Genomic DNA, 56,148 nt, shown 5'->3' with positions numbered 1-56,148 from the left:
GTCTTCTGCCATGATTTTTACAGCTCTTGGATTCAAGCCATGTGTCTCGATCCCCGCACTTCTGATCTCAAACATTGAAGGAGACAAGTATTTACGCGCGTAGCCTTCTGCTATTTGACTGCGACATGAATTGCCCGTACATAAGAAATAGATTTTTTTCATTTGATTTCCTCCGTTATGGATTAGTAAATGTCACTGTTTATCTAAAGTAAACTCTATGTGATGGAGCGAAAAAAACAATGGGTTTCTTAGTTTATATATTTCTTTTTGTTCAGCGTATAAATCGATGTGTACAAAGAACTCATCTTGTCTTTTTTACCATAAATACATGTTAGAAACAATCATTTTGAGTCAAAAATCAACGATGTAACAGACTGTTAAAAGAGATTAAGACACGGCAGATGATGAAGAAAGTAGGGGTGTAGTAAGCCGATACATTTCTTGATTGTGAGGCGAGAACAATTATTCGTCTTTTAAGAAAAAAAGTAGTAGAATCAGTTCATATTAAAAATAAAAAACCTTCCATTTTTGTAGGTTTAAAGGAGGTCATTACCTTGAAAAAAATCGGCTTTTTAAGCTTTGGACATTGGATGGAGAAAGGATCGCTTGTGAAATCAGCTCAAGATGCTTATTTGCAATCGATTGATTTAGCGGTGGAAGCAGAAAAAATCGGAGTGGACGGAGCGTTTTTCCGCGTACATCATTTTGCCCCTCAGATTGGGTCGCCGTTTCCTTTGCTAGCGGCAATCGGCGCAAAGACAAGTAAGATTGAAATCGGTACAGGACTTATTGATATGCGATATGAAAACCCTTATTATATGGCAGAAAATGCCGGATTGACAGATATCATCACGCAAGGAAGAGTGCAACTAGGATTGGGGCGTGGTTCACCTGAACAAGTTCTAGATGGCTGGAAATACTTTGGTTATGATTACAGTGAAGAAGAAATCAAAGAGGTAACACGGGAACGCACCCTTGAATTCTTGGAATTACTTGAAGGAAAACCATTTGCAGAACCAAATCCTCAACCAATGTTCCCGCAAGGATCAGGAAAATTACGGATAGAACCTTATTCAGAAGGATTACGACAAAGAATCTGGTGGGGAGCTGGTTCGCAGCAAACGGCAATCTGGGCAGCACAACATGGAATGAATCTGCAATCATCTACATTAGTCAATTACGAATCCCATGAGCCATTCCATATCCAACAAGCAAACCAATTACGTGCGTATAAAGAAGCGTGGAAGCAAGCAGGTCATGATTTTGAACCAAGAACATTAGTTACTCGCTCGATTCAGCCAATCACCACTGATTTGGATCGACGCTTATTTGGACAAGACGGTAGTCCGCAACAAGATGCTGTCGGCTATCTTGCTTATCACCGGAACCCGACGATTTTTGGAAAAACTTTTGCTGGTGAACCTGATCAATTAATCAAGGAGCTAGCTGAAGATGAAGCAATCAAAGAAGCAGACACAGTACTTGTCACGATTCCTAATACTTTGGGGGTAGAATACAACATGCACTTGCTTGAAACAATCGTAAAAGATATCGCTCCAGAATTAGGATGGCGGTAAAAAGGATATTTCTGTAAGTGCAGGATACTTGAGTGAAAAAATAAACACTTCTAACAATCAGTTAGAGGTGTTTATTCATGTTTTCATGAAGTTCATAGAGAAGGAAAGCGAGTTATCCGTTTGTTCAATGAGAATGTTCATAAGCTTCTTTTACATGTTGGGGTAAATTATCAGGAATCATTGTCAATACGGCTTCTTCATTGCCGGCTTTTATTGCTTCTTCATAGTACCAGCTTTTGTAGTTTAGCATAGCGAGTACTCTTTCTAATTTTGCTATTTCTTTTTCTACTACTTCTTTTTGTTTTTCAAATAGTTCTTTACGAACCTCAAATGTCTTACTGCCTTCTTTGCTCCATTCCATGAATTGCTTGATGTCTTTTATTTCTAAACCAGATTTTTTCAAACAGTCAATGACTCTCAAAGCCTCTAACTCATTCTCTGAAAATTTTCTAATACCAGAAACACGCTGGATATCAGGAAATAATCCCTCTTTGTCGTAATAACGTAAAGTAGAAACAGGCAATCCAAACATTTTAGACACTTGTCCAATGGAATACATAAAAAAATCCTCCTAAAATAAAATTTTTACCTTGACCTAAAGTTAAGTTTAAGTTTCATCATAATAATACATTCAAAAACAAATGTCAATTTTGATCAAAGGAGAGTCTAGAATATGAATAAAGAATTAAACATCACACAAGAATGGGACAAAGTATTTCCAAAAAGCAATCAAGTCAATCATCGAAAGGTGAGCTTCCCGAATCGTTTTGGTATCACATTAGTCGCTGATTTATATGAACCAAAAGAAGTAAGTGAAAAGAAATTGCCGGCAATCGCTGTGAGCGGGCCATTTGGTGCAGTGAAGGAACAATCGTCTGGTCTATATGCGCAGACGATGGCTGAAAGAGGCTTTTTAACGATTGCGTTTGATCCATCGTTTACAGGAGAAAGCGGAGGAGTACCTCGATATGTTGCTTCGCCTGATATCAATACGGAAGATTTCCAAGCGGCAGTAGACTTTTTATCTGTACAAAAAAATGTAAACCCTGAGAGAATCGGAATCATTGGTATTTGTGGATGGGGAGGTATGGCATTGAATGCAGCAGCTATCGATACGCGGGTCAAAGCAACAGTTGTTTCCACAATGTATGACATGACTCGAGTAACAGCAAATGGCTACTTCGATGTTATGGATGAAAATGCCCGATATGAAATGCGTGAAGAATTAAATGCACAACGCATCATTGATTTCAAACAAGGGGACTACGCACGTGCTGGAGGTGTGGTTGATCCGTTGCCTGAAGATGCTCCTCAATTTGTCAAAGACTATCATGCGTATTATAAAACAGACCGCGGATATCATGTCCGTTCTTTAAACTCCAATGATGGTTGGAATAGGACATCAGGGTTGTCACTTATGAATGCAAAACTATTGCATTATATTCCAGAAATCCGTCATGCAGTCTTAGTCATTCACGGGGAAAAAGCTCATTCACGTTACTTTGGGGAGGACGCTTTCAAAGAACTAAAAGGTGACAACAAGGAACTCATGATCATTCCAGGAGCATCCCATACAGATCTATACGACCAGACAGACATCATTCCATTTGAAAAAATGGCAACATTCTTTGAAGAGAACCTTGTGTAACCAAAAGGATTTAATCTAAAAGAGATTATGAAAAAACTGACCTGCATCAAGTAATAAGGACAGCCAAAAAAGCTCCTCATTTTTGACTTGGTTGGACTCATTAGCGTAGATGCAAGCTTTTGAGCACCGTTTAAAGAAGAGGTTGTGAAAAAGCCGCTTAGTTTCGAGTATTAAGAAAAATTTTGTGAAAATGGCTTTCCACATTTTTGCATAAATTTGGCTTAATACCGAGAAACTGGCTTTTGAACACCGTTTATACCAAGAGGTCGTGAGCCTGCCGTTTAACTCTGAGTCACAAGGAGCAATTTCAAAAAATAGCTTCTCATGCTTGTTGAATATTGTGACTTGTGACCGAGGAGTTGGTAGGAGAACACCGTTTATTCGAAAAAAGGACTGTGACACTGTACCGACCCCCAAAAGTTAGACCAAAAAATCTAACTTTTGGGGGTCGGTACACACGTTTTTTGTCACAGTCTCTTTGTGTCTCATTTCATATAAACAATTATTTACTTTGTACTATTTATTTCATTTCTGTGATTTTAATATTTTTTGCTAAATTTTTTACATCAGCTGGGATAACTTTCCCGACTTCTGATTGCTGTGCATTCGACATGCCGCAAGCCATTGCGTACCTTACACATTCTTTTAAAGGATAATTCTGTTCTAATGAATGAGCAAAACCTCCAACAGTGGCATCCCCAGAGCCTGTTGTATTAATGATAGGAATCTTAGGGATCTCAACATTCCAAAATTCTTCTTTTACTTTGACTACTGCACCATACGAGCCGCAAGAAATCATGATAACATCGATATCTTTAAATAGTGGATTTGTTTTTAGATGGTGTTTTATGTCGCTTTTTTGAGTAATTTTTTGATGGATGATATCTGAAAACTCATGGATATTAGGTTTGATGAACATCGGTTTATACTTACTTGCTAAGACTTCACGGAGATGTTGTCCAGATATATCCATTAATATATAGGTGGAAGGATCTATTTGTTCTTTGATATATTGTAATAATTTAGCATACAAAAAGGGATCTGGATTGTTAACAGAACCATTTATTGTAATGACTGAAAGGTAATTATTTTTACTGATTTGTTTGATATCATTCATTAATTTTTTGATAGTAGTATCTGCTATTTCAGGACCAGCTTCCACTAGCTCTGTCTGCGTTTCATCATCATGCATGATCGTGACGGCACCTCTTGATTCTTCTGCAATAGGTAAAAAATGCAAATCAAACAAATTTTCATTTTTCAGCATATCTTGAATCATACTGCCAAAATAACCGCCCAAAAACCCCGTTAAAATAACTGATGAACCTAGTAGAGCAGAAGCTCGTCCGCAATTGATTCCCTTGCCGCCTACATAGCGTACCGGAGAATCAAAGCGTGTCATCGTACCTAATTCAAAGTGTTTTGTAAAATAAATGGAATCAATGGATGGGTTCATCGTGATTGTCAGTATCATTTTTGGGCTCCTTTAATATTGTTAAGTATTTTGAATAATGATTGAAATCCTGTTCTGATAAATGATTATCGGTTATTAGATAATCAAAATCGGTTAATTTTCTAAAAGTATAGACGTCTGATTTATTTAATTTTGAATAATCTGCAACAATGCATTTGATTTTTGCTGCATTGAGCGCTGCGTTCTGAATATTTCCCTCAATAAATTGAGCGGTTGTCACATTGTTATCAAATATGCCGTTTGTTGCAGCGAAAGAGATATCGACATTCAAACTTTCAAAAGATCTTTCTGCAACTTCCCCAATGAACTCTTCTGTAATAGGAGAAAATTCGCCACCAGTAAGTAAAATCCGATAACTTGTATGATTCTTTAAATAGTTGAAAGCAATCAAACTGTTTGTAATTACAAATAGATTTTTCTTTTGAATGAAAGGAAGTGCATATAGGATCGTTGTTCCAGCACCGACATAAATAGTAGAATTATCGGGAATCATACTGTTCATGACTTGACCAATATATTTTTTTTCGGCTACATTCGTATCAATTTTTTCTTGAGTCGATAGTTCTCGATTATAAGGTTCCTTTCGTTCAACGCCACCATATAGCTTTTTTACTTTATTTTTTTTTGCTAATTCAGTGACATCTCGGCGTATGGTCATTTCTGATACGCCTAATTTGTTAGCGATTTCTGAATTAGTTAAATAAAAATCTTTCTCTAATAACGTAATGATTCGTTCTTGTCTTTCTTTTTTCAGCATATGAATTACTCCTTTAACATAAAAGTCAATTTTTGTTCGACTTTGTTCTTCTTAATTATATAGATAAACGATTTTATTTTCAAGTAGATCAAATTTAACAAAATAAATTTCTTTTGAAAGCGTTGACAAAACAAACTAACAGAAATATAATGTTCTTGTAAAACAAAGATGAACTTAGTAGAACAATAAATTAACAAACTTAATCAAAAAGGAGGAGGTTGGAATGAAATATAAAGAGATGTTCGTTCCTAGTTTGATTCAATTAGCGGTAGAAGTAAAAAATAAAGAAGAAGCTTTTTTAATCGCTGCACAACGATTAGAAAAAATGGGGTACGTCAATGAGAATTATTTGAATGGACTGATTGCAAGAGAAAGAGAATTTCCTACTGGATTGATTACTAAGTATTTAAATATCGCGCTGCCACATTCGGAATGTGAATATGTCGAAAAGCCATTTGTTTTTGTTATGCAGCTGAAGACCCCAATTTATTTTTATCAAATGGGGGATAATCAGGAAATGACTGTAGAAAATCTATTTTTTTTAGGAATCAAAGAACCAAAAGAACAAGTAGGATTACTTCAAGCGTTTATGAATTTATTCATGGATGAAACATTCGTGGAAAATTATAAGAAACAAGAAACACCGCAAAACATATACGAACTTATTACAAATTATATTTAGGAGGAAGAAAAAATGAAAAATCGGTTAATTGTCGCATGTGGAAGTGGAGTAGCAACGAGTCAGACAATCGCTAGTAAGATCCAAAGTATGTTAGAAGATGACGGCATCGCATTTCCTGTAGAAGCAGTTGATTACAAATCGATTCAAAATGAGCTTCTAACTGCTGGAATCTATGTGTATGTCGCACAACCTGATGAGGAAGTACTTGAACAAGCAAAAGATTTGGGTATTGAAGTATTTCCAGGAATTCCATTTTTAACTGGAATGGGTGTAGAACCCATTTATGACAGTATCAAAGAGTTAGTACAGTAAAGGAGGATTGTTGGATAAAAAAGTTGGTTCATAGTTTTATCTACTATATTTCGAAAGAAAGAAGGTTTATTTATGGAAGTTTTCCAAACCATTATCAATTATGTTTTGAACTTAGGATCAGCCATTTTTGTTCCCCTGATTATTTTGATACTTGGATTGTTGGCAGGGATGAAATTAAAAAAAGCATTCATGTCTGCTTTAACTTTAGGGATTGCTTTTAGCGGAATGTCTATGGTCATTGGCTATATGTCTAACGCAGTAAGTCCAGCATCAGAAGCATTGGCTAAAAATACGGGAATCAGTTTGCCTGCACTTGATCTTGGGTGGACAGGTGCAGCAAGCATCACATGGTCGTGGAGTTATGCTTTTATATTTTTTGCAGTAACGATTGGGGTCAATTTTGTACTGTTAATTTTTAATTGGACGAAGACGTTAAATGTTGATATGTGGAATGTTTGGGGGAAAGCTTTAACTGCTTATTTAGTTTATTATGTTTCCGGTAGTTTGGCTGCAGGCTTTCTTACTGCAATGGTCCAAGTTATATTGGAATTAAAGCTTGGTGATATGTTTCAAAAACATATACAAGATCTCACAGGGATTCCATTAGTAACAGTGACTCATTTTATGACATCTGCCGCTGTCTTGTTGCTGCCTTTCAATATGATCATGGATAAAATTCCTGCTTTAAATAAACGAGCGGATACGAATGCATTGAAGAAGAAAATTGGGATCTTCTCTGAAAACTCTGTAATGGGATTCATTATTGGATTGGGGCTTGGATTTGCTGCTGCGTATGGCGTTTCAGGTTCTCTTAATCTAGCGATCCAAACAGCTACAGCATTAAGTTTGTTTCCTATGATCTCTAAAATGTTCATGCAATCTTTGTCTCCTCTAGCAGACGCTATGTCAGAATTTATGAAAAAGCGGTTTAAGGATCGTGAAGTATATATCGGATTGGACTGGCCGATATTAGCTGGTCGTTCAGAAATTTGGGTTAATGCTATTTTACTTGTTCCTGTGTTTATTGGTTATGCCATTATTTTGCCAGGAAACCAAGTATTACCATTAGCAGGGATTATCAACTATTCGATTGCGGTCGGCGGATTACTTTTAACAGGAGGAAACTTGGCTCGTATGCTGATCTTGGGAATCCTCACGATGCCTATTTATTTGTACGGGGCCACTTACCTTGCGCCAATACTCAGTGATTTAGCAGAAAAAAGCGGAGCAGTCGAGGGAATCAAGAAAGGACAGTTGATCACATGGTCATCCATAGAAGGGCCGGAGTTCAGGGTTTTATTTGCGGAGGCATTTAATAGGAATATTCTCGCTATTGTAGGATGCGTGATTTTTCTAGGACTGTTTGTTCTACTTTATAAATATATGATAAAAGCGAAAGTACCGAGTGAACGTTATGCTGAACTACAAAAATAGCATTGAAATGGTGGGAAAGTAATGAAAAGAGAAGAGACAGATAAAATAAAATGGACAGTCGCTCTTTGTGGTACACTTCTGCTATTTCTATATGGACTCTTTACTCAGAATATCATCATCAATCTATTGGTCATTTTTTTCGCACTAGTGATCTATAAATATGGAAATCACGTTTTATTCAGAGAGTACGATGAAAAAAGAAAACGGAAAATAGAAGAATCAATAAAAATAAAAGAAGCTACCAAAGAAATATTGAGAGAAAAAAGTTTTATAAAAAGATAATGGAGGGGTCATTATGTCAGATGGACGTATGTTATTTGAGAGAGAACGACAGGACATGGCACGTATCGTAAGAGTGATTTTCGAAAGGAAAAACACAAATGTCGCAGGAGGGAATTTTTCCTTTAAAACCACTGATGATCAAGGGAAAGACTACATCATCATGACGCCGACCATGATGTCAGAAGCCTATCTAGGAGAGATTTCTCCTGCACAGGTTCTAGTAGTAGAACCAAGAACGCGTAGAATCGTTGACGGAGTCGGTCATTTAACTCGGGAGATCAATATGCATGAAGCGATGTACGAGACTAATCCAGCTATCAAAGCTGTCCTCCATGCTCATGCGCCTAATGCAATGTTCTGGGCGACTACTGGGTTGCCTATGCCTAATTTGACAGAAGCCACAGCTAAAGTAAAAGAGATTCCTGTCATGGACTTTGAGCCTAATTGCTCTGAAGAACTTGCTGAATTGACAAGCGACTATGTAAAAAAACAGCATCTCGAATTACCGCATATGTTGCTGCTCAACTCTCATGGCGTATTGATCAACACAGGTGGAGAATCAGGAATCGAAGCTATCCATAAAGCACTGCAAATCCTTGATACAGTTGAATGGAATGCAGAAATTGCCTACAAGCAGACGATTTTTCAAGCATTAGGGATTACTGACGGTTTTTATTCAAAAGGTGAGAAAATCGGGGGATTGGAAGAGTTGAAACATAAAACGGCTATTTATAATAAATCTGTTATTGCAGCTGGTGGAGACTAACCTATCTGACACAAAAACTACGACTTTCACAAAATCTGATCCAGATCGATATCTGCTTCAGGTTGTATTATGTAAGTCGTAGTTCTTTTATTTTATTTAGTTAAGAGGTGGTCTGTCCATTCCCTCGCTTGCTCGATTTCGTCCATCGTCAACTGATGACCTGTTACAGTTAGCTGAATAGTCACATTTGCTTGGCGTGTTTCGAATTGATCGGCCAATTCTTTAAAGGAAGCAGGGGAAACGATTGGATCGTTATCACCATAAGAAAGCCAGACGGTTTTATCTTCTAATGTGGAACGGCTTTGATGGACACCTAGAGACATCGGATGGAAAAACAACCCTTTATTTAGCTCGGTCTCACGCTCCAATAATAAATGAGCAGCGATGTTTGCGCCATTTGAATAGCCGACAAGCAGCCAATCACTTAACGGTATCTGTTCTGTTTCGCTGATTTCTTTGATTTTTTCATGGAGTTTATCTGTTTCTTTTTCCAAACTGTCCAGGTCGAATTGATTCAATCCATTACGTTTGAAAAAACGATTCATCCCATCTTCTTGGACCGTGCCACGAAAAGAAAGCAATGTACTGTTTGGTGCAAGAAAGTGAGCGATATCCAGTAAAGAATGTTCATCGCCACCTGTGCCATGAAGTAAGATCAAATGCTTGCCACTTGTTCCTTTTTCAAAAATATAGGTCATTTTGTTCCCTCTTTTCTGTTTCTATAGATGCAAAAAATGAAGTAGCATGAAGAGATTATTCACGTTTTTTATTTGCATCACTTGTATCGAAAGGACGGACATAGGCTTCAATGGCTTCACGACGTTCTTCTAAGAATGGAGGAAGAGATAGTTTTTCTCCTGCTGATTCTGCTGGTTCATCTTCAAGGAATCCAGGACCATCAGTTGCTAATTCAAACAGTACGTGATGAGCGGCTAGGAAGTACTCAGATTGGAAATAGAAACGATCGACGAAACCAGAATTTGGCAATTCAATCTTATTGATTACTTGAATCCAGTATTCCAATGCTTCTTTGTCTGCTACACGCAATGCTAAGTGATGGATATTTCCAAATCCTTCGATTGCTTTTGGCAAGTCTGTCCGATGTTCAATAATGATGCTTGCACCATTTCCCCCTTCACCGATTTCAAATAAGTAGAAATCTCCTGAATGGTCTGTTTCTTTGAATCCTAAGATTTTTTCAAGAATCAAGCGGATATGCTCTAATTGACTGACACGGACAAAGACAGGTCCAAGTCCTGTGATCGCAAACTCTGCCGGTACATTGCTGTTTTTCCAAGGAATGCCAGCTGCTACACCTTGATTGTTTTCGTCAGAGATCAATTGATAATACTGATTATCGAAATCTTCAAATTCGATATATTTTTTGCCGAAACGTTCATTGATTGCTGAATGAGTAACGTCATATTTTTCAAAACGTTCCAACCAAAAGTCTAATGCAGCGTCACTTGGCACACGGAAAGAAGCACGAGAGATCGTATCTGTTCCTTTTTTTCCTTTTGGCTGATTTGGAAAATCAAAGAAAGTCATATCTGTTCCTGGCGCACCAGTATCGTCTGTAAAGTAAAGATGGTAAGTTTCGATGTCATCTTGGTTAACTGTTTTTTTGATTAAGCGCATTCCTAAAATATCTGTAAAAAAGCGGTAGATTTTTGTAGCGCTAGATGTCATTGCTGTGACGTGGTGAATTCCTCTGATTTGTGTATCCATGATAAATTTCCTCCTGTTAACTTACAAAAAGTAAGTAGTTGATTTAGACATAGTATAGAGGGTGCATCTCTATTTTACAATTAATTTGTCTTCTAAAGTATCAGAAAGGAATCAAGAATGGAAAAGAGGAGGGACGGATCAATAAAATAAAAAGACTTACGACTAGCTGTATCGATTTCAAAAAAACTAGCTTTAAAAAGCTAACTTTAGAATCATTACGGGTGGTCATAAGTCTTTTTATGCTGAGTTATTTTTTCATTTTTGAGCTAATGCTTAGGATAGGATAGAATGTTGATTTCACGATCTCTTCTTGTTACTTGAAACTGCTTACCACTGTCACGATCTCTTGGTAAACGGCTTTTTCACAACCTCTTTGGTTAAGTTGAACGCACATCCAGCACAGAATAGTTCCGAACATCAAATCGGTTTCGGCTGGAAGAATATTCAATCGGCTGTCCATCTTTGAGATAGACGACTTGCTGAACTTCCAGTACAGGATCGTTTTCTGCACAGTTCAAATATTGCTGATCATATTCATCACTTTTATCTGCAGAAATAGCACGATAAGCCCCTGCAAAATGGACATTCAATTCTTGATGAAGATGATCATAGATAGAGGCTAACAAATGTTCTTTTTTTAAACCCGGCACAAGATGGACTGGCATAAAGGTATGCTCTAAAACATATGGCTCGCCATCTAAGATCCTTAACCGGTGAATATTGTAGACAGGTTGCTCGGCATCGATCATCAATCGTTCTTGGATATATTGATTAGGGAATTCAACATCAAAATGAATGATTTGACTCTTCAAAGAACGATGTCTGCGTTTCATTTGGAGACTCAAACCTTCATACTCGTTAGCGGGCGATGTGTCTTTTTGCATAAATGGATGATTCAAGATTTTCGTTCCTGATCCTCGCTGCGAATAGACAAGTCCTTCCATTGCTAAGATATTGATGGCTTTTTTGATTGTCATCCGGCTCGCACCAAATTCTTTGACCAAGTCCACTTGATTAGGCAAAAAACTATCGGGAGGATACTCTTTTGAACGGATACGTTCTCTTAAAATATTTGCGATTTCTTCGTATTTTGGCACGTTATTCACCTCTTCTAGAGTATAACGAAAGATTATACTTCCGACAACTCGAAGTAGCATCTGGAACATTGTTTATTCGAAAAAAGAGGTTGTGACAAGTTTTTGTCACAACCCCTTAATGATCTATTAAGCAATATCTAAATCTGGTTGTTTATCTAGTACTTTCAGGAATGGGTACCAGATAAAGGCAACGATGACAAAGTCGACGACTTGCAGCATACCACCAAGCCATGAATTTGTTGCTAAGACACCGCTTGCAATGATTGGCACAGTCCATGGAACAGAGACGCCAGTTGGTGCAGGGACAAGTCCAGCAGCCATTACCAAATAATTGAACGTCGTTACGATTAGAGGTGCCACAACCCAAGGAATAAGGATTGTTGCATTCAATACGATCGGTAGACCGAAGATCGCTGGTTCATTTACATTGAAAATACCAGGTGCTAAAGCTAATCGTCCAACATCACGATACTGTTTCTTTTTAAGAACAAAGGCCATCAATAAAACGACAGCTAAAGTCATTCCAGAGCCACCAATACCAACAGTGAAGGTTTCCATGAATGGTTTTGTGATGATGTGTGGTAATTCTTTTCCATGTTGATAAGCTTCTAAGTTATCAAGCATCAGTGTATTCCAAATCGGGTCCATTACAGAGTTGACGATGATTTGTCCGTGAAGTCCGAAGAACCATAAGAATTGGACAAAGAACAAAGCAATCAATGTTGCAGGTAAACTACTTCCCAAACCAGTTAATGGTTTTTGGATCACTTCATAAACGACGTCATGTAAGTTAGCATTGAAAATACCAGTCATCACAGCATTGATTACTAAGAAAATAGTTAGTGTCACTACAGCAGGGATCAAAGCGGCAAATGATTTTGTTACTGCAGGCGGAACTCCATCAGGCATTTTGATCTGCCAGCCGCGTTTCGTGATTCTGCAGTAGATTTCTCCAGCCAAGAAAGCAGCGATCATTCCAATGAACATTCCTTTTGCGCCAAGACGATCAAGTGAAAGCACACCAGTCACATCTTCACCGCCAGCGGTTTTCATTGCAAAAGGCGTAAGAATCAAGAAGCTGGCAAAAGACACGGCACCACCGAAAATACCTTCAACGTCATAAGATTTTGATAAATAATAGCCGATACCAAAAGTAACAAAAACCGACATGATGCTCATTGTTGCATTTTGCCCATTACCGAATAAGTTCGATAAAGTTCCCTTTGTTGCGTCACTGAAAAAAGGCAAGTTATTGATAACGACAACGATCGAACCGAACATCGTTAAAGGGAAGGAAAGCATGAAAGCATCCCGCAGCACTGTAAGGTAACGATTTTGCCCTAATAAATTAGCTAAGGGCATGATTTTCTCAGAAAGCTTGTCCATAAAACCGTTCATTTTTATTCACCTCAAATTTATTTGCAATCGATTACATACAAAGTATAACGCCAAAAATTTTAAATGTCTAGTCATTTTCATAAAAAGTATTGATTTATTTTTTAGGGTTCGTTATGATTACGGTATCAAGAAAAAGAGAGGAAGTAAAAAAATGAAAACCTACACATTCCCAGAAAATTTTTGGTGGGGTTCTGCTGCTAGCGGACCGCAAACAGAAGGAAGAGTAAGTGATGATGGTAAAGGAGAAAATATTTGGGATCATTGGTATGAATTAGAGCCTGAAAAATTCTTCGATCAAGTAGGACCTGAAAAAACTTCGCAAGTTTACACAAAATACAAAGAAGATGTTCAGTTAATGAAAGAAACTGGCCATAACACATTTCGTACATCTATCCAATGGAGTCGTTTGATTCCAGAAGGGACAGGTGAAATCAATCAAAAAGCTGTTTCTTTTTATCGAGATTATTTTACTGAATTGCTGGATAATGGTATTGAACCTTTTGTGAACCTTTACCATTTCGATATGCCACTACCACTGCAAGAAAAAGGCGGATGGTTATCAAGAGAAACGGTCGACGCTTATGTTTCTTATGCAGCAGCGTGCTTTGAACTGTTTGGAGATCTGGTCAAAAAATGGTTTACTCATAATGAACCAATCGTACCTGTAGAAGGAGGCTACTTGTATCAATTCCACTATCCAAATCATATCAATATGAAAGAAGCGGTCCAAGTAGGCTATCATGAGAATCTAGCAAGCGCAAAGGCAATCAAAGCCTACCATGAAGGCGGACATGATGGTGAGATCGGAATCATCTTGAATCTGACACCAAGCTATCCGAGAGATGAAACGAACCCAGAAGATGTAAAAGCGGCGAAGATCGCTGACGCATTCTTCAACCGATCATTCCTTGACACTGCAGTGAAAGGAGAGTTTCCACAAGAGTTGATCGAAATTGTCAAAGAATTGGCTATAATGCCAGAGATCCATGAAGGAGACCTAGAACTCATCCGTGAAAACACGATTGACCTGCTAGGAATCAATTACTATCAGCCTCGTCGAATCAAAGCAAAAGAAACTCCAATCAATCACGAACATAGCCCCATGCCAGATGATTATTTTGATAATTACGACATGCCTAACAAAAAAATGAATCCATATCGTGGATGGGAAATTTACGAAAAAGGAATCTATGATATTTTAACGAATACAAGAGAAAACTATGGTAATATCAAATGCTATATTTCTGAAAATGGGATGGGGGTCGAAGGAGAAGAACGATTTGTTAACAGCGAAGGAATTATTGAAGATGATTACCGGATCGAGTTTGTTACGGATCATTTGAAATACGTCCATCAAGCAATCCAAGAAGGAACCAATTGTGTGGGTTACCACATGTGGACATGTATGGACAACTGGTCTTGGACAAATGCTTATAAGAATCGCTATGGCTTTATCGCTGTTGATTTGGCACAAGACGGTAAACGGACGATCAAAAAATCAGGTCGCTGGTTTAAAACGGTCTCTGAAAAAAACGGATTTGATGCCTGATATTTTTTGATAAAACGTTCACAAAATGTTTGTTCTAACACTGTAATCGTGCTACACTAACAGTGAAGGAGGCGTTTACAATGGTAGATACTTATCGTAATATTTTAGTAGCAATTGATGGTTCTGAAAAGGCAGAAAAAGCATTTCTTGAGGCAATCACGATTGCCAAACGAAATCAAGCAACGTTGCACATCCTGTATGTCAATGAAGTAACAGGCAATTACTTTGGTGATTTTGCATTTGTTACAACAAGCCTTCAGGAAGAATTGGATGAGGTTGCGGAAAACCAGATGAAAGAACATCGAAACTTGGCAATTGAAAAAGGCCTGACAGATATCGAGACATATGTTCTTTACGGTTATCCAAAGACACTGATTGCTAATTTCCATGAATCGAAAGAACCAATCGATCTGATTGTCATGGGGGCGACAGGTCTGAATGCGGTAGAACGTGCACTAGTAGGTTCCACTACTTCCTATGTAGTCAACCACGCATCATGTAACGTCATGGTTGTAAAATAAATAAATTAAGGGAATAGAAAGCAAAAAAGCATAACGCTTCTTTTGCTTTCTGTTCCTTTTATTTTTTTGTAAAAAATTACTTTACCTGATGAAGTAATCATGCTATTCTAATTACAACGACAGATGGAGTAATATGGAGGAAAGAAAATGATTTCAAGTGATGGAATACGCGGATACAATGATGCGATTATTTTATCGATCCTTAACAAAAACGATTCTTATGGATATGAAATTTCTAAAACGATTCGTGAGAGGACAAATGATTCCTATGTGATCAAAGAGACAACACTTTACTCCGTTTTTGCCCGTTTAGAAAAGAATCAACTGATTGTTTCGTATCCTGGAGAAGTGACTCATGGAAAAAAGCGGACATATTATAAAATCACTGAAATAGGGCGTAATCTTTTAGAAGAAAAAAAGCAAGAGTGGCTGACGACGAAAGACGTAGTCGATCAATTTTTGGAGGGAAATTAAATGGATACAATCCGTAATTATTTAGACAGTCTTTTTATCGGAGTACCTCAAAGTACCGAGATAGATAAGCTAAAAACTGATTTGTTGGCAAATATGGAAGACCATTATCATGAATTGATGGGAGAAGGAAAAAATGAACAGGAGGCCATCGGTACAGTAATTTCGACATTTGGTTCAATCGATGAATTATTAGAAGAACTAGATGTCGAAAAAAAACATCAAGCTGACGAGACGAAAACAAACACAGCTTCTATTTATTTAAGCGAAGCAGAAAACTACTGGAAAGAATACAGAGCGGCAAGTCTCCAAGTGGCATCAGGTGTTCTATTCATTAGCTTATCTTTTGCAAGTATTTTTTTCTTTTGTTCAGCAGGATATGTGTTCATGGGTATTTCTTGTCTGATTTTCGGTATAGCATTAGCTGTCGGTTTTTTTATTGCTTCTGGTATGAAAATCACACGTTTAAATCACTTTTTGCACCATCGGAAAATACCTGAAAAAGTATTAGCAGAAGCAAAAGAAAAAGAAGAAGGGTATCAGCGAAGTTTTGGCTTCTCACTGATTGCAGGAATCGGATTATGTATTTTTTCACTTTTCCCACTTTTGGCTTCTTTAATGTGGTATATGGATGGTAGTATCGGTGCCTCTATATTTTTTGTTACGGTAGGAACGGGAGTCTTCTTGATCATTTATGGCAGTCTGGTCCGTCATTCTTATCGTCAATTCACTCAAAGTGCTTATTACTGGTGAATGTATTCAGATTTGTAAAAATATTCTATTTATCCGGCGTAGAAAAAAAGACTGTGACACGCTTTTGTCACAGTCTTTTTTATATATAACAATTTAAAAATTCATCATCTAAATCCGTAGAATTTTCTAGATTGCTTACCCATGTAAAATCGTTATAGACAGATTTCAGTTGACTTCTGCGCCATTGTACAGGGATAAAAAGACGCATGCTATCTTCATTGAATCCGACTAATAATTTCTTTCCGTCAGTAATGATGGGACGTTGTAACAAAGTAAAATGCGAGACGATCAGATCGACAAGCTCTGAGGTCGTACATTGGTCGATTTGATCTTTCAAATTTTTATAATCAATCGAGCGTTTAGCTAATAGATCGTCAAATCCGTTTTCTGTTAATGACAATAAATAAAATATCTCTTTCCTTGTTAAAGGCTGTTTAGGTGTGAAAATTCGTTCTCTGTAAGGCATTTGATGGTCTTTCAGCCAATTTGCCATCAGATGGTAACTATGTGTGCGAGAAGAATAGATCGTAAGCATAAAAAAGCTCCTTAAATAGTCCATTAATTTGTTAGATCTGTTGAGATAAATAATAGGTAAGGAGCTGTGCATAAGCTTTGATCAAAACAACCCAAACATCATTAGAAATAACTTTCTAAAGTCTTAAACTTGCGACGAGAAACAACTAGACTAATAGAAAAAATGTCTTAGCCATTTGGCTTCCTGTTTGTTTTTTTGCTTATGCTGCAGCTCCTCGGGAAAGGGTTCTAACAATTTGAAGAAGGTTGATGATTGATCTAGTTTAAATTGTGTGAAATTTGAAATCTGGTGTTTTTACTAGATAAATCACCTAACAACTATGATTATAACTTATAGAACCTATGTTTTGTATTCTGTTTTGTTATAGTTGTTATAAAGTTTTATTTTATTACAGAACATTTTTAATTAATAAAGAACAGTTAGAAGTTAAAATTGCTGATTCACATAGAGTTTATGACTTCTTGGAAATTCTTTTTCAATCAGTTTTTTCATCTGTTTATGAAATTCTTTTTTTTCAGTAAACATAAAGGTTTGGGTATCGTAACCTTCTTCATGTAGGAAATAGATTATTCCTTTTTCTGTGTTTTGCGTATAAGCTTTTATACTCCTGTCTTTTTTGAAAGAACAGATCGTATAGCCATCTATTTGGTCTGGTAGTCGTTTGATTTTCTTCAAAATGACTTTTTTATCCTCAAGTTTCATTTTTTTCACCTGACTTTATTTTTTTCATATGGAAATCATAGCGCCTTTGGTTATATGAAAACAAGAAGGATACTGAAATATATATAAATCAAATAGTGATTATTTATTATTAGAATAGCGAATACAAACAAATGACAACTATTTTCTGATTTATTACAAATGTTTTTTCAAATAAATTTGATTACCAAGAAAAGGTAGTGGTATATTTACTGAGGGATACTTTGAAAAACATATGATAGAAACAGTAACAGCATTATGAAAAATCTTTTTATAAAAATGGAGGAATCAATTTGATGGAAGATCAGTATGTACAAGCAATGACGATCGCAGGATCAGATAGCGATGGAAGCGCAGGGATGCAAGCAGATATGCATACATTCTTTACAAGAAATGTTTACGGTGTTTCTGTCATGACCGCATGTGTTGCAGGTAATTCTTACGGAATCGGAGCAAGTGTGACATTGCCAACAGATTTTATCGACAAAGAATTTGAACTGATTGCGAAGGACTTTCAAATACGTGCAGCTAAAACAGGTATGCTAGCAGATTCAAAGTTGATTGAGACAGTTGTAAAAAATTACCAAAAATATGATTTTGGACCATTAGTCGTGGATCCCGTAATCGTAACGAAACATGGAAATCTTTTACTAGAAGAATCTGCTTTGCAAAGCTTGAAAGAAAAGCTTGTCCCTTTGGCCGAAGTACTGACACCTAATTTTTATGAAGCAGAAAAGCTGACTGGACGGACATTAGCAGCTGAAGAAGATTTTGTGCAAGCAGCAAAAGAACTGCAAGATATGGGTGCAAAAAACGTTATGATCAAAGGACATCATGCTAAAGATGCGCAGCAAGAAACAGTCAATGACTACGTATTGCTCGAATCAGGAAAATCATTTTGGTTAAATGCACCATTTTATCCTACCGACCGGATCAACGGAACTGGCGATTCGCTATCTGCATGTATTGCAGCTGAGTTAGCGAAAGGAAAAACAGTTGAACAAGCGATCCGATTGGCAAAAGACTATGTAAACCGTGCAATTCGTGAAGAAATAAATGTAGGGCACAAATATGGACCCATCAATCATTGGGCAGCTGGTGAATTAGAGTAAAAGAAAGAAGTTGTGAGATCAGCGTCCTGTTCTGAGTATTAGAGAAACAAACGGAAAAATAGTTCTCATGTTTGTTGAATATTGTGACTTGTGACCGAGGAGTTGGCAGGAGAACACCGTTTGTTCGGAAGAAGGGACTGTGACAAGATTTTTGTCACAGTCCCTTTAATCTTAGTATATTTTTCTCTACTTGAATAAAAAAATTATAGGATTGGAGAAAATAATCGAGAAATTTGTTGCTTGAATAATAGCCAGTTAGACATTTCCTTGACTGTTTCAGTTGTCATGGATGAACAATGTGTCTCATCTTCTTTGAACTGAGTAGCAAGTTCTTCTAAAAACTCAGGATCGTAAATGACAGCACTTGTTTCAAAATTCAATCGGTAGCTACGAATATCTTGATTTGCTGAACCTACCATGCAGATTTCATCATCCATTATCAATGTTTTTGCATGGAGGAAGCCGTTCTCATAGACAAGGATTTGTACATTTTCCTTGATCAGCTGCCGAGCATAATATTGTGTTGCTCGATAAATAAAAGGATGATCCGGTTTGTTGGGAATCATGATTTTCACATCTACACCAGAGGCAGTTGCGATTTTTAAAGCAGCAATGACACTTTCATCAGGAACAAGGTAAGGTGTCTGTATCCAAACACGTTTTTTAGCAGAAGTAATCAATTTGATAAATGAAAGCTTGATTTGTTCCCTTTCGTTATTCGGTCCGCTTGAAACAAGCTGGATGGATATATCAGCAAGCTTAGATTCATCTCGATCTGCTTTTTTAAAGAAATAATTCAAATGATAGCCGACCTTTTTTTCTTCAGGTACTGAGACGTTCCAGTCTGTTAAGAAGCGAAGCTGGAGCAAAGAAGAAGCGGCACCGAAAATCCGTATATGCGTATCGCGCCAATAGCCGAATTTTTTTGTTGTATTTACATATTGATTGGCAATATTGAAACCACCGGTATAACTAATCTTTCCATCGATCACAACGATTTTTCGGTGATCATGGTAATTCAATCGGAAACGAAGTAATGCCTTTTGTGAGGTAACAAATGTATGGACATGTCCACCATTTTTGATTAGACGATTGAAATCTTTTGCTTTTGTGCCATGAGAGCCAAATGCATCATATAATATTCGAACTTCCACGCCTTCTGCGGCTTTTTCTTCTAAAACATGTAAGACTTGCTGGCCGATATTATCTGTCACAAATGCGTAATATTCGATATGGATCGAATGTTTGGCTTTTTTTAGATCTTGAAGCAGTGAATCCAATTTCTCTTGTCCGTCTGTGAGAAGAGTGACAGAATTCATTCTTGTCAGCGGCATACGATTTAATGAAGAGAAGAAGTCAACAAATTGCTGTTTGTCTTTATCGCCCATGTCAGGATCGTAATGTTCAATGGTATCTCCTCTAAAAGACTGAAAGTTTTCTAATTCTTTCAAGTCACTTTGTCGGAGATAGAATTTTTTCTTATCCGTTAATCCACGTCCGAAAAATAAATATAATACAAAACCCACCCCAGGAAGGGCAAACAATACTAAGAGCCATGCCCAAATGGCTGCTACATCTCGGGGTTTGATCAAAATAGCCACCAAAGCAATAAGTGCATTTAATAGATAAAGGGCGGTTATAATACTAGATACCACAAAAATGTTCCTCCTTACATACAATAACATTAGTATAGCATGATAGAAGAAAGAAGCCTACCAAGGTGAATATACTTTTCACTCCTTTCATGAAAATGTAGGTAAATCGGGCTAAAGTAGTTGCTTTCTGTAGGTTAATAAGGTAGGATATTAGTACAGTTGAATATCTCCTTAGGGGAGTAACCGGCAACGTTTGTTGCGATAATATCAACAGTAAGTTAACCAAATGGTTTTCTGGTATTGTATGAAATGGTGAGACCTAAGACAAATGCGTATTTGTCTTAGGTCTCTTTTTTTTCAGACAGGACTAGGGCCAAGATCAAAAAATGGGGGATGAAATTTGGAAAACAAGGAACAAGCACAACAAGCGGTCTATAAAGAAACGATCGACTCGTTGATGCAGCAAACGCAGAGCTCAACCGATGGATTGAGCACCACGCAAGCGAAGGAAAAATTAGAAAGAGATGGCTTGAACCAGCTAAAAGAAAAGCCGAAGAAGCCAACTTGGAAATTGTTCTTAGAAACTTTCAAAGATGCAATGGTTATCGTATTGCTGATTGTCGCACTGATTCAGATGGTCATGGGTGACTACATCGAATTCTTAGTTATTTTTGCAGTATTGATGTTGAATTCTATAATCAGTGTTGTCCAAACAAAAAAAGCAGAAGGTTCTTTAGAAGCGTTGAAAAACCTTTCAGCGCCCGATGCTCGAGTGATTCGTGATGGTAAGGAAAAAACGATTCCGGCAAACGAACTTGTGGTAGGAGATATCGTGTTGTTAGACGCAGGCGATTATGTACCTGCTGATGGACGTTTACTAGATGCGGGATCATTAAAAGTAGATGAAGGTATGCTGACAGGAGAGTCGACTTCTGCAGAAAAAGAAGTAACGGATATCACAAGTACGGTACCAATCGGAGATCGTACAAATATGGTATTCAGTGGAACGATCGTAACTTACGGACGCGGTAAATTCTTAGTGACTTCAACTGGGAATAATACGGAGATCGGACAAGTTGCTGGCCTTTTGGAATCAACAACTGAGCAAGTCACTCCGTTACAACGAGGTCTGGATAAATTCAGTAAAAAACTAAGTCTGGCTATTTTGGCATTGTCTTTATTGATTTTAGGTATCCAACTGTTTCGTATTTATCTTGGAGAAGGTACAGGAGATATGACTGCAGATATCGTCAGCGCAGTGATGTTTGCCGTAGCCGTAGCCGTAGCTGCTATTCCAGAAGCATTACAGTCTATCGTAACAATCGTGTTATCTTTGGGAACGAATAAAATGGCGAAACGTCATGCCATTATCCGAAAACTTCCAGCAGTTGAAACACTTGGTTCGACAAGTATCATCTGTACAGATAAGACTGGTACATTGACACAAAACAAAATGACAGTTGTTGACTACTTTTTAGGTAATGGCGATACTGGGGATTTCACAAATGACCCTTCAAAATGGACAGCTGACGAACGTCGCTTGATCGAAATCAGTGTTTTAGCGAATGATGCATCGATCAGTGAAGACGGTACTAAATTGGGCGACCCTACGGAAGTAGCGTTTATCGACTTTAGTGAAAAATTAAACCAGCCTTATCAGGAAATCCGAAACAACTACCCAAGACAAGCAGAACTTCCTTTTGACTCAGATCGAAAATTAATGTCTACTGGACACACGATCGATAACAAAAATTACTTGTTTGTTAAAGGCGGACCAGATATCGTCTTCCAACGCAGTAAAAAAGTATTGCTAAATGGTGAAGTCGTTCCGATGACGGATGAATTGATGAAAAAATTCCAAGAGCAAAATGAAGCTTTTTCAACACGAGCATTACGTGTACTAGCTTTTGCTTACCGTCCACTTGATAATTTTGATTTATCATTTGAAGATGAAGACGATTTGATCCTTGTTGGTTTGCTTGCTATGATCGATCCTCCACGTGCTGAAGTGACTCAGGCGGTAACAGAAGCAAGAAGTGCAGGAATCAAAACAATCATGATTACTGGTGACCACAAAACAACAGCTGTTGCTATCGCAAAACAAATCGGGATTTTTGAAGAAGGAAACCTGGCTTTGACCGGGACGGAACTAGATGAATTGACAGAAGATCAACTAAACGAAGTTTTAGAAAAAGTCACTGTTTATGCACGTGTTTCACCTGAGAATAAAATTCGTATCGTTCGTGCTTGGCAAAATAAAGGTCATATCTCAGCTATGACAGGTGATGGTGTAAATGACGCACCAGCATTGAAACAAGCAGACATCGGAATTGCTATGGGAACGGGTACAGATGTGGCAAAAGATGCAGCAGCGATGGTATTGACGGATGATAACTTTGCTTCTATTGTCAGCGCAGTAGAAGTAGGACGTAATGTGTTTGATAATATCAAGAAAGCTATTTCTTATCTATTTGCAGGAAATTTAGGTGCGATCATTGCGATCATCTTTGCCTTAGTTGCTGACTGGTCCAATCCATTTACAGCATTACAACTGTTGTTCATCAATTTAGTCAATGATTCACTGCCAGCAATTGCATTAGGTACAGAAAAAGCTGAACCTGCTACGATGAACCGCCCGCCAAGAGATCCAAATTCAGGAATCTTTACGGACAAAACATTGATTTCTGTAACGTATCGTGGTGTGCTGATTGGGATTGCTGTTATCTTTGCTCAATGGCTTGGCATGCAGCATTCACCTGAATTCGGTGTAGCCATGTCATTTTCAACATTGATTTGGTGTCGGACATTGCAAACATTCCCAGCACGTTCAAACACACAAACAGCTATCCAAGCAGGGTTCTTCTCTAACAGAAGTGTCTTACTAGCTGTAGTTGTATGTAGCGCGCTTTACTGCTTAACAATGATCCCAGGACTGAAAGAAGTCTTCTCTATCCCATCAGCATTTGGATTGACCGAAGTCTTTACATGTATGGGAATCGCACTTGTGACAATTGTTTTGATGGAAATCACTAAATTGATCATTGTACGAGTACAAGGAAATAAATAAAACGAATCAACGAGGTTGTGAGCCTGCCGTTTAATTCTGAGTCACAAGGTGCAATTTCAACAAACAGCTTCTCATGTTTGTTGAATATTGTGACTTGTGACCGAAGAGTTGGCAGGAGAACACCGTTTAAGGAAGAAGTTGTAAAATCAGCATTTTGAGCTAATACTGAGGGTCATCTGATTGGACACTGTTTATTCGGAAAGAGGGACTTTGACACGACTTTGGTCACAGTCCCTTTTTTTATTTATGATAGACGGAAAGCCAATCATTTTATTATTCATCAAAAGAGATAGAATAGATAAAAGAGGAGAATAATTTATTCCGAAAAGTGAAAACATATAACAAAAAATTAGAGGAAATCAAATGAATGAAAAAGAATGGGATGAATTTGCTGAAGAATATTATGAAATCCAGCAAGAATCGCAAGTAACTATTGCTGAAGATGTAAAAAATTATCTGAAAACGGAGAAAGTCCTGCCTGCTGAAACAGCAGCAGACGTTGCTGGAGGATCTGGCAGATTTCTTTCCTTAGCAAAAGAAATTAATCGCTATGATTTGATCGATTTTTCTTCAGGAATGCTAGAAAATGCAAAAAAAGAAGCAGAAAAAAATGAGTTGCCAAATGTTTCCTTTATCAAACAGTCGTTAGAAGAATTTATCCAATCAAATGAGACATATGAAATGGTTTTTACAGCAGTAAATCCAGCATTGGTACATCTTATTCAATTAGAAAAATTGATGAAAAAGTCAAGCAAATGGTGCGTGATAATCAGAGTAGTGGAATCAATCGATGATGTTTTTTATCCTATCGAAAAGCAACTAGGAATGATAGAAGAAGATCCTAATACATCGCCAGTTGTAATGGATCAATTTGAAACATACTTAATTGATGAAGGATTCAAAGTGAAGAAAAAAGATTTTACTTATTTTACACAGGAATCAATTACTGAAGAGTTGATGAAGCTATACTATGACGCGTACGCAAAAGATCCTGTTGTGACTAGGTACATTCGCAAACTATTCAGTGAAAAACGAGAAATCCTTAGTACGACTAAGCTGACCTATAGACTGCTCCTTTGGTCCGCAGATAAAAAAAGAACCTTTCACGACTCGTGAAGGGTTCTTTTTATGATTTTATTATATTTTGTAGTAACGAATATCATTTTCGATCTTTGTAATCGAAAAAGGTACATCTGAAGTATATTCTGCACATTCTCCGTGTTCAGGAAGCGTCTCACTGAAAATCGTTTCATATTCGTCAACAGTGATCCGTGTTCGAGAATCTAGCATCTCTTGATGAGATTGTGCGAAGAGATATTCTTGATAGTTTTCTTCCAGATAACCTGTAAAAAATTCACTTACTGCACCAGAACCGTAGCTGAATAGACCGATGCGATCTCCTGGCTGTAGTGATTTCGAATTTTCCAGTAGAGAAGTTAGCCCCAGGTATAATGAACCAGTGTAAAGATTACCGATTCGTCGGCTGTAACGGATGCTTTCTTCATAGCGAGCCATAAGACGTTCCTGATTTTCTTCGTCTGTTTGGTCTAATACACTTTGCAATGCCTTTTTTCCCATCTTAGTATACGGAATATGGAAAGCAATCGCCTGATAATCTTCGAGTCCTCGACCCGACAATTCTTTATGTCGATTCCAAACTTTTTGGAATGATTCGATATACGTAGAATTAGATAAAGGACCATCAACAACAGGAAATTCGCTATAATCTGGACGCCAGAAATCATAGATATCTTCTGTCAGAAATACGCTGTCGTCTTCAATCGATAAAATACGTGGGTTTTGAGTGATCATCATCGCAACAGCACCGACACCTTGCGTCACTTCACCACCGCTTGCCAAGCCGTAACGAGCAATATCACTTGCTATGACTAGTACTTTTCGTTCTGGATGATTTTTGACATATTCTTTCGCCATGTGCAAAGCTGCGGTGCCACCGTAGCAAGCCTCTTTTACTTCAAAAGAACGAGCAAAAGATTGGATTTTCAGTAAATGGTGGATAATTACCGCACTCGCTTTTGAATGATCAATCCCGGATTCTGTTCCGACGATGACCATGTCGATTAGCTCACGGTCTTTTTCTGTTACGATTTTGCTGGCAGCATTTGCTCCTAGTGTAATGATGTCTTCATTTGCACGATTGACTGCCATTTGGTCTTGACCAATCCCTATATGGTATTTTGCAGGATCATCCCCACGGCTTTCTGCCAACTCTGTCATATCTAAATATAAATTAGGAATAAAAAAGGAAAGACGATCAATCCCTATTTTCATTTCAACACCTCTTTACTTATGATAAAAAACTTACTTTACTAAGGTATCATAAAAAGATTAAAAGAAATATAAAAAAGAGAATATTTAAGGATTGTTAAAATTTAATCTTAGAAAAAAATAACTGGAACAAGAGCTATTTGTTTTTACAGCAAAGAATGGTATATTTTTGTAGGAGGTGGCTTACTTGAAAGAAGTCGTTATGATAGATGCTGCAAGAACGCCGATAGGAAAGTATCGCGGAAGTTTAAGTCCATTTACTGCAGTTGAATTAGGCACACTTGTGACTAAAGGATTATTAGATAAAACAAAACTGAAAAAAGATAAAATCGATCAAGTAATATTTGGAAATGTCCTGCAAGCTGGTAATGGTCAAAATGTTGCCAGACAGATTGCTTTGAACAGCGGTCTCCCTGTAGATGTCCCAGCAATGACGATCAATGAAGTTTGCGGATCTGGTATGAAAGCAGTGATCTTAGCACGCCAGCTGATCCAATTAGGTGAAGCAGAACTTGTGATAGCCGGCGGAACAGAGAGTATGTCTCAAGCACCTATGCTGAAACCGTATCAGTCAGAAACAAATGAATATGGTGAACCAATTTCCAGTATGGTCAACGACGGATTGACTGACGCATTTTCAAATGCACATATGGGATTAACCGCAGAGAAGGTTGCAACACAATTTTCTGTGAGCAGAGAAGAGCAGGATCGCTATGCCTTGTCGTCCCAGTTGAAAGCAGCACATGCTGTCGAAGTCGGTGTATTTTCTGAGGAAATCATCCCAGTCAAGATTTCTGATGAAGACGTGTTATCTGAGGATGAAGCAGTTCGTGGAAATAGTACATTGGAAAAACTGGGCACGTTACGTACAGTATTCTCAGAAGAAGGAACTGTAACAGCAGGAAATGCTTCCCCGTTGAATGACGGTGCCTCTGTGGTGATCCTTGCATCCAAAGAATACGCAGAAAATAATAATCTGCCTTATTTAGCAACCATCAAAGAAGTAGCGGAGGTCGGTATTGACCCAAGTATCATGGGAATCGCTCCAATCAAAGCCATTCAAAAATTGACAGATAGATCAGGAATGAATTTATCAACAATCGATCTTTTTGAGATCAATGAAGCATTTGCAGCTTCTTCTATCGTAGTTAGCCAAGAACTGCAGTTAGATGAAGAAAAGGTCAATATATATGGAGGAGCAATCGCATTAGGCCATCCAATTGGTGCAAGCGGTGCACGTATCTTGACTACATTAGCTTACGGATTGCTTCGTGAACAGAAGAGATACGGTATTGCTTCATTATGTATTGGTGGAGGTTTAGGCTTGGCAGTCTTGTTAGAAGCGAATATGGAGCAAACACATAAGGATGTGCAAAAAAAAAAGTTTTATCAGCTTACGCCATCTGAACGGCGCAGTCAATTAATAGAAAAAAATGTATTGACACAAGAAACTGCGTTGATTTTTCAGGAACAAACACTTTCTGAAGAGCTCTCCGATCACATGATCGAAAACCAAGTGAGTGAAGTGGAAATCCCAATGGGCATCGCGCAGAATTTTCAAATCAATGGCAAGAAAAAATGGATTCCGATGGCAACAGAGGAACCATCTGTCATTGCAGCTGCAAGTAATGGTGCAAAAATCTGTGGAAATATCTGCGCAGAAACACCTCAGCGGCTGATGCGAGGGCAAATCGTTCTATCAGGAAAATCGGAGTATCAAGCAGTGATCAATGCAGTTAATCATCGAAAAGAAGAGCTGATTCTTTGTGCAAATGAAAGTTATCCTTCAATCGTGAAACGCGGGGGCGGTGTTCAAGATATCTCTACTCGGGAATTCATGGGGAGTTTCCATGCATACTTATCTATTGATTTTTTAGTGGATGTAAAAGATGCAATGGGCGCTAACATGATCAACTCGATTCTTGAGAGTGTGGCAAACAAGTTACGGGAGTGGTTCCCTGAAGAAGAGATTCTATTCAGTATTTTAAGTAATTTTGCTACAGAATCATTGGCTTCTGCCTGTTGTGAAATCCCATTCGAACGCTTAGGGAGAAACAAAGAAATCGGTGAACAAATTGCCAAAAAAATCCAACAGGCAGGGGAATATGCGAAGCTTGACCCTTACCGTGCAGCAACGCACAACAAAGGGATCATGAATGGTATAGAAGCTGTAGTGGCAGCTACAGGAAATGATACACGTGCGGTTAGCGCTTCGATCCACGCCTACGCGGCAAGAAATGGATTATACCAAGGATTAACAGACTGGCAGATCAAAGGGGATAAACTAGTTGGAAAACTAACGGTGCCTTTGGCTGTTGCCACAGTAGGCGGAGCTTCCAATATCCTGCCAAAAGCAAAAGCATCTTTAGCTATGTTAGATATTGATTCAGCCAAGGAACTAGCACAAGTAATTGCTGCAGTAGGGTTAGCTCAAAACCTGGCTGCTTTGCGTGCATTAGTTACAGAAGGAATCCAAAAAGGCCACATGGGACTTCAAGCTCGTTCATTAGCGATCTCAATTGGGGCTATTGGTGAGGAAATCGAGCAAGTTGCGAAAAAATTACGTGAAGCAGAAAAGATGAACCAGCAGACAGCTATACAAATATTGGAAAAAATCCGGGAAAAATAAAAAAGCAATATTTTTAGAAGAATAAAGCAAGATTTACAGTTATTTTATTTACTGCAGATCTTTCTTTTTTCTCTATCAGAAAATATGTTTATTATTAGAATTTTTTATAGTTAAGGTTAGGCATCTTAAGAAATCAGGCAACTCCAAGATATCTTCAGGTAGAAGAGAAGTCGCCTAACATTGTAGGATCATAGGTGATTTGTTGGACAGGTCAAGCTGATATTTGAGCCTGATGTTAGAAGGAATTTCTTTTTACTTGCTGTAGAAATTATTATATGACTAAAAAGGCTGGGATTTTAAATCCCAGCCTTTTATGACAAATAGAATTTTTATCGATCAGTAATCGCTGTCGCTGCAAATTGTTCGATCAAAGGAATCAAAGTCAATTTGACTTTGTATTTCCGTTCGAGTGCTTTTTCGATAACGAACTCATTTTCAGTAGTCATAGAAATAGTTGCTAATTTACGAGGTTCATCAGCATTTTTTTCATTAATAACTACTTCATGTTCATTTTGTTCTGTGTAAAATTTAGGATACTCAGCAACGGCTTTTGAAAAATCAGCAAAACTTAAAGCGGCATTCGTATCAGTTGAGCGTGTATTTTCAGTTGTGTCCGCTTTTGGTTTTTCCGTTTTTTCTTCTGGCACACTGACTGTTTCTTCTGTAACTGGTGTCGCAACAGCTTGCGCAGTTGGTTCATCGTTTTTCAATCGTTGATCATTCCAGTAAGACACGATTTCAATAAGAAGATTGTCACGGAATCGTTCGAAAATCCCGTTTTCTCCTGAACGAATTCTCTTTAATACAGTATTGAAGTTGTCATCGATTGGCACGTTGATCCGTGTATCTTCATTTGTTTTCCCAGCTAATCCGATCGTTAAGATTTGACGGTTTTTGGGATCAAGCATGACTTGTAACGGCAAACCATAACGTCGCAAGCTCTCTTCTTCTAGAGAACGGAATAATTGTCCTCTTACACCATCCAATGAAGGACGGAATTGATTTAATAATTTTTGTTTCTGTTTTTTCTTCATATGTTCTCTCCTTCGCTCATACCCTTTCGATTATAAGAAAAAAACAGCCAAATGAAAAGGAATAATGCAAAAAAACTTGCGTATACGCAAATTACAACAGAAAAATTTGCGTATTTTCCCGTTTTTTGAAAGAAAAATAAAAAATGGAACGGATTATGTATATATACATAATCCGTTCCATTCTTTCTATTTTTTCGGTATCAAGGCAAAAACAGGTAGTTCAGGTGAATAAATGACTTCATGTTCGTGCCAGGGTTTGACCATTAGCGAATGATCGAACCGTTTTTTCAGTTCTTCGATGATTTGATCATGTGTCCAGTTTCTTGCAGGAAAATGTTGGATTTTCTCTGCATCGATCAAAAAGACAAAATCGGAATGAAAAGTCTGGGTAACTTCTTCCGAGAGAGAATTCAAGCGTTCGATTGGATCCATAAAATCACCTTTCGACTTAAAATTGGGTAGTATCTGGGTCTTTTGCTTTGCCGACTACACCATCTAACTGATCGATTTGTTTCATTTCTTCTTCTGTTAATTCAAAATCAAATAATTCAGTATTTTCTTTGATTCTGCTTGGTGTCACTGACTTAGGAAGAGGAAGGAATTCGTGTTGCAGCGACCAACGCAAAGCAACTTGTGCAATCGTCTTGTCATGTGCTTCAGCGATTTGTTTCATTTCAGGCACATCGAAGATTTTACCAGTGCCTAATGGACTATATGCTTCGAGGATCATATCATGTTTTTTTGCATACTCAACTACAGTTGGCTGTAATTCGCCTGGTGCAAGGAAAACTTGATTGACCATCGGCATAATTTTTGCTGTTTTTGCTAGTGTATCTAGATGGTGGGGTAAGAAATTGCTCACACCGATTGCTTTGATTTTACCTGCTTCATACAGTTCTTCAAATGCTCGCCATGTATCTGCATTTGCTTGTTCCCAATTATCACGAAAAGCAACAGGGTTTGGCCAGTGGATCAAAAACAGATCTAAATAATCTGTTTGGAGCTTCTTCAATGATTCTTCAAAAGAAGACATCACAAGTTCATAGCTGTGGTTTGCATTCCATAATTTTGTTGTCAAGAATATCTCTTCTCTAGGAATTCCACTTTCCTTAATCGCTTGGCCGACACTTTCTTCATTCTTGTATCCTTGGGCAGTATCGATATGGCGATAACCTGCAGCCAGCGCTTCTTTAACAGAGGAAACAGCGACATCCCCATCAGGTGTTTGCCATGTGCCGAATCCTACTACCGGGATTTCGTAACCATTTGATAGACGATAAGTGCTTGTTAATGAATTCATACTTTCAGCTCCTTTTTTATTCGTTCAACTATAAGTGTAGCGCATTTTTCGAAAAAAAGAATCCATTTTGTTTCTACTCTTGAAATTTTTGTTTAAAAGAAAATGATTTTGATTCTGGTATTTTTGATTTTTTTTCCGTAAACTAAGACAGAAGGGAATGAGAAAATGGATATCTATTTAAAAAAAGCAATTCTGCATATTATTGACAGAGAAACTGGTTCTCCAGTCTTTTCACAAAAAGAGCTAGATCTGACAAAAGAATATATTCGTGATTTTCTTCAAAAGAAGATACAAAAAATCTCTTCTGCTCAAACAAAAACTGGACAACTAGCAGAAGAAAGCATGGTCGTTGAATCACTTAAAATCGCTCAAGAAAATTTTGTGGAAGCAAGTGAAGCAATCGTTCAGCGGTGGTTCGATATCTACCAAGAAAGTGAAGAAGCACCTAGTGCAGATGTATTTGTTGTCTTGTATGAATTAGATACAGTGATGTACTTATCTTTATTGAAAGTCAATTATCGTGAGGCTTACACTCACTTTGTTGAAGCAGACGAAGCAGGGATCGACAACCGCTTGATTTTGAATCGAGCAATTCTAGGGGCGAAAACACAAAAAGCAGATGAAGCATTCGCTGTGAATTTGACTGATTGGACCTACGAATTAATTGAAAAAAAATATGAGTTTTCTGGCAAAAAAGAGCTTTATTTTTCTGGAAGAGTGATCGAAAGTGTTCCTGCACCTTCTTTAGAAGAAAATGTAAAAGTGATCCAAAAAGTAGCCAAGCATCTTGGAAAAAAATTTGAGACAGAAGAATTTGATATCATGGCTGATTTGAAAGAAGCTGTCTATGATACGATAGAAGAAAAAGGTCGGTTGGATCATGAGATGATTGCGGAAAAAGTCTTCAAGGAAAACATCACGGCAAAAATGGCTTTTAAAGAAGAAGTACAAGAGCAAGGATTTGTCCCAGAAGCACCTCCTGTAAAAGAAGTACAAGAAATTTCTGAGAAAAAATTTGGAAAACAAAAATTCAAGCTATCAAACGGGATCGAACTGATCGTACCAGTAGATGTATATCGCAACCCAGATTTGATTGAATTTGTGAATAATCCGGATGGTACGATATCCGTGATGATCAAAAATGTGGATGAAGTATTGAATCGTTTATAAAAATGACTAGAACATTAGGTGTTCAAGTACCAGTGATCAGTTAAATGAATTGTGTCAAGAGAAGGATTGGAAAAGACGAATATAACAAAAAAAGAGCGTGAGACAAAAGTAAAGAACACTTTTGTCTCACGCTCTAAACACGTATAAACGGCGGAAGCAGAAGCAACTCCTTCTTATTTCTTGGAGTTAAACGCTTCTGTCCCAGCCTCTTTTTATCTAATAAAATTTTAAGACCATTTACTAATTATCGATTTTTTCTGCCGCATTTTTAGGCACTTCAGAAGCCTTTATTTCTTCCCAGCTTAATACACCTTTACGAGGATTGACTTTGAGTTTAAGATACGCATTCATCTTTAATGGATGTTCTCTTTCTTCGCGAAGCGTCACCTGTTTTTTTTCACCATCTTTATTATAAGCCGCTTGCTTGTAGGTATAAGTCGTGAATTTCTCTCCGCTATCTGCTTGGGTAGCTGACATTTCGCCATTCGTCGTGATTTTTGTATAATAAGCTTCGCCGCCGTAAAAATAATGATAAGCTGCAAAACTTCCGCCGAGAAATATGCCTAAAACGACAAGTACGCCAATTAATTTTTTCATGTACTTCACCTCTTTCCTTATTATTAACGAAATAGAAGATTTCGTCTATTGAAAGATGTTGGCAACAGCTGAATTTTAAACTTTTCCTCATTTTGTTCTTATTGCTTCAAAAGAAAGTTAAGGATTATCTTGAAGTTTTTCTCAAAAAACACATTTTTTTATTTATAAAAGGTACTTTTTTCGCGTATAAGACAGACGAGTGCTCTTAGTTGACTTTGACCAATATTGACGTATAATAAGCTTAGTTCGAATCTTACAAAAAGTAAGTCGGACGTATTCTTTTTGATTTAGTCAAAAAAAGACTATAATAAAAAGGTGAGAGCTGAAATTTTTCAGTGATCTATATTATTTAGGAGGTTTGTAAATTATGGCAAAAGAACATTATGACAGAAGTAAACCACACGTTAACATTGGTACGATTGGACACGTTGACCATGGGAAAACTACTTTAACTGCTGCGATCACTACAGTATTAGGCAAAAAAGGCCTAGCAAATCCTCAAGACTATGCTAGTATTGATGCAGCTCCAGAAGAACGTGAACGTGGGATTACGATCAATACCGCACACGTAGAATATGAAACAGAAAAACGCCACTACGCGCATATTGATGCACCAGGACACGCGGACTATGTGAAAAACATGATTACAGGGGCAGCACAAATGGATGGTGCAATCTTAGTTGTTTCTGCAACTGACGGTCCGATGCCTCAAACACGTGAACACATTTTATTGTCACGCCAAGTTGGTGTAAAATACCTGATTGTTTTCTTGAATAAAGTTGATTTAGTCGATGATGAAGAATTGATCGATTTGGTAGAAATGGAAGTTCGCGAGTTATTGAGCGAATATGGTTTCCCAGGCGATGACACTCCTGTGATCAAAGGTTCCGCATTAAAAGCATTGCAAGGCGATCCAGATGCTGAAGCTGCTATTATGGAATTGATGGATACAGTAGATGAATATATCCCAACACCAGAACGTGATACAGATAAACCATTACTATTGCCAGTAGAAGACGTCTTCTCAATTACAGGCCGAGGAACTGTTGCCTCAGGTCGTATTGATCGTGGTGCTGTTCGTGTCGGTGATGAGGTAGAGATCGTAGGGATCAAACCTGAAACACAAAAAGCAGTTGTAACCGGTGTAGAAATGTTCCGTAAAACGTTAGATTACGGGGAAGCTGGGGATAACGTAGGCGTGTTGTTACGGGGGATCCAACGTGACGATATCGAACGTGGACAAGTACTTGCTAAACCAGGTTCCATTACTCCACATACAAAATTCAAAGCAGAAGTGTACGTGTTGACAAAAGAAGAAGGTGGACGTCATACTCCATTCTTCAACAACTATCGTCCACAATTCTACTTCCGCACAACTGATGTTACAGGAACAATCACATTGCCAGAAGATACAGAAATGGTCATGCCTGGTGACAACGTGACGATTGATGTTGACTTGATCCATCCAATCGCTGTTGAAAACGGAACGACATTCTCAATTCGTGAAGGCGGACGGACAGTAGGTTCAGGTATCGTTACAGAGATCGAAGCATAAGAAACGCGACTCGAATATTTTGGTAATGAAAAATGTTTAAAATAAAAGAGCGGTCCAAACAGGATTTCTGTTTGGACCGCTCTTTGTTCTTCAATTGTATAAGAAAAGATTGTAGAAGCATGAACTTTCGTTTTACTTCAGTCTCTTTTATTCATCATGAGAGTGTTCATCTATCGGTATGCAGTTTTTAATACTTTCTTCGTATCCATTTTTTCAAACCACTTATTCTACCTTGTGTCTGCTCAACTGGCGCATTATCAATAATCAGCAAAGCAATCATAACATATGCAATCCAACTATCTCTAGAATATAGAGTATAACGTGAGACCCAGTTTGTAGCGTACTTGCTTTTATATTCTCTTAATCCATGGAAAGAATAAAAATGAGAACCAAACTCGTAAACCAAGTATGCAATCCTTTCCTGTAAAAAACTCTTTCTGGAAGTTCCGACATTTGAAAGAGGGGCCATCCCTAAATTGAACCATTGGATATGTTCTTCTTTCATATAGGCAAACAAATGCAAGAACAAGAAATCCATACTGCCAGAAGGTGCTTTTTTAGGATCATATCGCATCAGATCAATCGTTCCTACTTTATTGTTCGTGTAAGTAGGCATGATCGTTGCAAAAGCGACAATTTCTTCTTGGGTATTTTTGACAACTGCAATAGGCGCTCTTTGTAGATAATCTTCAGAGAAAAAGCCTAAAGAAAACCCTTTTTCCTTTCGTGAACCCAACCAATTATCAGAGATATTTTTGAAAGTACTCATTTGCTCAGTAGAAAATGGTGGTTGTAAGACATCAAATGTAAATCCTTCTCGTTCGATCCGATTCAAGACAGCACGAGTGCCCTTCATTTTTTTCCCTGAAGTTGTAAAACTATTCAGGTCTACATAAGCTTCTTCCCCCATCTTAATGAAATCGTAGCCGAATTCATGCAAAATCATAACAATCTCTTCGCTTGTTTCGTAGAAAACTGGTAAATAGCATAGTCGATCTGTTTCTTCGATAAAAGCTTCGATTGCTTCTGGAAAATCTTCTTTCTTACCAGAAGGATCACCCATTACAATACATTTATTATTGAAGCAAGCGAATTGGAGAAGAACAGTTGGTTCACCGTCTTTTTCATAGGCAAACATCCGCTTATCTTTTAAGAAGATCAATTGACTATCGGAGTTTCCCCCATAAGTTGTAAGGATCTTCAGGGCCTTTTCTTCATTAAAGGCTTCGCCAATCTGTTTCTTTTCTCCTTGAAGGAAATGAACAAATAGAACGATCATGAAACTAACAGCGATGATGGCCAACAATCCCGAAAACCAAATCTTTTCAGAAGGAAATAAGAAAAAGGAAATAAAATGGTGACGCCGATGAGGGAAATCCGGCAGATTGTATACTCCAATAACGATGTAAAGCAAGGATAGTGCACCAATAATGATTCCATCGATCGTACGCCACTCCCATGAATAGATCAATTGTTCCCGAAATAATTCGTTTTTAGAAGCAAGAATGATCAGAAGCAGAATAGACAAGAAAACCACCGGTGTGAAACTAAAATCACTTAATAAAACATAAAGTAAAGCTAGAACAATCAAGAAGATTGTAGGCAAATATGCTCGTTTCACACGTGCTGCGATCCCTCTGCCCATAATGATTAAAAGAAATCCCAATAGTATACTAGGAAATTGGATAATAAAATGAAATTTCAATGGGTTCAAACTATGAAGCCAGCGAAACTCTGTAAAAGCTTGCGGGATAGTGGCAGAAAGTACTAGCATGATTCCAGAAAAGTATAATAAGACAACCACGATTTTATGCGCAATTTCTGTTGCTAATTGTTTAGGGATACCAGAATAACGCTGATCAAAAGTGGAACCGATATTTTTGAAGAAAAAGACGATTCCAATCAAAAACGGAATGATGTAGTAGAACAGGCGATAGAGCAAGATCCACACAACGACTATTTCTCTTGGCACACCAATAGCGGACAACCCGATAATCATCATTACATCGAAACTCCCAATTTCTCCTGGAATCATAGACACGATTCCTATCACTGAAGCAGCAATGAATAACGGAATTGTTTGCCACAGATCAATCCGGATTTCCATTAAATAACCAACAGAAAGGAAACTAAACAGGACACCGGTCCATTCCAACAATGAAACTAGCAATAGCTGTCCTTGAGTTTTAAGTGAGGTACCACCAAGGAATCCTTTCTTTTTGAAAGTAGTAAATAAAAAGACGACAGGAAAATATAGACCGCCGCCGATCAACCATATCCAATATTGCTTCAAAAAAGGAGCAACTGGCGTGAAGACTACAAGTAAAAAAGAAAGCAGACTGTAAATAGAAAGTCCAGCCATCAAAAACAAGAAAACTTTCGATAATGCTTGGATCACGTTTCTGCTCTCTTTCTTTTGTCCATATAGTTCAGAGCGAAGCCCCACACTAACAAACCCGCCGAAACCGGCAATATTGTTGATCGTATTGATCAGCCAGCTTGTCTCAAACAGGTAACGAGGATTCTGCTTTTGTTCAAGCATCCGATTCAAAATAATATCATAACCAACCATAGGTAACACAGAGATAAGACCAATCAATAGCATTAGTCCGCTTTTCCAGACAGGTATAGTGGCAAACGTTTCTCCTAATTGCTGGATAGATAGAGTTTTACCGATGGACATCAATTCACCAACAATAATAACAATGACAGAAATCAAAAAGATTGTTTTGAACAGTCCTAGGTGGTTTTTCAGCCATTGTATGGTATTTTTTAACAAATAAATCACCTTCTATTCCTAATAGTTATGTTTCAGAAAGAAATTGAAGAACTTCTCGATTGAAGCGTTCAGGATCTTTTCTAGCTAATTCATGTCCTTGTTCTTTCACAAGCACAAAGGAAGCTTTTGGTATAGTTTTAGCTATATACAAAGAATGTTTTAGCTTGATTACATCTTTTTTTCCCACGATGATCAAAGTGGGGGAGTTGATTTTTTTTAAATCATTTTCTGTAAGCCCGATGTCATGCAGCAAAAGTTTGATAACTAAAAGATTTTTGCGAAGACTTGGGCGAAATAAAGAGAGTAACCATACCCATGCATAATGAATATTACTGATGACTCTGGCAGAAAAACGAACGCCTTTAACAAGCGTGTTTCCAGAATTTAAAATCAATCGATGAACTTTTTTAGGGAAGCTGCTGGCAAATACCAGTGCTAGATTTGCTCCATCACTAAATCCAAGAAAATCTGCCTGATCGATTTTTTCCAGCAACATGATCGTATTCAGATCCTCGGCCATTAACTGAAAATTCAACATAGATGCTTCGTTTGTCGAACGACCATGTCCTCGGCTATCTACTAGATACACGGTATAGTAGCGTTCGAGTACAGGGACCTGTTCTGAAAAAAAGCGGCCGCTGCCGTCATTGCCATGCAGTAAAAAGAGAGGGAAGCCTTGACCGCTCTTTTCATAGTAAATTTCGCTCCCATCTGGCATTTTTGCATATTTCTTTTCTTTTTTCACATAATCACCTACTGTGTAAAGTATAACGATTATATCAGTCATTGGGCAATTGTTTTTACTGAAAAACAACGATCATTTTCGTAAGATGACAAAAAATACAGGAAAATTCATTTTTTCTTAAGGCGTACACAGAAATCAAGGAAGAAATAGCCAAGAAGATAAAGAAATAGTAAGATAAAAAAAGATGTCAAAATAACTAGGTGATGAAATGAAGCGAAAACGATTATCTATTATCCGTATTCTTTTTTACATGATCATTCTGACTGTTATTGGTGCGGTGTTGTTTTTAGGAGGAAGAACTTATCGTTCGGTAAAACGAGTGGAAAGCTATCAAATAGAAATAACAACAGCTGCAAAAAATTATCATATGGAAAACTACGAGAATTTGATCAAGGCGATAATATTGACCGAATCAAAAGGAAAAGGGACAGATCTCATGCAGAGCTCGGAAAGTCTGCATGGAGAAGCTGAGATCATTGATAATCCAGCTGACAGTATTGATCAAGGTGTCAAATATTTGGCGGAAATGATAGTAGAAGCAAAGAAACAAGGATGCGATTTATGGACAGCTGTCCAAGCATATAATTTTGGGAAAGATTATATTGCCTATGTAAAAAATCATGGCGGAGAAAACACAGTAGAATTAGCAGAAGCGTATTCTAAAGATGTGCTGAGCCCACTTTTAGGAAATGAGGAAGGGAAACAATACCGATATTGGCGGATCCAGTCCTTGCTTTACAATGGCGGCTATCTCTATCATAATGGAGGTAACATGTTTTATCCTGATATTGTCAAAATGAATGAAAAAATAATAGAGACCTATGAAAAAGTCTTTAAGTAAAATAGCAGGAAATGTTCAATCATGAATAAAATTAGTTGAAAGAAGGAGTGCGCAAATAGTGGAAAAAAGGCAAAAAATGGAAAATCAAAAAGTGGGGTACACAACCAAAGACTGGATGTTACGGTTTGTGAAGGGAATGTTTATCGGTTCAGGATTTATCTTGCCAGGAGTCAGCGGTGGTGCATTAGCAGCTGTCTTTGGCATGTATGAGCGGCTGATTTCTTTTTTAGCCCACCTTACAAAAAATTTCAAAGAAAATGTTTTGTTTTTTCTGCCTGTTGGTCTAGGCGGAGTGACAGGCATCTTTCTACTTTCTTTTTTAGTCAGTTTTTTATTAGGTGCGTATGAAACAACGATATTATGGTTTTTTGTCGGATGTATCGCTGGAACTGTTCCTGCGTTATGGAAAGAAGCAGGGAAAAAAGGAAGAGATACTTCTGATGTGATCATCATGGTTGTTACTTTTGTTCTGGCTTATTTGTTTTTATTATACGGCGCTCAATTATTTGACGGGCAAGTCGATCAGAATTTTGGAACATGGCTGATTGCCGGCGGATTGATTGGTTTGGGTATGATCGTCCCAGGATTGAGCCCTTCTAATTTTTTGGTGTATATGGGATTGTATAAAGCGATGGCTGACGGATTTAAAGAAGTACGACTTGAAGTGATTGTGCCGATCGGAATTGGTGGGATTCTTTGTGTTCTTGGATTGTCAAAAATCATGGATTACATTTTCTCAAAGGCATATAGCAAGCTATTCCATTTCATTTTAGGTGTAGTTTTTGCTTCAACGATTATGATCATTCCTACCGATTACGCGGGATTGGGAGTTGCTGGGGTACTAGCTTGTCCTGTTCTTTTTATAGCCGGTACAGCACTAGGTTGGTGGATGAGCCGTTTGGAGGAACAATATAAGTAAAGATAGATTGATAATAAAAACAGCACACGGGTGATTCAAACAAAAAGGTTGGCATCTTTTTTGTAAAATCATTCGTGTGTTTTTCTATAAATTTTATAAAAACAAGTTGTTTTTAATCTTGGAACACGCTAGACTTAAACACGTGATTATTTTTGAAAGTTGGCGGAAAATGGAGAAAAAGAAAATGAATGGACTTACACAGCAAGAGGTAGTTCAGAAAATGGCTTCTGGCCAGCAAAATGACTACCAGGAAGATGCATCAAAAAGTACAAAACAAATATTCAGCGATAATATATTGACGTTATTCAATTTTCTGAACTTTGGTATTGGGATTTGTCTGTTATTTGTAGGTGCGTATTCCAACATGGCGTATTTAGCAATTATTGTCGTCAATATCGTTATTGGAATTTATCAAGAAATACATGCAAGAAATCTTGTACGGAAATTATCGATTGTTTCCCAATCAGAAGTACTAGTAATCCGGGACGGTAAAGAACAATCGATTTCTACTAAAGAGCTGGTATTAGGAGATTTGGTAAAAATCGGAGCAGGAGAACAGATACCAGCCGATTTACAGGTTATATCTGGACGGGCAGAAGCAAATGAAGCTCTTTTGACAGGCGAATCTGATTTGATTGTCAAAGAAACTGGAGCTGAATTGCTTTCTGGAAGCTTTTTGACAAGCGGTTCTGTCATGGCTGAAGTTATCCGAGTAGGTGCAGATAATTATGCTGTCCGCTTGACTAGCGAGGCAAAGACTCACAAAGCTATTCGTTCTGAACTTGTAGATTCGATTCGCAAAGTATCCAAATTCACTAGTTTCGTGATTATTCCTTTGGGGATCATACTATTTTTGGAAGCACTGTTCATCCGCGATGCTTCTATCAAAATTTCTGTTATTGCATCTGCAGCAGCTTTGTTAGGCATGCTTCCAAAGGGTTTGGTATTGCTAATAAGTATTGCATTAACGACAGGGGTAACCAAACTGGCAAAAAAACGAATCCTTGTTCAAGACATGTATTCAATTGAAACGCTGGCCCATGTCGATACATTATGCTTGGATAAAACAGGGACCATTACTGAAGGAAAAATGAGTATCCAGCGGGTAGAAGCACTACATCCGCTGTACGAGAAAGCCATCCCAGAAATTATGGGGACGTATCTGGCAGAAAGCAGTGATAACAACATCACTATGCGGGCTATGAGAGATTATTTTGAGCTTTCTAATCGGTATGATGTGACAAACAAAGTCGCATTTTCTTCTGATCGCAAATGGGGCGCGATGGAATTTCCAGAACTGGGAGTCGTGTACGTAGGAGCGCCTGAACGTTTGGTGGAAGAAGATCGGCTTCCGGACAGTCTAAAAACAGCCCAAGCGAATGGATATCGCGTACTTATGTTGGGGATCGCTCCAAATCAGCAATTGAACGAAGAAAAACCAGCATTTGTTGAGCCGGTTGCTCTGTTTGAAATCGATGATCCAATCCGAAAAAACGCTCAAGAAACACTAGCTTATCTTCATGAGGAAGGTGTGGATCTGAAAGTGATTTCTGGAGACAATCCTTTTACTGTCTCCAATATCGCTAGACGTGCAGGATTACCGAATTATGATGCGTATGTCGATCTTTCTCAAATTACTGAAGAAATGGAAGTGCGAGAAGCTGCTCATCGCTATACGGTTTTTGGACGAGTGAGTCCTCAGCAAAAGAAATTGCTGGTAAATGAATTGAAAGAAAGCGGCAGAACGGTTGCAATGACAGGCGACGGTGTGAATGATGTTTTGGCGTTAAGAGAAGCAGATTGCAGCATTGCTATGGCAGAAGGTGATGGAGCAACACGTCAGATTGCGAATCTGGTATTGTTGGACTCTGATTTTACTACATTGCCAGAAGTCCTGTTTGAAGGACGCCGAGTGGTCAACAATGTGACGAAAGTTTCAGGCATCTTTTTTATCAAAACGATTTATTCATTTATTTTATCGATTATATGTGCCGTTACAGCAATTGGATTTCCGTTTATCCCTATCCAAATCACGCTGATTGATTTAGCGATTGAAGGGTATCCTTCCTTCTTTTTATCTTTTGAACAAGATAAAAGAAAAATCACTTACCGTTATTTGCCTACAGCACTTATTAATGCTTTACCAAATGCCTTGCTTGTAGTAGTGAATATCATTGCGGTGTATCTACTTGGAAAAACATTCGCATGGGGAAATGCTGAAACTACTACTTTGATGTATTACTTGCTGATTGGGATCAGTTGCATGGCAGTTGTAAAAGCTTGTTATCCCTTCAACCCATTGCGCATCTTCCTAGCAGTAACGACGATCGTAGGGATATATGTAGCTGCAATGCTGTTCCATGGAATTTTGGAAGTAAACTTAGGGTTGGGAGAGAGCGTAGGATACTTCTTTGTATTCATGCTCGTAAATATTGTTCTTCGAGTATTGTACTGTAAGGCTGATATTCAAAATCAGTTACTGAAAAGAGTAGCAAATTGATGCTTAATGAGATAGAAATGTGTTATACTTGAAAAAGCAATGAAATATGATACAATCAAACATGTATAATTGTGTCCTTTAAAATCGCACTGATTTCAGTTAGTGCGATTTTTTACCGGTTATTCTCCTGAAATATCTTCTGTTAAACCCAAAAGATATCAATAGAGCAGGGGGTGAAAAAATGGCTCAACGGATTCCTCGAGAGGTTATCGAAACAGTACGCAGTCAAACGAATATCGTTGAGGTGATTGGACAATATGTCCAGTTGAAAAAGTCTGGTAAAAATTACTTGGGGCTGTGTCCTTTTCATGAAGAACGTACACCGTCTTTTTCTGTTGCAGAAGACAAGCAGATTTTTCATTGCTTTGGTTGTGGTAAGGGCGGAAACGTGTTTACTTTTCTTCAAGAACTAGAAGGTCTAAGTTTTCCAGAAGCAGTGGTAAAAGTGGCAGACTTCGAACAGATACCGTTAGAAGATCAATGGCGTCAGCGTACTATAGCTGTCCAAAATCCTGAATCTGCTACGGGGAAACTGATTGCTGCTCATGAAAAAGCAGCGGAAATCTATCATCACATGCTATTGCATACAAAAGCTGGACAGCCAGCTTTAGAATATTTGCAAAGTCGTGGGTTGTCTTTAGAATTAATTGAAGAATTCAACATAGGTTTTGCACCTAATGAGCGTTCTTTTCTTCAGCAAGTATTCAAGAATGAATCAATTTCAAATGAATTGTTAGAACGCTCTGGATTGTTTGTCACGCATGATGATGGCCGTATGTCTGATCGTTTTTATCAAAGAGTGATGTTTCCACTTCGTAATTCTCAAGGCCAGACGATCGGTTTTTCAGGACGCTGGCTTGCACCTGAAAAAGGGCAGGAAAAAGATCAGCCCAAATACTTGAATAGTCCAGAAACAGAACTGTTCAATAAAAGACAAGTTTTATTTAATCTTGATAAAGCAAGAAGCGATATCCGGAAAAACGGAGAAATTTTGTTGTTCGAAGGGTTTATGGATGTGATTGCTGCATGGCAGGCTGGTATCAAAACTGGATTAGCTTCTATGGGGACAAGTCTAACAGCTCAACAGATCCAACAAATGGAAAAGCTGACGAAAGAATTGGTCTTTTGCTATGACGGAGACAACGCAGGTTTTGAAGCAACCAATCGAGGCATTGAATTGCTTCGGCAAAACAGTCGCTTAGCACTTTCTGTCGTAGTCGTTCCAGAAAAACTCGACCCGGATGAATATCTGCGTAAGTATGGAGAAGCATCTTTCCAAGAATTAGTGGCTCATGGGCGCGAAACAGTCTTTACTTTTAAATCACGTTATTTAAAACAAGGGAAAAATTTAGATAATGAAAAAGACAAGATCGAATACCTCGAAGAATTACTAGTTGAACTTAGTCGAGTTGTTTCACCAATCGAACAAGATATGTATCTATCTCAACTGTCAACAGAGTTTCAGATCGGCAGAGAGACGATACAAAAACAACTGCGCGATCTTCGAAGGACAAATCAGCAAAATCGTCAAGAACCTCAGGAAAGTCAACACACTCAGGTTACGAGACAAGAAACTGCACGAAAAAAGAGACCATTGACGCAAGTAGAAAAGGCAGAGCAGATTCTATTATATCGTGCATTTAAAGAAGTTTCTGTCCGTAATACTTTAAAAGAACGAGAATTTCAGTTTATTCATGATGCATATGCAGAAGTTTATTTTTTATTCGATGCATATGTCTCACAACATTATGAATTCAACCTTGCAGAGTTTTTAGACTTTTTGCAAGATGAAAATTTAAGGCGGTTGGTGGTGGAGATCGAATATTTACCGGTGGCAGAAGAAAGTTCGCCACGAGAAATCCAAGACTTGCTAGATGTGATCAGCAAATCTGGCTTAGCTGATGAAATAACATTAAAAAAACAAATGCAGCAAGAAGCCAGACGTACTGGAAACAAACAGCTTGAGCTTGAATTGACGATTGAAATCATCAATTTAACGAAACAGTTAAAACAAGCCAAATAGCTACTCAAGGGGGGCCTTCTTTTATGGCAAATGGAACAGATAAAAAAACGTATGAAGCAGCAGTAGCAGCTTTCATCAAAGAAAACAAACCCAAACGACAAGTTGTATATGATGATTTATCCAATCAGCTTGCTACACCATTCACTTTGAATGCAGATGAAATGGACAAATTGATCCAAAAGATTGAAGACGCAGGTATCAGTGTGGTGGATGAAAATGGTGATCCATCAATTCACAGCTTGAAGAGTGCTGAGAAAAAAGCTGAACAAGCAAAAACAGAAGATCTATCTGCGCCAACCGGTGTAAAAATCAATGACCCGGTTCGTATGTATCTGAAAGAAATTGGCCGTGTCTCCCTTTTAACTGCGGAAGAAGAAGTAGCGTTAGCATTGAAAATCGAAGAAGGCGACCAAGAAGCGAAACAGCGTCTGGCAGAAGCAAACCTTCGTTTAGTAGTAAGTATCGCTAAACGTTATGTAGGACGAGGCATGCAGTTCCTTGACTTGATCCAAGAAGGAAACATGGGACTGATGAAGGCAGTTGAAAAATTTGACTACCGCAAAGGATTTAAGTTTTCAACCTATGCTACATGGTGGATTCGTCAAGCCATCACTCGAGCAATCGCTGACCAAGCACGTACGATCCGTATTCCAGTTCATATGGTTGAAACAATTAATAAATTGATACGTATCCAACGTCAATTGCTGCAAGACCTTGGAAGAGAACCTACGCCAGAAGAAATCGGTGCGGAAATGGATCTTCCAACAGAAAAAGTCCGAGAAATCTTGAAAATCGCGCAAGAACCTGTTTCACTTGAAACGCCAATCGGTGAAGAAGATGACTCTCACTTAGGTGATTTCATAGAAGACCAGGAAGCAACAAGTCCAGCAGAACACGCAGCTTATGAGTTACTAAAAGAACAATTGGAAGATGTACTAGATACATTGACTGACCGGGAGGAAAATGTCCTTCGCTTACGTTTTGGTTTAGATGATGGCCGGACGAGAACATTGGAAGAAGTAGGGAAAGTATTTGGTGTTACTCGGGAACGTATTCGTCAGATCGAGGCTAAAGCGTTGAGAAAATTACGCCATCCTTCTCGTTCAAAACAATTAAAAGACTTCTTAGAATAAGCATGAACTATTGACCAGAAGAGAAATCAGTAAAATGGTTTGGTTTATTTTAAAAGAAAAAAAGCTTGGGACTACGCGGTCTCAAGCTTTTTTTTCTATAGGAAGGAAATTCATTCATTATTTTTAAGTAAATCCTAAAAATAAGCTATTGGCGTGACGTATAGAATATGATAGATTAAATGGTAGCGTAAACCTAGTAAAGGAGCCGATCGCTAAGTGATGAAAAAATGTCCAAATTGCGGATCGAAAAAAATGGAGCAGAATACTATCTGTCCAGACTGCGGTCATCAACTAACTGCAGAAGATCAGCAAATAAAAGAATCAATTGAAGAAACAAATACAGATGCAGCTATGCAGGATAAATCAACTGAAGATGCAGTCTTTCCTGATACAGAATTAAACGATCCAATCGAATGGTCGGAATTGAAAGATTTACCTCTAGAATCTGTAATGGAATTATTCGAAAAAGCAGAACCAGAAGACGATGTATCATCTACTCACGATAAAGTAGCCAATAAAGAAAAAAGGGAACAGAAGAAAGCAACTGTTCATGAGACTTCGGAAACATCAGGAAAGAATCAAGAAGAAACCCTTGAATCAAAACAAAAAAGAAGAGTAGCTGAACTAAAAGAAATCGTCGATAATGAGGAAGAAAATTCTATACTATCCGCCTATATCAAAGCACATCGTGAAGATACAAAAGAAGAGCACGCGAAAGAGCTGCTCAAAATGATCAGTGAAAAAATTGCACAGGAAAACAAAGTAGAACCAGAACATGAAGCTGAAAAAGACACTGAAAAAGACATTAGTGGAGTAAACGCTGCAGGTAAAGAATCATTAAAAACGAATGATCTAAAAACGGATATCCCGGAAAAAACTGAAACATTGTCTGAAAAACAATCAGAAGACGAGAAATCGAATGGGTTGCCGGAAGCAGATAAAAAAGAAATGCTCGAAAAAGCAGACAAGAAGGCAACAGAGTCGGATGGAATAAATAATGAAGCCGATGCTGAAACTCAATCTGCAAGTGAAGATAGCACTGCTCTTGAAGGTAAAATAGAAAAAGAAGAGAACCAGCCTGAGCTGATTGAAGCAGAAACAGAACCAATAACAATCGTGCCAAATACTGAAAAAACGCCTCAAGAATCAAACCCAGAAAAAAAAGATTTAGATAAGACACAAAAGAAAAAATCAAAAAAAGTGCCGTATCTCGCTTTAGCAGCAGTTCTTCTACTAGGTGGGGGAGGCTGGGCTTATTATGACCATCATCAAAAAGTAGAAGCCGAAGTAGCAGCAGAAGCAAAAAGACAGCAACAAATGGAAGAACTTCATGAGAAACTTGCTGCCTTTTATACAGATGATCACCATCAATTTATTCGTGCAGATATGATTCATCAAGATTTATCAAAACTAAAAAATGATTTATCCAGTCTTAAGAATGAAAAAGGATATTCAGAGTTAGAAACAACTTACCAAGATATCCAATCTAAGATCCGAGATATCCAAAAAGTGAATGAGTGGTTCATAGCACCTGCCATCGTCGATGATCATCTAGCAGATGACATCAAGTTGAAAGCAGATAAAGAGATCCAAGCAATCGAAACGGATAACACAGATTTTGGAAAATTGATTCAACAAGCACAAACAGAAGCTAAAAATCAATATGCTGAATTGCAAACAGCTAAAGAAAAAACAGCTATAGTCTTTAAAGACGGAAAAGTAGTGGATTCAGCAACACGCGACCAATACAAGACGGCAAAAGAAGCAGTAGAAAAAGTGAAAAATACAGATCTATCTGCTCAGTTGAATGAACAATTGAAACAAGTAGATAAGATGCTCACTGATAAAGAGAAAAAAGAAGAAGAGGAAAAGAAAAAAGCAGAAGAAGCGAAAAAAGCAGCTGAAGAACAAGCAAAACAAGCCGCTCAAGCAGCAGCTGCAGCTCAAGCCGCTCAACAAGCTGCGGTCGCACAAGCAGCACAGCAAGAAGCGGCATCCTCGACCCCTTCCTCTTCAAACTCAGCGAATCAGCCAATCAAATCTGCCAGAGCAAGTGATATTGCCGATGCATCTAATCCAGCATGGACGTGGGCACCAGGTGTCCAAAGCAAAGTGATTGCTACATGTATCCAACGTGGATATATCGTTGAAGGAGGATACAGATTAGAAAAAGCCAGAATCGAAAATGGGGAAGGCTATTACAATCTATATGCCACTTCAACAAAATCTGCATTGATGAAAGGCATTGGAGAAAGTGCTTTGCCATTTTACATCGTAACCATCAACTGTAAAACTGGATGGTTCGGAGGAAATGGGAGCAATTAATTTTAGGCAAATGAAAGAGGCTGTGAGCCTGCCGTTTAATTCTGAGTCACAAGGAACAATTTCAAAAATCAGCTTCTCATAGTTTATGACTGACTATTGTGAATTGTGAGTCAGAGTTGGCAAGAGAACACCGTTTAAGAAAGAGATTGTAAAATCAGCATTTTATTCTGAGTATTAGAGAAAAAAAACAGGAAAATCAGCTTCTCATATTTTCCCGCTTCTTGATCTAGTACCGAAGACTAACTGATTGAATACCGCTTGCTCGAAAAAGGGGAATGTGACACAATTTTTGTCATACTCCCTTTTTCATTTCCCTTAAGCAAGGGTCAGCTATTCAATCAGAAAACATTATGTTATGATAGCAAAGAAATGTATTAAGAAAACCTTTCACTATAGAGGGAGAAAAAAATGAACGATTTATTAGCAACTATATTTACAGGTATTATTATTGATGAAAATGGAAAAAACTACTTTGTCCAAAAAAACGGACAAACCTTTGGCTTAAGCAAATCAGAAGGTGAACACAAAATCGGTGAAGCAGTTGAAGGATTCGGTTATCAAAATCAAAAACATGAAAATCGGATCACTACACAAATTCCTAAAAGCCGTATCGGTCATTACGCTTTTGGAATCGTTACTGCTACACGAAAAGATTTAGGTGCGTTTGTCGATATCGGTCTTCCAGATAAAGACTTTGTCGTATCTCTTGATGAATTGCCGACAATGACAGAGCTATGGCCTAAAAAAGGGGATCGCTTGATGATTTCCCTTAGAGTTGATGCAAAAGACCGTATTTGGGGGAGTTTAGCAGATGAAAAAATATTCAAATCTTTAAGCAAATATGGAACAGAAGAAATGAAAAACAAAGATGTGATAGGAACAGCATACCGCTTGAAATTAACAGGTACGTACGTTTTAACGGAAGATTTCTATCTTGGGTTTATCCATCCTTCTGAACGATATAATGAACCTCGTCTAGGCGAGCAGATAAAAGGTCGAGTGATTGGTGTCCGACCAGACGGTGTACTGAATCTTTCATTGAAGCCAAGAGCATATGAAGCTATATCAGATGATGCACAAATGATTTTAACCATTTTAGAACGTTCTGCAGATCAGCAAATCAACTTTACAGATAAATCGGATCCAGAAGAAATCATGAAAGCTTTTGGTATCAGCAAAGGAGCATTTAAGCGCGCATTAGGCAATCTTTTGAAACAAGGACTGATTAAACAAGAAAACGGTGTGACAAAATTAGTCAAAAAATCTAATTGAGAATCCCTTGCATGTTTTTCTTAACTAGCTTATAATAATTTTAATTAACACAGTGTTATTGTTTTCCTAAATTGTAATTATTATAAATTGTTGGGGTTGAGTAAATGGTCATGAATGCTATTTCGGCGATGAAAAAAACAAAACAGCAGCTACATGAAGCGGGGTTTAAGCTGACACCGCAAAGAGAAGCTACTCTGCTTGTGCTTTTGGAAAATGAGAAAGAGCATTTATCTGCAGAAGAAATCTTCTTTTTAGTGAAAAAAAAGAGTCCGGAAATTGGACTTGCTACTGTTTATCGAACCCTTGAAATCTTGACAGAATTGAAAATTGTCGATAAAGTAAGTTTTAATGATGGATTAGCCCGTTATGATTTGAGAAAAGAAGGCGCCAAACATTTCCATCATCATTTACTATGCTTGAACTGCGGCACGATCGAGGAAGTAGAAGAGGATCTTTTACTTGAAGTGGAGCAAGTAGTAGAAGAACGTTATCATTTTTTAGTAAAAGATCATCGGCTAACGTTCCATGGAATCTGTCAGGAATGCTATGAAAAAGAAAAAAGAAACCAGTCCGTCTGAGTGTCTAGACGGCTTTTTCTTTGCTCAGATTATGGAAAAAGACTATCAGAATGAAGCGGTATCTGATATGATAGAGAGGCATGAGGGGGATTATTATGAAAGAGCAAATCAACGATTATCTCCACTACTTGAATATTGAACGGGGATTGTCCGCCAATACACGACAAAGCTATGAACGTGATTTGGAACAGTACTTGCATTTTCTACAGGAGCAGAAAATTGCTTCATGGCAGGATGTCGATCGCTTTTTAGTCATCCGTTTTCTGGAGAAGTTGCATGAAGAAAAAAAAGCGACAGCAACTGTTACTCGGATGATCTCAAGTCTCAGAAGATTCCATCAGTTTTTACGGCAAGAGCGTATCACTGATCATGATCCGATGCAGCATATCGATACGCCGAAGAAAGCACAGAAATTACCAAGTACATTGACTCTGACAGAAGTAGAAAAGCTGATTGAAGCACCTGATACGACAAAAACGTTAGGGATAAGAGATCGTGCAATCTTGGAAGTCATGTATGCTACTGGGATGCGCGTCAGTGAATTGATTGGATTAAAATTGGGAGATCTTCATCTTTCCCTTGGACTGGTACAGACAGTTGGAAAAGGAGATAAAGAGCGGATCATTCCTTTAGGTGATTATGCGATCCAATGGCTGGAACGCTACTTAGACGAAGCACGTCCATTACTTGTAAAGGACGCATCTGAAATGCATGTATTTGTCAATAATCATGGGAAAGGTCTTTCTCGGCAAGGAATCTGGAAAAATCTGAAGCAGCTAGTACGAGAGGCTGGGATTTACAAAGAAGTAACACCACATACGCTGCGGCATAGCTTTGCCACACATCTGCTAGAAAATGGAGCTGATTTGCGGACAGTACAGGAATTGTTAGGTCACGCGGATATCTCTACGACTCAGATTTATACACATATCACGAAGAAAAGAATGACGGATGTTTATAAGCAGCATTTTCCAAGGGCTTAGTCATAGGAAGGTGAGAAGATGTTAACACATTACCGGAAAGAAAACCGTAAAATTGCTATGGGACTATTGAGTTTCCATAAGAAACTGACAGGTAAAACTTCTTTGTTGAAGGAGATTGATACGTACGAATCTGAAGACGATTATGAACTTTTTTTCTTTACGCCAGAAGGTTCAACCAACATTCAAGGGATTATTGGTATTTACTGGGCAACGAACGATCAGCTGATCATCCATGACATTTCTTTGAATCCGTCTTATCGCGGTGAGAATATGGGCTTTCAAATGTTAGATGAATTACAGGAAAAGTACCCGGATGTCTCCATCCGTGCAACTGAAATCACAGAGCCTTACATTGGAAAATGGCTAGCAAAGAAAAAGAAGAAAGAGTGAATGAGTTGACGGAGATCAATATTAAATTAGATGTATTCGAGGGTCCTCTCGATCTGCTGCTTCATCTGATTCAGCAAATGGAAATCGATATATATGATATACCGATCGCTACGATCACGGAGCAATACATGAATTATATCCATACAATGAAAACACTAGAGCTAGCTGTTGCAGGAGAATACTTAGTGATGGCTGCTACATTGATGGCAATCAAAAGCAAGACATTGCTTCCTGTCCAAGAATTCGTCACAGACGATGAAGAATTATGGGAAGAAGATCCTCGAGAAGAATTGGTCACTCAGCTTTTAGAATACCGTAAGTATAAGTATGCGGCTGAAAAATTAACAGAAAAAGCAGAGGAACGAAGTCTTTATTACACAAAAGACCCTATGAACATCGATGGATTGGCGGATGTTGAAAAGCCGTTGAAGCGAGGACAAGTCAAAAAAATCGATTTGATCCGTGCCATGCAGAAAATCTTAGAACGTAAGAAATTTTCTCAAAAAGTGGAAAAAACGATCACGCCCGATGATACAACGATCGAAGAACGAATGATCTTTATCGAAGAGCGTATAAAAAGAAATACGCATGGCTGTACCTTCGACTCTTTTTTTGAGTCGCCTTCCAAAAGTGAAGTTGTCACTACTTTTATGGCTTTGCTAGAGTTGATGAAAAAAGGACAGATTATTGCGCAACAAAAAGAAAATTATGAATCAATTATGCTTTATCCAGCAGTAGGAGATACCGAACATGACGAAATTAAGTGAACTTGAAGCCCTTCTTTTTATTGTTGGCGAGGAAGGAATCAGTAATGAAGAATTAAGCGGACTGTTAAATCTCAGCGAAGCAGAAGTCACAAGTTTAGTGAAAGAATTAAAAGAATCTTACACTCAAAACTCGCACTCAGCTTTGCATATTTTTGAAACGGAAAGCCATTATGTATTAACGACTAAAAAAGAGCTGGCTCCTTTACTTAAGCGATATGCGCAAGGGACATCAAACACATTATCTCAAGCCGCTGTCGAAACCTTAGCAATCATCGCTTATAAACAGCCAATCACAAGAGCTGAAATCGAGCAGATTCGAGGAGTTCAGGTTTCAGGAGCGGTACAGCGTCTAGCTGCCCATAAACTGATTGAAGAAAAAGGTAGAGTAGAAGGGCCAGGTCGGCCGATATTATATGGAACAACTGGCTACTTCTTAGATTATTTTGGTTTGAAATCATTAGAAGAACTGCCTGATACACAAGAAATGGAAATTTCACTTGAAGAAGACGTGTCACCAGATCTATTCTTTGATGGAATGAATAAAGGAGAATAATTGTAATGGAGAGATTGCAGAAAGTAATTGCCCACGCTGGCATCACTTCTCGTCGAAAAGCAGAAGAATTCATCCTTGCAGGACGTGTAAAAGTAAACGGACAAGTTGTAAGGGAATTAGGGATAAAAGTTGGGAAACATGACACTGTGGAAGTGGATGAAGTCCCAATTTATCAAGAAGAATACGGTTATTATTTATTGTACAAACCTAAAGGAGTTATTTCTGCTGTTGCAGATGACAAAGGAAGAAAAGTTGTTACGGATCTTTTGCCGATGGTAAAAGAACGTATCTATCCTGTAGGTCGACTGGATTACGATACTTCGGGGATCTTGCTACTGACAAATGATGGAGATTTTGCTCAGCGCCTGACACATCCAAAACATGAAGTGGATAAAGTTTACGTTGCAAAGGTAAAAGGGATTGCTACAAAATCGATGCTTGCACCTTTGACAAAAGGAATAAAGATCGAAGGACGAAAAACATCTCCAGCTAAATTCCAAATTTTATCAGTGGATCCTAAGACAAACCACAGTATCGTGGAATTGACGATCCACGAAGGACGTAATCATCAAGTGAAAAATATGCTTCAAGCAGTTGGTCTTCCTGTGCAAAAACTAAAACGTGAAAAATACGGAGATCTGACTTTACAAGGCCTACGTCCTGGGGATTACCGTGAACTGAACAAAAAAGAAGTCAGCAGTTTGCTGAACCACTCAAAATGAACACTTACTTTTTATAAGTGTTAGATGTTGCGTTTTTTGAATAGATATGTATAATGAATATGTAAACAAAAATTATATAAGGTTCGTCTTCAGGGGCAGGGTGAAATTCCCGACCGGTGGTTATAGTCCACGACCTATTTTGCAAAAAATAGCTGAATCGGTGAAATTCCGATACCGACAGTATAGTCTGGATAAAGAAGATAGAGCTTATTTGACGACGCTTGATCAAATAACTCTAACTCTATTTTCCCTGGAAAATAGAGTTTTTTCATTTGGAGAGAAACGTCAAAAAGTTCGCTGAAGAGGAGTCCTAACAGGAGGATTTCAAATGAAGAACACCCGTGTACAGAAAATGGTTGCAGTAGCGATGTTTGCTGCGATCGCGTTAGTTTTACAGTATTTTGCTTTTCCGATCATGCCGGCTTTTAGTTTTTTGAAGATCGATTTTAGTGATATCCCGGTATTGATCAGCATGTTCTTATTCGGTCCAGCGGCCGGAGTTGCAACAGCGTTCTTGCGTTCAGTATTACATCTGCTGACTACAGGTTTTTCTCCGGATAATTTGGTAGGAGACACTGCTAGTTTCTTATCAACAACGATCTTTACATTCCCGATTTATTATTTCTTTAGTGTAAAGAAACAGCATAAAGGAAGAAACAAATTTTTAGGTGTCATTACAGGAACCATCGCTCTAACTATTTTTATGAGTATCGCAAATTATTTCGTTATTACGCCTCTTTACTTAATGTTTTTAGGACTGAACGCAACACAGATGCTAGGCATGTCTTTAGCAAACTATGTACTGATTGGGATCGTTCCTTTCAACTTGATCAAAGGATTCATCGTGAGCGCTGTCTTTTTAGTGCTGCATGCGCAACTTCTTCCATGGTTAAGTCGAAAACAACATCAGTTCGAACAACGTCATACAGCAGTCAAATAAATATCAAAAAGATCAAGAAATTTCTTGGTCTTTTTTTTTGGAAAAAAATACAAGACATGCAATAATGTAAACGTTTTATTTGTTTGTTTTGAGTATTTTTTTGATTTATGCATAAAAATCAATCAATTCTTTACAAATGTGAAATTCTTCTCCTTTTAAAAGACGAAAATGTTTGTTTATAAAAAAAAGGAAACGCTACAATGAAAAAGAAGAAAGCTTTAAAAACCTGAAAAAAGAGGAGGGAATAGGGAAAAACGAACTTTTTGAACAAAAGTTTTACAAAATGCGTGTTATTATTTTTGTTCTGATACTCTTTTTGATAAAATAACATTAGAGCCAAAATTGTTGTCTCTAACGGAAAAGAAAGGAAGAAGAAGATGGAACAAACAAAAAAGAAAAAATTTCAAATGCCTTCAGCGTATACGGTCTTATTTATTATTATTGCAGTAATCGCTGTACTTACTTGGTTTATACCAGCTGGGCACTATAGTGTAGACGATGCAGGCAACATCGTCGCTGGATCATATGAACGAGTACAACAAAATCCTCAAGGGCTGTGGGATATTTTCATGGCGCCAATCAATGGGATGCTAGGTGTACCAGCGGGGGAGCTAACTAAAGAAACACCTGCTGCAATCCCAATCTCTTTCTTCATTTTGGTTGTTGGTGGATTTTTAGGTATTATCAACAAAACAGGGGCACTAGATGCCGGGATTGCTTCAGTTGTGAAGAAATTCAAAGGAAAAGAAAAAATGCTTATTCCAGTATTGATGCTGTTATTTGCATTAGGCGGCTCTACTTACGGAATGGCAGAAGAAACGATTCCATTCTATGCTTTACTGATCCCAGTTATGATGGCTGTAGGCTTTGATACAGTAGTAGCAGTAGCAATCGTATTAGTAGGGTCTCAAGTAGGCTGTCTAGCTTCAACGGTAAATCCTTTTGCAACAGGCGTAGCTTCACAAGCTGTTGGGATTTCGATGGGTGAAGGTATTGGTCTTCGATTCTTGATGTTCGTTATTTTGTTAGCTATTTCTATTGTATATGTGTATCGTTATGCATCAAAGATCGAAAAAGATCCAACAAAATCATTAGTATACAACCAACGTAAAGAAGATATGAAGCATTTCGATATTGAAGCAATCGGTCGTCAAGAAGTAATCACGAAAAAACAAAAACATGTTAATGTATTGTTCTTTATTACTTTTGGTATCATGATCATCAGTTTGATTCCTTGGACAACCTTGAATGCGAATTTCACGATTTTTGAATCATTGACAAACTGGTTAACAAACCTTCCGGTACTAGGTACTGTTCTAGGTAAAAGCATGCTTCCATTAGGTGACTGGTACTTCCCAGAAATTACTATGTTATTCTTAGTAATGTCCATCGTAGTAGCAATCACTTATGGCATGAAAGAGTCTGAATTTGTCTCTGAATTTTTAGCTGGTGCTTCTGATTTGATCGGTGTAGCAATCGTAGTAGCTGTTGCTCGTGGTATCCAAGTGGTTATGAACAATGGATTAATCACAGACACCATCTTACATTGGGGCGAACAAGGATTAAGTTCATTATCTTCAAGTGTATTCATCATTATTACATTTATTTTCTATATCCCTATGTCATTCTTGATTCCTTCAACTTCCGGCTTAGCTGCTGCAACAATGGGAATCATGGGGCCTATGGGTGAATTTGCCGGCGTCGGTAAGGATTTAGTAATCACTGCTTATCAATCTGCATCTGGTTTAGTAAACTTAATTACACCAACATCTGCTATCGTAATGGGTGCTGTAGCAATTGCTCGTTTCGATGTTTCAGTGTGGTGGAAATTTACCGGTAAATTAATTGCGATATTATTTGTAGCCATCTGTGTGATCCTAGGTGTAGCAGCAATGTTCTAAACCTAGACAAATACAGGTACAAGGTCTATCATAAGAATGAAGAAACCGATAAACGGCTATCGATAAGCACGTGGACAAGTCAATAGCTCCATTCAGTGAGTGTTTTTTCTTTCATCATTTGTTAAGAACATTCTGCTTGCTGATGGAGCAGGCTTAAAACGTCATTATTTGAGAAGAAGAGGTTGTGTCGGAGGAATTTGACATGACCCTTTTTAACATATTAGGAGGATAATATCATGAAAAAATTTGTGACAGAACAACATCATGAACAAGCATTAGAATCATTGAGCGAATTGATCCGAATTCCTTCCGTACTAGATGAAGCAGATTCAGGACAAGGACACCCCTTCGGTAAAAAAGTGATTGAAGCTTTGGATAAAGTATTGGAAATCAGTGAAAAGCTAGGATTTAGAACATTTAAAGATCCAGAAGGCTATTACGGTTATTCAGAGATTGGCTCTGGAGATGAATTATTCGGTATCTTGTGTCATATGGACGTTGTTCCAGCAGGGGACGAAAATAATTGGGAAACAAAACCATTCGATCCAACTATAAAAGACGGCTGGTTAGTTGGTCGCGGATCCCAAGATGACAAAGGTCCTTCTATTGCGGCAATGTATGCCGTCAAAGCTTTGATTGATGCTGGCGTGGAATTCAAGACACGTATTCGTTTTATCTTTGGTACAGATGAAGAAAATTTATGGCGTTGTTTAGAAAAATATAACGAAAAAGAAGAAGGAATTACG

At 38.0% G+C, this 56,148-nt stretch carries 51 protein-coding genes and 1 riboswitch (1 of these 52 cut by a window edge); of the genes, 33 read left to right on the top strand and 18 right to left on the bottom strand.

What is annotated here, in order from left to right; genetic code table 11:
* Positions 1 to 162: arsenate reductase/protein-tyrosine-phosphatase family protein (locus tag OZ002_RS08675; protein WP_442784189.1), on the bottom strand; the 162-nt coding region annotated here is incomplete at its 3' end.
* Positions 163 to 554: 392 nt separating this feature from the next.
* On the opposite strand from OZ002_RS08675, the gene OZ002_RS08670 reads away from it, so the two are divergent.
* A complete protein-coding gene (locus tag OZ002_RS08670) occupies positions 555 to 1,577 on the top strand; it encodes an LLM class flavin-dependent oxidoreductase (protein WP_325083128.1) in 1,023 nt (340 codons plus the stop codon).
* A 124-nt stretch (positions 1,578 to 1,701) separates the two neighbouring features.
* Here OZ002_RS08670 and OZ002_RS08665 read toward each other — a convergent pair whose 3' ends face one another.
* The gene (locus OZ002_RS08665; RefSeq protein WP_049142219.1) at positions 1,702 to 2,136 is read right to left on the bottom strand and encodes a MerR family transcriptional regulator; all 435 of its coding nucleotides are present in this window, start codon (positions 2,134 to 2,136) and stop codon (positions 1,702 to 1,704) included.
* A 114-nt stretch (positions 2,137 to 2,250) separates the two neighbouring features.
* Between OZ002_RS08665 and OZ002_RS08660 the strand changes: the two genes are divergently transcribed.
* Positions 2,251 to 3,225 carry an alpha/beta hydrolase gene (locus OZ002_RS08660; protein ID WP_002288289.1) on the top strand — a complete coding sequence of 325 codons (975 nt, stop codon included), beginning with the start codon at positions 2,251 to 2,253 and terminating at the stop codon, positions 3,223 to 3,225.
* A gap of 520 nt (positions 3,226 to 3,745) precedes the next feature.
* Here the strand turns inward: OZ002_RS08660 and OZ002_RS08655 are convergent.
* Both OZ002_RS08655 and OZ002_RS08650 read right to left on the bottom strand, forming a co-directional pair.
* On the bottom strand, positions 3,746 to 4,699 hold the full coding sequence (locus OZ002_RS08655; protein ID WP_002324635.1) for a 1-phosphofructokinase family hexose kinase: 954 nt from the start codon (positions 4,697 to 4,699) through the stop codon (positions 3,746 to 3,748).
* Positions 4,665 to 5,456 (bottom strand): DeoR/GlpR family DNA-binding transcription regulator, encoded by a 792-nt coding sequence (locus OZ002_RS08650; RefSeq protein WP_002306971.1) that lies wholly within the window; start codon positions 5,454 to 5,456, stop codon positions 4,665 to 4,667. Before OZ002_RS08650 ends, OZ002_RS08655 begins: the two co-directional genes overlap by 35 nt.
* A 223-nt stretch (positions 5,457 to 5,679) precedes the next feature.
* Between OZ002_RS08650 and OZ002_RS08645 the strand changes: the two genes are divergently transcribed.
* The 5 genes from OZ002_RS08645 to OZ002_RS08625 all read left to right on the top strand — a co-directional run bounded on the left by OZ002_RS08645 (position 5,680) and on the right by OZ002_RS08625 (position 8,932).
* The gene (locus OZ002_RS08645; RefSeq protein WP_002306970.1) at positions 5,680 to 6,138 is read left to right on the top strand and encodes a PTS sugar transporter subunit IIA; all 459 of its coding nucleotides are present in this window, start codon (positions 5,680 to 5,682) and stop codon (positions 6,136 to 6,138) included.
* A 12-nt stretch (positions 6,139 to 6,150) separates the two neighbouring features.
* Positions 6,151 to 6,450 carry a PTS sugar transporter subunit IIB gene (locus OZ002_RS08640; protein WP_002288285.1) on the top strand — a complete coding sequence of 100 codons (300 nt, stop codon included), beginning with the start codon at positions 6,151 to 6,153 and terminating at the stop codon, positions 6,448 to 6,450.
* A gap of 72 nt (positions 6,451 to 6,522) precedes the next feature.
* Complete coding sequence (locus OZ002_RS08635; protein ID WP_156249047.1) at positions 6,523 to 7,884, top strand: PTS galactitol transporter subunit IIC; 1,362 nt, start codon at positions 6,523 to 6,525, stop codon at positions 7,882 to 7,884.
* Between the two features lie 21 nt (positions 7,885 to 7,905).
* Positions 7,906 to 8,166: a hypothetical protein gene (locus OZ002_RS08630; RefSeq protein ID WP_002291816.1), complete on the top strand. Its 261-nt coding sequence runs from the start codon at positions 7,906 to 7,908 to the stop codon at positions 8,164 to 8,166.
* Positions 8,167 to 8,179: 13 nt separating this feature from the next.
* Complete coding sequence (locus tag OZ002_RS08625) at positions 8,180 to 8,932, top strand: class II aldolase/adducin family protein (RefSeq protein WP_002288278.1); 753 nt, start codon at positions 8,180 to 8,182, stop codon at positions 8,930 to 8,932.
* Between the two features lie 92 nt (positions 8,933 to 9,024).
* Here the strand turns inward: OZ002_RS08625 and OZ002_RS08620 are convergent, their stop codons facing one another.
* The 4 genes from OZ002_RS08620 to celB all read right to left on the bottom strand — a co-directional run bounded on the left by OZ002_RS08620 (position 9,025) and on the right by celB (position 13,155).
* Positions 9,025 to 9,630 (bottom strand): alpha/beta hydrolase, encoded by a 606-nt coding sequence (locus OZ002_RS08620; RefSeq protein ID WP_104765454.1) that lies wholly within the window; start codon positions 9,628 to 9,630, stop codon positions 9,025 to 9,027.
* Between the two features lie 55 nt (positions 9,631 to 9,685).
* Positions 9,686 to 10,660, bottom strand: coding sequence for a ring-cleaving dioxygenase (locus OZ002_RS08615; RefSeq protein WP_123839909.1), 975 nt, complete (start codon positions 10,658 to 10,660; stop codon positions 9,686 to 9,688).
* Between the two features lie 377 nt (positions 10,661 to 11,037).
* Complete coding sequence (locus OZ002_RS08610) at positions 11,038 to 11,757, bottom strand: GntR family transcriptional regulator (protein ID WP_002294363.1); 720 nt, start codon at positions 11,755 to 11,757, stop codon at positions 11,038 to 11,040.
* A 126-nt stretch (positions 11,758 to 11,883) separates the two neighbouring features.
* Positions 11,884 to 13,155 (bottom strand): PTS cellobiose transporter subunit IIC, encoded by a 1,272-nt coding sequence (celB, locus tag OZ002_RS08605; RefSeq protein ID WP_123839910.1) that lies wholly within the window; start codon positions 13,153 to 13,155, stop codon positions 11,884 to 11,886.
* 151 nt (positions 13,156 to 13,306) lie between these two features.
* Between celB and OZ002_RS08600 the strand changes: the two genes are divergently transcribed.
* The 4 genes from OZ002_RS08600 (at position 13,307) to OZ002_RS08585 (ending at position 16,449) form a co-directional block, all read left to right on the top strand.
* On the top strand, positions 13,307 to 14,704 hold the full coding sequence (locus OZ002_RS08600) for a glycoside hydrolase family 1 protein (protein WP_123839911.1): 1,398 nt from the start codon (positions 13,307 to 13,309) through the stop codon (positions 14,702 to 14,704).
* A gap of 80 nt (positions 14,705 to 14,784) precedes the next feature.
* A complete protein-coding gene (locus OZ002_RS08595) occupies positions 14,785 to 15,225 on the top strand; it encodes a universal stress protein (RefSeq protein ID WP_002289467.1) in 441 nt (146 codons plus the stop codon).
* Positions 15,226 to 15,372: 147 nt separating this feature from the next.
* A complete protein-coding gene (locus OZ002_RS08590) occupies positions 15,373 to 15,699 on the top strand; it encodes a PadR family transcriptional regulator (RefSeq protein WP_002289468.1) in 327 nt (108 codons plus the stop codon).
* Positions 15,700 to 16,449 carry a permease prefix domain 1-containing protein gene (locus OZ002_RS08585; protein ID WP_049142125.1) on the top strand — a complete coding sequence of 250 codons (750 nt, stop codon included), beginning with the start codon at positions 15,700 to 15,702 and terminating at the stop codon, positions 16,447 to 16,449. It begins immediately after the preceding gene.
* 79 nt (positions 16,450 to 16,528) lie between these two features.
* Here the strand turns inward: OZ002_RS08585 and OZ002_RS08580 are convergent, their stop codons facing one another.
* Together OZ002_RS08580 and OZ002_RS08575 are read right to left on the bottom strand one after the other, a co-directional pair.
* A complete protein-coding gene (locus OZ002_RS08580) occupies positions 16,529 to 16,984 on the bottom strand; it encodes a Spx/MgsR family RNA polymerase-binding regulatory protein (protein ID WP_123839913.1) in 456 nt (151 codons plus the stop codon).
* Between the two features lie 426 nt (positions 16,985 to 17,410).
* Positions 17,411 to 17,686 carry a hypothetical protein gene (locus tag OZ002_RS08575; RefSeq protein WP_002289474.1) on the bottom strand — a complete coding sequence of 92 codons (276 nt, stop codon included), beginning with the start codon at positions 17,684 to 17,686 and terminating at the stop codon, positions 17,411 to 17,413.
* Positions 17,687 to 17,979: 293 nt separating this feature from the next.
* On the opposite strand from OZ002_RS08575, the gene thiD reads away from it, so the two are divergent.
* The gene (thiD, locus tag OZ002_RS08570; protein ID WP_002294369.1) at positions 17,980 to 18,795 is read left to right on the top strand and encodes a bifunctional hydroxymethylpyrimidine kinase/phosphomethylpyrimidine kinase; all 816 of its coding nucleotides are present in this window, start codon (positions 17,980 to 17,982) and stop codon (positions 18,793 to 18,795) included.
* 203 nt (positions 18,796 to 18,998) lie between these two features.
* On the opposite strand, the gene cls is transcribed toward thiD, so the two are convergent.
* On the bottom strand, positions 18,999 to 20,450 hold the full coding sequence (cls, locus tag OZ002_RS08565) for a cardiolipin synthase (protein WP_125179105.1): 1,452 nt from the start codon (positions 20,448 to 20,450) through the stop codon (positions 18,999 to 19,001).
* A 340-nt stretch (positions 20,451 to 20,790) separates the two neighbouring features.
* Between cls and OZ002_RS08560 the strand changes: the two genes are divergently transcribed.
* Both OZ002_RS08560 and OZ002_RS08555 read left to right on the top strand, forming a co-directional pair.
* The gene (locus tag OZ002_RS08560) at positions 20,791 to 23,457 is read left to right on the top strand and encodes a cation-translocating P-type ATPase (RefSeq protein ID WP_002294372.1); all 2,667 of its coding nucleotides are present in this window, start codon (positions 20,791 to 20,793) and stop codon (positions 23,455 to 23,457) included.
* A 363-nt stretch (positions 23,458 to 23,820) separates the two neighbouring features.
* Entirely contained in the window at positions 23,821 to 24,573 is a 753-nt protein-coding gene (locus OZ002_RS08555; protein WP_016627903.1) for a class I SAM-dependent methyltransferase, read from the top strand.
* Between the two features lie 21 nt (positions 24,574 to 24,594).
* On the opposite strand, the gene OZ002_RS08550 is transcribed toward OZ002_RS08555, so the two are convergent.
* On the bottom strand, positions 24,595 to 25,749 hold the full coding sequence (locus OZ002_RS08550; protein WP_002289270.1) for a hydroxymethylglutaryl-CoA synthase: 1,155 nt from the start codon (positions 25,747 to 25,749) through the stop codon (positions 24,595 to 24,597).
* 184 nt (positions 25,750 to 25,933) lie between these two features.
* On the opposite strand from OZ002_RS08550, the gene OZ002_RS08545 reads away from it, so the two are divergent.
* Positions 25,934 to 28,375 (top strand): hydroxymethylglutaryl-CoA reductase, degradative, encoded by a 2,442-nt coding sequence (locus OZ002_RS08545; protein ID WP_125179106.1) that lies wholly within the window; start codon positions 25,934 to 25,936, stop codon positions 28,373 to 28,375.
* A 329-nt stretch (positions 28,376 to 28,704) separates the two neighbouring features.
* On the opposite strand, the gene OZ002_RS08540 is transcribed toward OZ002_RS08545, so the two are convergent.
* From OZ002_RS08540 to OZ002_RS08530, 3 genes are all read right to left on the bottom strand, one after another.
* Entirely contained in the window at positions 28,705 to 29,409 is a 705-nt protein-coding gene (locus OZ002_RS08540; RefSeq protein WP_002289272.1) for a hypothetical protein, read from the bottom strand.
* Between the two features lie 186 nt (positions 29,410 to 29,595).
* Entirely contained in the window at positions 29,596 to 29,841 is a 246-nt protein-coding gene (locus OZ002_RS08535; RefSeq protein ID WP_002289275.1) for a hypothetical protein, read from the bottom strand.
* A 16-nt stretch (positions 29,842 to 29,857) separates the two neighbouring features.
* Positions 29,858 to 30,709: an aldo/keto reductase gene (locus tag OZ002_RS08530; RefSeq protein WP_002319269.1), complete on the bottom strand. Its 852-nt coding sequence runs from the start codon at positions 30,707 to 30,709 to the stop codon at positions 29,858 to 29,860.
* A 165-nt stretch (positions 30,710 to 30,874) separates the two neighbouring features.
* On the opposite strand from OZ002_RS08530, the gene OZ002_RS08525 reads away from it, so the two are divergent.
* Entirely contained in the window at positions 30,875 to 31,879 is a 1,005-nt protein-coding gene (locus OZ002_RS08525; RefSeq protein WP_156249045.1) for a nucleoid-associated protein, read from the top strand.
* Positions 31,880 to 32,119: 240 nt separating this feature from the next.
* On the opposite strand, the gene OZ002_RS08520 is transcribed toward OZ002_RS08525, so the two are convergent.
* Positions 32,120 to 32,476, bottom strand: coding sequence for a YxeA family protein (locus OZ002_RS08520; RefSeq protein WP_002323408.1), 357 nt, complete (start codon positions 32,474 to 32,476; stop codon positions 32,120 to 32,122).
* Positions 32,477 to 32,843: 367 nt separating this feature from the next.
* Between OZ002_RS08520 and tuf the strand changes: the two genes are divergently transcribed.
* Positions 32,844 to 34,031: an elongation factor Tu gene (gene tuf, locus OZ002_RS08515; protein WP_002289463.1), complete on the top strand. Its 1,188-nt coding sequence runs from the start codon at positions 32,844 to 32,846 to the stop codon at positions 34,029 to 34,031.
* A gap of 187 nt (positions 34,032 to 34,218) precedes the next feature.
* Here the strand turns inward: tuf and mprF are convergent, their stop codons facing one another.
* A complete protein-coding gene (mprF, locus tag OZ002_RS08510) occupies positions 34,219 to 36,810 on the bottom strand; it encodes a bifunctional lysylphosphatidylglycerol flippase/synthetase MprF (RefSeq protein WP_002324644.1) in 2,592 nt (863 codons plus the stop codon).
* Positions 36,811 to 36,835: 25 nt separating this feature from the next.
* Complete coding sequence (locus OZ002_RS08505; protein ID WP_002289461.1) at positions 36,836 to 37,597, bottom strand: alpha/beta fold hydrolase; 762 nt, start codon at positions 37,595 to 37,597, stop codon at positions 36,836 to 36,838.
* Positions 37,598 to 37,763: 166 nt separating this feature from the next.
* On the opposite strand from OZ002_RS08505, the gene OZ002_RS08500 reads away from it, so the two are divergent.
* From OZ002_RS08500 to OZ002_RS08425, 16 genes are all read left to right on the top strand, one after another.
* A complete protein-coding gene (locus OZ002_RS08500; RefSeq protein WP_002289460.1) occupies positions 37,764 to 38,396 on the top strand; it encodes a lysozyme family protein in 633 nt (210 codons plus the stop codon).
* A 58-nt stretch (positions 38,397 to 38,454) separates the two neighbouring features.
* Positions 38,455 to 39,315 carry a DUF368 domain-containing protein gene (locus tag OZ002_RS08495; RefSeq protein ID WP_002298152.1) on the top strand — a complete coding sequence of 287 codons (861 nt, stop codon included), beginning with the start codon at positions 38,455 to 38,457 and terminating at the stop codon, positions 39,313 to 39,315.
* 184 nt (positions 39,316 to 39,499) lie between these two features.
* On the top strand, positions 39,500 to 41,815 hold the full coding sequence (locus OZ002_RS08490) for a cation-translocating P-type ATPase (RefSeq protein WP_325083119.1): 2,316 nt from the start codon (positions 39,500 to 39,502) through the stop codon (positions 41,813 to 41,815).
* 181 nt (positions 41,816 to 41,996) lie between these two features.
* Entirely contained in the window at positions 41,997 to 43,838 is a 1,842-nt protein-coding gene (dnaG, locus tag OZ002_RS08485; protein ID WP_049142371.1) for a DNA primase, read from the top strand.
* Positions 43,839 to 43,861: 23 nt separating this feature from the next.
* Positions 43,862 to 44,971 (top strand): RNA polymerase sigma factor RpoD, encoded by a 1,110-nt coding sequence (gene rpoD / locus OZ002_RS08480; protein WP_002289498.1) that lies wholly within the window; start codon positions 43,862 to 43,864, stop codon positions 44,969 to 44,971.
* A 219-nt stretch (positions 44,972 to 45,190) separates the two neighbouring features.
* A complete protein-coding gene (locus OZ002_RS08475) occupies positions 45,191 to 47,296 on the top strand; it encodes a cell division site-positioning protein MapZ family protein (protein ID WP_156249081.1) in 2,106 nt (701 codons plus the stop codon).
* Between the two features lie 408 nt (positions 47,297 to 47,704).
* Positions 47,705 to 48,568 carry a virulence factor B family protein gene (locus tag OZ002_RS08470; protein WP_125179110.1) on the top strand — a complete coding sequence of 288 codons (864 nt, stop codon included), beginning with the start codon at positions 47,705 to 47,707 and terminating at the stop codon, positions 48,566 to 48,568.
* 104 nt (positions 48,569 to 48,672) lie between these two features.
* Positions 48,673 to 49,146 (top strand): ferric iron uptake transcriptional regulator, encoded by a 474-nt coding sequence (fur, locus tag OZ002_RS08465; protein WP_002294385.1) that lies wholly within the window; start codon positions 48,673 to 48,675, stop codon positions 49,144 to 49,146.
* 95 nt (positions 49,147 to 49,241) lie between these two features.
* Positions 49,242 to 50,129 (top strand): site-specific tyrosine recombinase XerD, encoded by an 888-nt coding sequence (gene xerD / locus OZ002_RS08460; RefSeq protein WP_002294386.1) that lies wholly within the window; start codon positions 49,242 to 49,244, stop codon positions 50,127 to 50,129.
* Positions 50,130 to 50,147: 18 nt separating this feature from the next.
* A complete protein-coding gene (locus OZ002_RS08455) occupies positions 50,148 to 50,519 on the top strand; it encodes a GNAT family N-acetyltransferase (RefSeq protein ID WP_002294387.1) in 372 nt (123 codons plus the stop codon).
* Complete coding sequence (locus OZ002_RS08450) at positions 50,516 to 51,286, top strand: segregation/condensation protein A (protein WP_277812821.1); 771 nt, start codon at positions 50,516 to 50,518, stop codon at positions 51,284 to 51,286. The genes OZ002_RS08455 and OZ002_RS08450 overlap by 4 nt, the downstream gene beginning before the upstream one ends.
* Complete coding sequence (scpB, locus tag OZ002_RS08445) at positions 51,270 to 51,839, top strand: SMC-Scp complex subunit ScpB (RefSeq protein ID WP_002296975.1); 570 nt, start codon at positions 51,270 to 51,272, stop codon at positions 51,837 to 51,839. Before OZ002_RS08450 ends, scpB begins: the two co-directional genes overlap by 17 nt.
* 5 nt (positions 51,840 to 51,844) lie before the next feature.
* A complete protein-coding gene (locus tag OZ002_RS08440; protein WP_002294391.1) occupies positions 51,845 to 52,561 on the top strand; it encodes a pseudouridine synthase in 717 nt (238 codons plus the stop codon).
* 81 nt (positions 52,562 to 52,642) lie between these two features.
* Positions 52,643 to 52,767: riboswitch (FMN riboswitch) on the top strand.
* 122 nt (positions 52,768 to 52,889) lie between these two features.
* Positions 52,890 to 53,501 (top strand): ECF transporter S component, encoded by a 612-nt coding sequence (locus OZ002_RS08435; protein WP_002294393.1) that lies wholly within the window; start codon positions 52,890 to 52,892, stop codon positions 53,499 to 53,501.
* A gap of 377 nt (positions 53,502 to 53,878) precedes the next feature.
* Positions 53,879 to 55,402 (top strand): YfcC family protein, encoded by a 1,524-nt coding sequence (locus tag OZ002_RS08430; RefSeq protein WP_002290168.1) that lies wholly within the window; start codon positions 53,879 to 53,881, stop codon positions 55,400 to 55,402.
* Between the two features lie 236 nt (positions 55,403 to 55,638).
* Positions 55,639 to 56,148 carry the beginning of a M20 family metallopeptidase gene (locus OZ002_RS08425; RefSeq protein WP_049142369.1) on the top strand. 831 nt of this gene lie beyond the right edge of the window, so 510 of the gene's 1,341 nt are visible here — the first part of the coding sequence; the start codon lies at positions 55,639 to 55,641; the stop codon falls past the right edge of the window.

This window comes from Enterococcus sp. E4-150 (assembly GCF_035726465.1).
GTDB lineage: Bacteria > Bacillota > Bacilli > Lactobacillales > Enterococcaceae > Enterococcus_B > Enterococcus_B faecium.
The sequence above is the reverse complement of the archived record's forward strand: the minus strand, read 5'-3'. Positions and strand labels throughout refer to the sequence as shown.

Coding starts and splice junctions, on each gene's coding strand:
- xerD (WP_002294386.1), top strand. CDS start 49,242: ATGAAAGAGCAAATCAACGATTATCTCCACTACTTGAATATTGAACGG.
- OZ002_RS08540 (WP_002289272.1), bottom strand. CDS start 29,409: ATGAAGAAAAAACAGAAACAAAAATTATTAAATCAATTCCGTCCTTCA.
- scpB (WP_002296975.1), top strand. CDS start 51,270: ATGACGAAATTAAGTGAACTTGAAGCCCTTCTTTTTATTGTTGGCGAG.
- OZ002_RS08580 (WP_123839913.1), bottom strand. CDS start 16,984: ATGCTTACGATCTATTCTTCTCGCACACATAGTTACCATCTGATGGCA.
- OZ002_RS08620 (WP_104765454.1), bottom strand. CDS start 9,630: ATGACCTATATTTTTGAAAAAGGAACAAGTGGCAAGCATTTGATCTTA.
- OZ002_RS08630 (WP_002291816.1), top strand. CDS start 7,906: ATGAAAAGAGAAGAGACAGATAAAATAAAATGGACAGTCGCTCTTTGT.
- OZ002_RS08625 (WP_002288278.1), top strand. CDS start 8,180: ATGTCAGATGGACGTATGTTATTTGAGAGAGAACGACAGGACATGGCA.
- OZ002_RS08435 (WP_002294393.1), top strand. CDS start 52,890: ATGAAGAACACCCGTGTACAGAAAATGGTTGCAGTAGCGATGTTTGCT.
- OZ002_RS08475 (WP_156249081.1), top strand. CDS start 45,191: ATGAAAAAATGTCCAAATTGCGGATCGAAAAAAATGGAGCAGAATACT.
- dnaG (WP_049142371.1), top strand. CDS start 41,997: ATGGCTCAACGGATTCCTCGAGAGGTTATCGAAACAGTACGCAGTCAA.
- OZ002_RS08600 (WP_123839911.1), top strand. CDS start 13,307: ATGAAAACCTACACATTCCCAGAAAATTTTTGGTGGGGTTCTGCTGCT.
- thiD (WP_002294369.1), top strand. CDS start 17,980: ATGGAAGATCAGTATGTACAAGCAATGACGATCGCAGGATCAGATAGC.
- OZ002_RS08650 (WP_002306971.1), bottom strand. CDS start 5,456: ATGCTGAAAAAAGAAAGACAAGAACGAATCATTACGTTATTAGAGAAA.
- OZ002_RS08655 (WP_002324635.1), bottom strand. CDS start 4,699: ATGATACTGACAATCACGATGAACCCATCCATTGATTCCATTTATTTT.
- OZ002_RS08585 (WP_049142125.1), top strand. CDS start 15,700: ATGGATACAATCCGTAATTATTTAGACAGTCTTTTTATCGGAGTACCT.
- OZ002_RS08520 (WP_002323408.1), bottom strand. CDS start 32,476: ATGAAAAAATTAATTGGCGTACTTGTCGTTTTAGGCATATTTCTCGGC.
- fur (WP_002294385.1), top strand. CDS start 48,673: ATGGTCATGAATGCTATTTCGGCGATGAAAAAAACAAAACAGCAGCTA.
- OZ002_RS08615 (WP_123839909.1), bottom strand. CDS start 10,660: ATGGATACACAAATCAGAGGAATTCACCACGTCACAGCAATGACATCT.
- OZ002_RS08535 (WP_002289275.1), bottom strand. CDS start 29,841: ATGGATCCAATCGAACGCTTGAATTCTCTCTCGGAAGAAGTTACCCAG.
- OZ002_RS08660 (WP_002288289.1), top strand. CDS start 2,251: ATGAATAAAGAATTAAACATCACACAAGAATGGGACAAAGTATTTCCA.
- OZ002_RS08440 (WP_002294391.1), top strand. CDS start 51,845: ATGGAGAGATTGCAGAAAGTAATTGCCCACGCTGGCATCACTTCTCGT.
- OZ002_RS08640 (WP_002288285.1), top strand. CDS start 6,151: ATGAAAAATCGGTTAATTGTCGCATGTGGAAGTGGAGTAGCAACGAGT.
- OZ002_RS08550 (WP_002289270.1), bottom strand. CDS start 25,749: ATGAAAATAGGGATTGATCGTCTTTCCTTTTTTATTCCTAATTTATAT.
- OZ002_RS08555 (WP_016627903.1), top strand. CDS start 23,821: ATGAATGAAAAAGAATGGGATGAATTTGCTGAAGAATATTATGAAATC.
- OZ002_RS08490 (WP_325083119.1), top strand. CDS start 39,500: ATGAATGGACTTACACAGCAAGAGGTAGTTCAGAAAATGGCTTCTGGC.
- celB (WP_123839910.1), bottom strand. CDS start 13,155: ATGAACGGTTTTATGGACAAGCTTTCTGAGAAAATCATGCCCTTAGCT.
- OZ002_RS08645 (WP_002306970.1), top strand. CDS start 5,680: ATGAAATATAAAGAGATGTTCGTTCCTAGTTTGATTCAATTAGCGGTA.
- OZ002_RS08505 (WP_002289461.1), bottom strand. CDS start 37,597: ATGACTGATATAATCGTTATACTTTACACAGTAGGTGATTATGTGAAA.
- OZ002_RS08500 (WP_002289460.1), top strand. CDS start 37,764: ATGAAGCGAAAACGATTATCTATTATCCGTATTCTTTTTTACATGATC.
- OZ002_RS08530 (WP_002319269.1), bottom strand. CDS start 30,709: ATGAATTCATTAACAAGCACTTATCGTCTATCAAATGGTTACGAAATC.
- rpoD (WP_002289498.1), top strand. CDS start 43,862: ATGGCAAATGGAACAGATAAAAAAACGTATGAAGCAGCAGTAGCAGCT.
- OZ002_RS08635 (WP_156249047.1), top strand. CDS start 6,523: ATGGAAGTTTTCCAAACCATTATCAATTATGTTTTGAACTTAGGATCA.
- OZ002_RS08455 (WP_002294387.1), top strand. CDS start 50,148: ATGTTAACACATTACCGGAAAGAAAACCGTAAAATTGCTATGGGACTA.
- OZ002_RS08575 (WP_002289474.1), bottom strand. CDS start 17,686: ATGAAACTTGAGGATAAAAAAGTCATTTTGAAGAAAATCAAACGACTA.
- OZ002_RS08525 (WP_156249045.1), top strand. CDS start 30,875: ATGGATATCTATTTAAAAAAAGCAATTCTGCATATTATTGACAGAGAA.
- OZ002_RS08470 (WP_125179110.1), top strand. CDS start 47,705: ATGAACGATTTATTAGCAACTATATTTACAGGTATTATTATTGATGAA.
- tuf (WP_002289463.1), top strand. CDS start 32,844: ATGGCAAAAGAACATTATGACAGAAGTAAACCACACGTTAACATTGGT.
- OZ002_RS08430 (WP_002290168.1), top strand. CDS start 53,879: ATGGAACAAACAAAAAAGAAAAAATTTCAAATGCCTTCAGCGTATACG.
- OZ002_RS08665 (WP_049142219.1), bottom strand. CDS start 2,136: ATGTATTCCATTGGACAAGTGTCTAAAATGTTTGGATTGCCTGTTTCT.
- OZ002_RS08595 (WP_002289467.1), top strand. CDS start 14,785: ATGGTAGATACTTATCGTAATATTTTAGTAGCAATTGATGGTTCTGAA.
- OZ002_RS08590 (WP_002289468.1), top strand. CDS start 15,373: ATGATTTCAAGTGATGGAATACGCGGATACAATGATGCGATTATTTTA.